The 40,763-nt window shown below is 58.3% G+C and carries 33 protein-coding genes and 2 tRNA genes; 23 read left to right on the forward strand and 12 right to left on the reverse strand.

Going from position 1 to position 40,763, the window contains the following annotated elements:
* Window positions 1–176: 176 nt before the first annotated feature.
* The 7 genes from gyrA to I2G43_RS06165 all read right to left on the reverse strand — a co-directional run bounded on the left by gyrA (window position 177) and on the right by I2G43_RS06165 (window position 11,333).
* Entirely contained in the window at window positions 177–2,888 is a 2,712-nt protein-coding gene (gene gyrA / locus I2G43_RS06135) for a DNA gyrase subunit A (RefSeq protein ID WP_195535491.1), read from the reverse strand.
* A gap of 208 nt (window positions 2,889–3,096) precedes the next feature.
* Window positions 3,097–5,127, reverse strand: coding sequence for a DNA topoisomerase (ATP-hydrolyzing) subunit B (gyrB, locus tag I2G43_RS06140; protein ID WP_195535471.1), 2,031 nt, complete (start codon window positions 5,125–5,127; stop codon window positions 3,097–3,099).
* Window positions 5,128–5,232: 105 nt separating this feature from the next.
* Window positions 5,233–5,796 carry a DciA family protein gene (locus tag I2G43_RS06145; protein ID WP_271734049.1) on the reverse strand — a complete coding sequence of 188 codons (564 nt, stop codon included), beginning with the start codon at window positions 5,794–5,796 and terminating at the stop codon, window positions 5,233–5,235.
* Window positions 5,783–6,889 carry a DNA replication/repair protein RecF gene (gene recF, locus I2G43_RS06150; RefSeq protein ID WP_195535472.1) on the reverse strand — a complete coding sequence of 369 codons (1,107 nt, stop codon included), beginning with the start codon at window positions 6,887–6,889 and terminating at the stop codon, window positions 5,783–5,785. The genes I2G43_RS06145 and recF overlap by 14 nt, the downstream gene beginning before the upstream one ends.
* A 9-nt stretch (window positions 6,890–6,898) precedes the next feature.
* Window positions 6,899–8,002, reverse strand: a complete 1,104-nt coding sequence (gene dnaN / locus I2G43_RS06155; RefSeq protein WP_195535473.1) for a DNA polymerase III subunit beta — start codon at window positions 8,000–8,002, stop codon at window positions 6,899–6,901.
* A 238-nt stretch (window positions 8,003–8,240) separates the two neighbouring features.
* Window positions 8,241–9,965, reverse strand: coding sequence for a DnaA ATPase domain-containing protein (locus I2G43_RS06160; protein ID WP_324249509.1), 1,725 nt, complete (start codon window positions 9,963–9,965; stop codon window positions 8,241–8,243).
* 15 nt (window positions 9,966–9,980) lie between these two features.
* The gene (locus I2G43_RS06165; RefSeq protein WP_195535474.1) at window positions 9,981–11,333 is read right to left on the reverse strand and encodes an ATP-binding protein; all 1,353 of its coding nucleotides are present in this window, start codon (window positions 11,331–11,333) and stop codon (window positions 9,981–9,983) included.
* 345 nt (window positions 11,334–11,678) lie between these two features.
* Between I2G43_RS06165 and rpmH the strand changes: the two genes are divergently transcribed.
* The 9 genes from rpmH (at window position 11,679) to I2G43_RS06210 (ending at window position 16,720) form a co-directional block, all read left to right on the forward strand.
* Window positions 11,679–11,813 carry a 50S ribosomal protein L34 gene (gene rpmH, locus I2G43_RS06170; RefSeq protein ID WP_019127408.1) on the forward strand — a complete coding sequence of 45 codons (135 nt, stop codon included), beginning with the start codon at window positions 11,679–11,681 and terminating at the stop codon, window positions 11,811–11,813.
* A 20-nt stretch (window positions 11,814–11,833) separates the two neighbouring features.
* Entirely contained in the window at window positions 11,834–12,172 is a 339-nt protein-coding gene (gene rnpA, locus I2G43_RS06175) for a ribonuclease P protein component (RefSeq protein WP_082435526.1), read from the forward strand.
* A complete protein-coding gene (yidD, locus tag I2G43_RS06180; protein WP_022093804.1) occupies window positions 12,169–12,393 on the forward strand; it encodes a membrane protein insertion efficiency factor YidD in 225 nt (74 codons plus the stop codon). The genes rnpA and yidD overlap by 4 nt, the downstream gene beginning before the upstream one ends.
* A 29-nt stretch (window positions 12,394–12,422) precedes the next feature.
* On the forward strand, window positions 12,423–13,193 hold the full coding sequence (locus tag I2G43_RS06185) for a YidC/Oxa1 family membrane protein insertase (protein ID WP_117564014.1): 771 nt from the start codon (window positions 12,423–12,425) through the stop codon (window positions 13,191–13,193).
* 44 nt (window positions 13,194–13,237) lie between these two features.
* Complete coding sequence (locus tag I2G43_RS06190) at window positions 13,238–13,807, forward strand: protein jag (protein ID WP_195535475.1); 570 nt, start codon at window positions 13,238–13,240, stop codon at window positions 13,805–13,807.
* A gap of 102 nt (window positions 13,808–13,909) precedes the next feature.
* Window positions 13,910–14,641: a 16S rRNA (guanine(527)-N(7))-methyltransferase RsmG gene (gene rsmG / locus I2G43_RS06195; protein WP_324249510.1), complete on the forward strand. Its 732-nt coding sequence runs from the start codon at window positions 13,910–13,912 to the stop codon at window positions 14,639–14,641.
* 136 nt (window positions 14,642–14,777) lie between these two features.
* Window positions 14,778–15,578, forward strand: coding sequence for a ParA family protein (locus I2G43_RS06200; protein WP_022093800.1), 801 nt, complete (start codon window positions 14,778–14,780; stop codon window positions 15,576–15,578).
* Window positions 15,579–15,621: 43 nt separating this feature from the next.
* Window positions 15,622–16,476: a ParB/RepB/Spo0J family partition protein gene (locus tag I2G43_RS06205; protein ID WP_195535493.1), complete on the forward strand. Its 855-nt coding sequence runs from the start codon at window positions 15,622–15,624 to the stop codon at window positions 16,474–16,476.
* Window positions 16,466–16,720, forward strand: coding sequence for a hypothetical protein (locus I2G43_RS06210; protein WP_195535477.1), 255 nt, complete (start codon window positions 16,466–16,468; stop codon window positions 16,718–16,720). The genes I2G43_RS06205 and I2G43_RS06210 overlap by 11 nt, the downstream gene beginning before the upstream one ends.
* Before the next feature lie 195 nt (window positions 16,721–16,915).
* On the opposite strand, the gene rlmN is transcribed toward I2G43_RS06210, so the two are convergent.
* Entirely contained in the window at window positions 16,916–17,968 is a 1,053-nt protein-coding gene (gene rlmN / locus I2G43_RS06215) for a 23S rRNA (adenine(2503)-C(2))-methyltransferase RlmN (RefSeq protein WP_055287295.1), read from the reverse strand.
* Between the two features lie 85 nt (window positions 17,969–18,053).
* On the opposite strand from rlmN, the gene I2G43_RS06220 reads away from it, so the two are divergent.
* Entirely contained in the window at window positions 18,054–19,019 is a 966-nt protein-coding gene (locus tag I2G43_RS06220; RefSeq protein ID WP_195535478.1) for a D-alanine--D-alanine ligase family protein, read from the forward strand.
* Window positions 19,013–21,907, forward strand: a complete 2,895-nt coding sequence (locus I2G43_RS06225) for a helicase C-terminal domain-containing protein (protein ID WP_195535479.1) — start codon at window positions 19,013–19,015, stop codon at window positions 21,905–21,907. Before I2G43_RS06220 ends, I2G43_RS06225 begins: the two co-directional genes overlap by 7 nt.
* Here the strand turns inward: I2G43_RS06225 and I2G43_RS06230 are convergent.
* Entirely contained in the window at window positions 21,904–22,821 is a 918-nt protein-coding gene (locus I2G43_RS06230; RefSeq protein ID WP_195535480.1) for a helix-turn-helix transcriptional regulator, read from the reverse strand. The genes I2G43_RS06225 and I2G43_RS06230 overlap by 4 nt on opposite strands.
* Window positions 22,808–23,830 (reverse strand): helix-turn-helix transcriptional regulator, encoded by a 1,023-nt coding sequence (locus I2G43_RS06235; RefSeq protein ID WP_195535481.1) that lies wholly within the window; start codon window positions 23,828–23,830, stop codon window positions 22,808–22,810. The genes I2G43_RS06230 and I2G43_RS06235 overlap by 14 nt, the downstream gene beginning before the upstream one ends.
* Window positions 23,831–24,028: 198 nt before the next feature.
* On the opposite strand from I2G43_RS06235, the gene I2G43_RS06240 reads away from it, so the two are divergent.
* Entirely contained in the window at window positions 24,029–27,244 is a 3,216-nt protein-coding gene (locus tag I2G43_RS06240; RefSeq protein WP_195535482.1) for a hypothetical protein, read from the forward strand.
* A gap of 21 nt (window positions 27,245–27,265) precedes the next feature.
* On the forward strand, window positions 27,266–27,484 hold the full coding sequence (locus I2G43_RS06245; RefSeq protein ID WP_195535483.1) for a hypothetical protein: 219 nt from the start codon (window positions 27,266–27,268) through the stop codon (window positions 27,482–27,484).
* 64 nt (window positions 27,485–27,548) lie between these two features.
* Here the strand turns inward: I2G43_RS06245 and I2G43_RS06250 are convergent, their stop codons facing one another.
* Entirely contained in the window at window positions 27,549–30,980 is a 3,432-nt protein-coding gene (locus I2G43_RS06250; protein WP_195535484.1) for a SpaA isopeptide-forming pilin-related protein, read from the reverse strand.
* A 297-nt stretch (window positions 30,981–31,277) separates the two neighbouring features.
* Here I2G43_RS06250 and I2G43_RS06255 point away from each other — a divergent pair.
* The 10 genes from I2G43_RS06255 (at window position 31,278) to I2G43_RS06300 (ending at window position 40,226) form a co-directional block, all read left to right on the forward strand.
* Window positions 31,278–31,352: transfer RNA gene (locus I2G43_RS06255), tRNA-Gly, on the forward strand.
* Between the two features lie 423 nt (window positions 31,353–31,775).
* The gene (purB, locus tag I2G43_RS06260) at window positions 31,776–33,122 is read left to right on the forward strand and encodes an adenylosuccinate lyase (RefSeq protein WP_195535485.1); all 1,347 of its coding nucleotides are present in this window, start codon (window positions 31,776–31,778) and stop codon (window positions 33,120–33,122) included.
* Between the two features lie 128 nt (window positions 33,123–33,250).
* Window positions 33,251–33,514: a TIGR03905 family TSCPD domain-containing protein gene (locus I2G43_RS06265; RefSeq protein ID WP_195535486.1), complete on the forward strand. Its 264-nt coding sequence runs from the start codon at window positions 33,251–33,253 to the stop codon at window positions 33,512–33,514.
* Entirely contained in the window at window positions 33,514–34,725 is a 1,212-nt protein-coding gene (locus I2G43_RS06270) for a hypothetical protein (RefSeq protein ID WP_195535487.1), read from the forward strand. The genes I2G43_RS06265 and I2G43_RS06270 overlap by 1 nt, the downstream gene beginning before the upstream one ends.
* A gap of 153 nt (window positions 34,726–34,878) precedes the next feature.
* A complete protein-coding gene (locus I2G43_RS06275) occupies window positions 34,879–35,601 on the forward strand; it encodes a response regulator transcription factor (protein ID WP_006236208.1) in 723 nt (240 codons plus the stop codon).
* 11 nt (window positions 35,602–35,612) lie between these two features.
* Window positions 35,613–37,178, forward strand: a complete 1,566-nt coding sequence (locus I2G43_RS06280; protein ID WP_195535488.1) for a sensor histidine kinase — start codon at window positions 35,613–35,615, stop codon at window positions 37,176–37,178.
* Between the two features lie 119 nt (window positions 37,179–37,297).
* Window positions 37,298–38,176 carry a phosphoribosylaminoimidazolesuccinocarboxamide synthase gene (locus tag I2G43_RS06285; protein ID WP_195535494.1) on the forward strand — a complete coding sequence of 293 codons (879 nt, stop codon included), beginning with the start codon at window positions 37,298–37,300 and terminating at the stop codon, window positions 38,174–38,176.
* Window positions 38,177–38,752 (forward strand): hypothetical protein, encoded by a 576-nt coding sequence (locus I2G43_RS06290; protein WP_195535489.1) that lies wholly within the window; start codon window positions 38,177–38,179, stop codon window positions 38,750–38,752. It abuts the gene before it with no gap.
* An 89-nt stretch (window positions 38,753–38,841) separates the two neighbouring features.
* Complete coding sequence (locus tag I2G43_RS06295) at window positions 38,842–40,122, forward strand: aminopeptidase (RefSeq protein ID WP_195535490.1); 1,281 nt, start codon at window positions 38,842–38,844, stop codon at window positions 40,120–40,122.
* Between the two features lie 28 nt (window positions 40,123–40,150).
* A tRNA-Lys gene (locus I2G43_RS06300) sits at window positions 40,151–40,226 on the forward strand.
* A 350-nt stretch (window positions 40,227–40,576) separates the two neighbouring features.
* On the opposite strand, the gene I2G43_RS10530 is transcribed toward I2G43_RS06300, so the two are convergent.
* Window positions 40,577–40,763, reverse strand: a 187-nt coding sequence (locus I2G43_RS10530) for a hypothetical protein (RefSeq protein ID WP_229071634.1), incomplete at its 5' end; no start/stop codon positions are given.

Below are 40,763 nucleotides of genomic sequence, written 5' to 3' on the forward strand. Positions count from 1 at the left end.
CTCGCACGGAGAGCACATTAAGTGCTCTCCGGCTCGTGCGGAACTCGCGATCGACTTCGTATGCCGCCGGGCAGCCGGGGCCGACGCGAGGTTCAAGATTGTCAAAAAAGCGGTCGGCGCGCAGTGCGCCGACCGCCGATGTAAGGGGTCTGATGATTTTTACCAGCTAGGGCCTCTTACTCGTCTAGGAGATCCTCTGGCATGTCGTTGCCGTCGCCTAGGTCGACTGGGGCCTCTTCGGCGTCGGTTGCGGCCTCGGCGCCTTCGCCTTCGGGCTTCTCCTTGGCGGCCGTCATGCGGGCTACGGCGCAGATGCGGTCGTTGTCGTCGACGGTCATCATCTTGACGCCCTGGGTAGCGCGGCCAGTCTGGCTGATCTCGTCGGTCTTGACGCGAATGACCGTCGCGCCCTCCGTCACGATGAACAGCTCGTGCTGCGGGCCCACCGTCTTCATGGCCGCGAGGTTACCCTTACGCTCGGTCATTTGGATGGTGTAGACGCCCTGGCCGCCGCGATTCTGCTCCGGGTAGTCCGCGACCGGCGTGCGCTTGCCGTAGCCGCGCTCGGTGATGACGAATAGATCGCCGTTGCCGTTAGTGACTTCCATGCCCAGAACGCTCACGCCGTCCTTCATACCGATACCGCGAACGCCGCTGGTATCGCGGCCGGTGGCGCGCACCTGCTCCTCGGAGAACATGATCGCCTTGCCCGCGGTGGTGGCCAGGATAATCTTGTCGCCCTCGCGCACGCGGCGCACGTTCAGCAGCGCGTCGTCGTCACGCAGGTTGATAGCGATCAGGCCGTCGCGACGGCTGCGGTCATATGCGCTCATCACGGTCTTCTTGACCATGCCGCTCTTGGTGGCAAACATCAGGTACTCGTCGGCAGGGAACTCGCGGCAGCTGATGACGCTCGCGATCTTCTCGCCCTCCTCGAAGGGCAGCAGGTTGACGATTGCGGTACCGCGCGCCTGGCGCGTACCCACCGGCAGCTCGTGCACCTTCAGGCGATAGACCTTACCCTTGCTCGAGAAGAACAGCACGTACTCGTGCGTGGACGCGATGAACATCTCGTCGATGACGTCGTCCTCTTTGAGGTTGACGCCCGACACGCCCTTGCCGCCGCGCTTCTGGGCGCGGTAGGCGGCCACCGGGATGCGCTTGACATAGCCGGTGTGGGTGATGGTCACGACCATGTCCTCATCGGCAATGAGGTCCTCGACGTCCAGGTCCTTCTCGACATGGCTGATCTCGGTGCGGCGCTTATCGCCGAACTTCTTGGAGATCTCGCGCATCTCTTCCTTAATGACGCCCAGGATCTTCTCCTCGTGCGCCAGCAGGTCCTCGTAGTAGGCGATGGCGCGGCGCAGGCCGTCCAGCTCTTCCTGGATCTTGTCGCGCTCCAGGCCGGTCAGGCGGCGCAGCTTCATCTCGAGGATGGCCGTGGTCTGCTCGGGCGTAAAGCCAAAGCGCTCGATCAGGCGGCTGCTGGCCTCGGAGTCGGTCTGCGAGGAGCGGATGATGCTGATGACCTCGTCGATATGGTCAAGGGCCATCAGGTAGCCCTCAAGGATATGCGCGCGGGCCTGGGCCTTCTTAAGGTCGAAGCGGGTGCGGCGGGTGACGACGTCGACCTGGTGGTCGATGTAGTGCTGCAGCATCTCGCGCAGGCTCAGGCATTTGGGAACGCCGTTGACAAGCGCCAGGTTGTTGGCGCCAAAGGTCGTCTGCAGCGAGGTGTACTTGTACAGGTTGTTGAGCACGACCTGCGGGATGACGCCCTTCTTGAGTTCGATGACCAGACGGATACCCTTCTGGTTGGACTCATCGCGCATATCCGAGATACCCTCGATGCGCTTGTCGTTGACGAGCTGGGCGATCTTCTCCTGCAGGGTGCCCTTGTTGACCATGTAGGGAATCTCGGTAAAGACCAGGCGGCTGCGGCCGGTCTTGGTGGACTCCACGTGAGCCTTGGCGCGCACGGTAATGGAGCCACGGCCGGTCTCGTAGCTCTGCTTAATACCGGCACTGCCCATGATGATGGCGCCGGTGGGGAAGTCCGGACCGGGCATGATCTGCATGAGCTCGTCGACAGTGGCGTCGGGATTATCGATCAGGTAGCAGGTTGCCTCGATCGCCTCGGTGAGGTTATGCGGGGCGATATTGGTGGCCATGCCGACGGCGATGCCCTGGCTGCCGTTGACCAGCAGGTTGGGGAAGCGCGCAGGCAGCGCCTGAGGCTCGGCGAGCGATTCGTCGTAGTTGGGCTGCCAGTCGACGGTATCCTTCTGCAAGTCACGCAGCAATTCCATGGCGGGCTTTGCCAGGCGGCTCTCGGTGTAACGCATGGCCGCCGCGCCGTCGCCGTCGATGTTGCCGAAGTTGCCGTGACCGTCGATGAGCGGCGTGCGCATGGAGAACCACTGCGCCAGGCGGACCATGGCCTCATAGACCGCGTAGTCGCCATGCGGGTGGTACTTACCGATAACTTCGCCGACCGTCCAGGCCGACTTCTTGTGCGGGCGGTTGGGGTAGATGCCGCTCTCGTTCATCGCGTACAGGATGCGGCGGTGCACCGGCTTTAAGCCGTCGCGCACGTCCGGCAGGGCGCGCGCCGTAATGACCGACATCGAATACTCGATAAATGACTGCTTCATCTCGCGGCCAAACTCCGAAATCTGGAGCTGGCCGCCGTTGATATCCTCGCCGGCCGAGGCGCCACGGTCGACTTCGCCAAAGCTCTCCTCGAGCTCACCGTCGTCATCCTCATCATCTTCATCCTCGGCGTCGGGGTTATAGGAATCCGGATCGCCGTCCTCGCCCTGCTCGGCGCGGGCGAGTAGGCGCTTCAGATCATCGGGCATGCCGGCGTCGCCGGCCTCGTCCATACCCTCATTGTTGTTGATATCGTCTGCCACGTTACCTCCTCATGGTTTGCGTGGTCCATTAGTTCCCCACCACGGAGACGGATTACCGGGAACACCGGATAACCCTCCTAGGTTTTCCAGGTGCCCCAGGTTGCCCTGAAGGATGAGGGCGCACGCCTTGCGTGCGGCGCCCGAAATCCTGAAGGGCAAGATGGGGTGCCTGGGAAAGCTAGGCGTCTAAGAATCGTGCGTCATGTGCGTGCTTCTCGATGTACTCGCGGCGATAGCCGACCTCGGAACCCATGAGCTCGCGCACGGCACGGTCCGCCACCACGGCGTCCTCGATCGACACGCGCTGCAAGATGCGGGTCTTGGGATCCATCGTCGTCGAGGCAAGCTGCTTGGGGTCCATCTCGCCCAGGCCCTTGTAGCGCTGGACGGTATAGCCCTTGCGCTTCTTGGTGATCTTGCCGTCCTTGGCCTTGCCGTCCTCGTCGTTGTCGTCGGGGTTCAGGCCCAGACTCTGGATGGTGTCGCGCAGGATCTCGTCTTCGGGCTGGCGGCCGTTGGGATACACGTAGTGGATCTTGTTGCGCACCTTAATGCCAAAGATGGGCGGGCAGGCAACATAGACGTAGCCGGCATCGATCAGCGGACGCATGTACTTGTAGAAGAACGTCAGCAGCAGGATGCGGATATGCGCACCGTCGACGTCTGCATCGGTCATGATGATGATCTTGTGGTAGCGCGCCTTGGTGATATCGAAGTCGCCGCCGTCGCCGGCACTCGTCGTGACACCGCAGCCGATCGCGGTAATCAGCGACTGGATGGTGTCACTCGAGAATGCACGATGGTCACCAACGCGTTCGACGTTCAGAATCTTGCCGCGCAGGGGCAGAATCGCCTGGATGTCTCGGCGACGGCCGTCCTTGGCCGAACCGCCTGCCGAGTCACCCTCTACGATGAAGAGCTCGGTCAGCTCGGCATCGCGCACCGAGCAGTCAGCGAGCTTGCCGGGCAGGGACGCCGTCTCGAGCAGGCTCTTGCGGCGGGTCGCCTCGCGCGCCTTGCGGGCGGCGTTGCGCGCCTTGCAGGCCTGTTGCGCCTTCTTGACAATCTCGCGGGCGGGCTTGGGATGCTCCTCCAAGTAATCGGCGAGGCCGTCGGTCACGATCTTGAGCGTGAGCGCGCGCATATAGGAGCTGCCGAGCTTTGCCTTGGTCTGGCCCTCAAACTGAGGATCGGGCAGCTTGACCGAGATAACGGCCGAAAGGCCCTCGCGCACATCGTCGCCGGTCAGGTTGGCGTCTTTTTCCTTGAGCAGGTTCTGCTTGCGCGCGTAATCGTTGATTACGCGGGTGAGCGCGGTGCGGAAGCCCTCAAGGTGCATGCCGCCCTCGGGGGTGTAGATGTCGTTGGCGAACGACATGACGTTCTCGCCGTAGCCGCTATTCCACTGCAGGGAAACCTCGACCTCGCCCATCTTGGCCACGGGAGCGTCCGGGTCCGATTTGCCCTCGATGTAGATGGGCTCCTTAAAGGCCTCGGGGACGTCCTTGCCCTCGTTGAGGAACTTGACGAAGTCAATGATGCCGCCCTCATAGCAAAACTCCTCCACGTGGGGAGTCGCCTCGCGCTCGTCGGTCAGCACAATCTTAAGGTTCTTATTGAGGAACGCCGTCTCCTGCAGACGGTTGTGCAGCGTATCGAAATCGTAGATGCAGGTCTCGAAGATCTCGTCGTCGGGCCAGAAGGTGACGGTGGTGCCTGTCGAATTCGAGGTGCCCACGACCTCCATCTTCTTGACGGTCTTGCCGCGCGAGAACTCCATCTCGTAGGTGTTGCCATCGCGACGAACCTGAACGACCACGCGCTTGGACAGCGCGTTGACGACGGAGATGCCCACGCCGTGCAGGCCACCCGAGACCTTATAGGCCGAGTTATCGAACTTACCGCCGGCGTGCAGGATCGTCATGACGACCTCGAGCGTCGGGATCTTTTTAACAGGGTGCTCGTCGACGGGGATGCCGCGCCCGTTGTCGACGACCGTGATGGAGTTGTCGGCGTGGACCGTCACCTGGATCTCGGTGCAGAAACCGGCCATGGCCTCGTCGACGGAGTTGTCAACGATCTCCCACACCAGGTGATGCAGACCGCTGGCGCTCGTCGAGCCGATATACATGCCCGGGCGCTTACGAACGGCCTCGAGACCTTCGAGGATCTTAATCTCGCCGCCATCGTAATCGTTTTCGTTTGCCACACGTCCTCCTTCAGTCAAGAAAATGTGTACAGCCTTACTAGTTTATCGTAAAAAAATACCCTCGGGAACGAGGGTATTTGGCTCTACAAGGCCACCAGATGCGATTTAAGGCTCTTTTTTGCTTTGCACGCCCTTGGCCCACTCGGCACTGGCTCTCATGGCATTCTCGAGGGCCTCGCGCAGTTTTTGGTCTTCGATGGGCGCCACTTGGCGCTCGATCTCGGTACGCTCGGCCTCACTTAGGTCGGCGTGCGGGGCCGGCGGTCGCTCGGTCGTCGCCGGGCGCAGGCGCTCCTTGGCGGCGGGCGGCGTGTGACCGGGCGCGGTGGTTTTGAACACCAGGCCGTCCACATGCGCACCGGCGCGCTCCATGCGCGCGCGGATGATCTCGCGCAACAGCGTCATTTCCTGCGTCCACGAGGGCGAGTCGAGATACACCAGCAGCTCATTGGACTCGGGCAGGTAGCGCAGTCCCGTCACATGCCGTCCCTCGCGCGTGCCCGAGCACACCGCGTTCCATGCGCGATAGACCGCGCGCGACTCCTCGGCGGCCTCCATCTGCGCACGGCGCTCGGGGGTCGCGGACGCCAGGATGCGCTGGCGCTCTGCGTTCAAAAACCCGCTGAAGGCGACCGTCTCGCTCTCGCGCTCGTAATTAGCACGTCTCACCCATGCTCACCACCTTGGCTCGATCAAGCAGGTCATCGGTAAAGTACCCCAGGTTGGTCGTAGTTATGACCGTCTGGATATCATCGCCGATCAGCCGCAGGAAAGCGCCGCGACGCTCGCCGTCGAGCTCGCTCATCACGTCGTCCAGAAGCAGCAGCGGGGCAGTGCCCAGGACATCGCGAGCCACGGCGACCTCGGCCACCTTCCAGGACAGCACCAGCGTGCGCTGCTGTCCTTGGCTGGCAAATGAACGGGCGGAGCGACCCGCCACGGTGAACTCAATCTCGTCGCGATGCGGTCCCACCAACGTCACGCCGCGGCGAATTTCCTCGTCGGCATGCTCGTCAAGGGCAGCCAGCATGCGCTCGTACGCCCAACCCTTCAGCTCTTCGCGATCCTCGACCTGGGGCAAATCCCCCAGCGTGGACGCATAGGTCACGTTGGCGGCCTCACCTGACGCCACTTGCCCGTAGGCAGTGTGCACATGGCCCGCCAGCCGGTCGAGCAGGGCCAACCGGTGCACGAGCAGGGCCGAGCCCGCGCGGGCAATCGAATCGTTCCACGCGCCGAGCATCTCGCGGCAGCACCAGGTCTCCTTGAGCAAGGCGTTACGCTGGGTCACGCAGCGCCCATAGGTGCTCGCAAGATCGGCATAGCGTGCGCTCAGCTGCATGCCAAAGTCATCGAGGGCGGCGCGGCGCACACTGGCGCCTCGCTTAACCATGTCCAGATGGTCGGGGCAAAACAGCACACTCGGCAGAACCCCGCGCACACCAGCGGCAGAGCATCTCTTGCCGTTGCGGCTAAACGAGCGCCTACCGTCCTCCGCGCTCAATCCCATATCAAGCACGCGGCCGTCGCCCTCGAGCCTCAGCTCGATCTTGCACGAGCCCACGCCGTCATGGACGAGCTCGGCTGCGGTCGGATGCCTAAACGAGGCGCCGCTCGTCAGCAGCTGCAGCGCCTCTATGAGATTGGTCTTTCCCGCCGCGTTGGGTCCCGCAAGTATCGTCACGCCCTCGTCCAGGGCAAGGCGATAGCTATCGAAGCTGCGGTAGTGCGCGACGGAAAGATCGCGGGCGAACATGGTCATGGCGCAGCGCTAGATGCGGACCGGCATGACCAGGTACAGGTAGTTAATCCTGTCGTAGGACTTAAAGATGCCCGCCTGCGAGTAGCTCTTGAGCTCCAGCGTGATCTCCTTCTCCTTGGACAGGGCATTGAGGCAGCCGAAGATGTAGTGGTAGTTGAAGGCGATGGTGCCCGACTCGCCCTCGGCCTCGACATCGATCGTCTCCTGCGCAAGGTCCTGGTCATTGGAAATGGAGGACAGGCCCATCTGACCGTTCTCGACATCGATCTCGAACTTGACGGCGGGGTTGGCGCTCGCGATAACGGCCACGCGCTTGAGGGCGGCGTTAAAGGCGGCGACGTCGATCTTGACGCTCGTCACGCACGAATCGGGGATGAGCTGCTTGTAGTTGGGGTACACGCCCTCGATACGACGCGACACGTAGGTGGTGTTGCCGGCCTCGAAGACGACCTGGGTGTCGGTAGCCCCGATCATGATGGTCGCCTGGCTGGCCATGATGTTCAGCGCGTCGTTAAAGGCGTCAGCCGGAACGTTGAGTTCAAAGGAGCCCTCGAGGGTCGAGGTCTCGACCTGCGTATCGCACACGGCCAAGCGGAAGGAATCGGTCGCCACCAAGCGTACGGTGTTGTTCTCGACCTTCATGTGCACGCCGCCCAGGATGGGGCGAGCCTTGTCGGTCGAGGTGACGCGCCACACGCGGCCGACCATTTCGGACAAGATATCGGTCGGCAGCTCCACGGCACTCTCGATGGCATAGGCCGGAAACTCGGGGAAGTCATTGGCATCGAGCGTGTTCAGCCTAAAAGAGCTCTTCTCGCAACCAATCAGCACCTGGCGCTCGGACAGCTCAAAGGTGACCGGGGCATCGGGGAGGGTCTTGGTGATATTGGAGAGCATCTTACAGGGGATAACCATCTCGCCCTCTTCTTCGACATGCGCCGCGATGCGATGACGGATCGAGATGGTGTAGTTAGAGGTCTGGAATTCCAAGATGCCGTCTTGGGCCTTAACGAGCACGCCCGACAGGATGGGAAGGGTGGATGCCGAAGCGACACCCTTCATAACGACGCCGATGGCTTGTGTAAGCGAGCTCTGGCTGACGGTGAACTTCATCTTTTAATACCTTTCTATAGATATAAATATCTTAATAATAGTAATAGCACTGACGAAACTGTTGATTACTCCCAAAGACGCAGGTCAGACCCAGAAAGAGAATCGACAGCAACCTGTGTGCAACAGGGGTGGTTTTCCACGTTCAAAACCTGCGCAAAACTTTTCATCGCCGCGGGTTGGGTTTTAGACACCTTATGCCCGTGGTTTCGACAAGTTTTCAACAGGTGTCTCTATTTCCCTACGAGCGCAGTGTAATTTTATCGCGCAGCGACTTGAGGTCTTCGGTGACGGTGCGGTCTTCCTGGATCATCTTCTGGACCTTTTTGTAACTCGTGCTGACGGTCGAGTGGTTGCGGTTGCCAAATTCGGCGCCCACCGCCGTGGTCGTCATCTCGCACATCTCGATGGCCAGATAGATGGCAATATGGCGTGCTTTGGCGATATTGGCGTTGCGACGCGGGCCGATGAGCTCCTCGTGCGTCACGCCGTACTGCTCTTCGATGACGGACTGAACCGTCTGGACGTTGATCTTTTTGGCCGATGTGTCGAAGTACTGGCTGGCGATGGCGTCGATATCGTCAAAGGTGAGCTCCCCGCCCTCGCGCTCGCGGTCGCCCGCCTCGCCGGCGCAGCGCTCGCAGAAGCTCTCGAGTTCGCGGATGTTGGTGCCCGAGACCTCGGCCATGTGTTTAAAGTGCTCGTCGGTCAGGTGCCCGCCGTCGCCCCCATAGGCCGCCAGCAGCGAGTCGTCGCCTGCCTCGGGAGCGGCGACGATGGTGTTCTCGTAATAGCGCTGCAAGATCTTGTATTTCATCTCGTAGCTGGGCTCTGCGACCAAGCAGAGCATGCCGGCGTTGAAGCGGCTGGTCAGACGCTCGTCCATGCTCAGGTCCTTGGGGGCGCGGTCTGCCGCGATGACGACCTTCTTGTTGTTGCGGATGAACTCGTCCATGAGCTGGAAAAAGTAGTCCACGCTCGCGCGCTTGCCGATGATGTTTTGGATGTCATCGATGATGAGCACGTCCACGCCGTGGTATGCCTGCATGATAGGGGCGTTGCTCTTCTTTTGGCGGTCGAACTCGGTCATCAGGTCGTCCAGATATGCCTGGGAGTTGGCATACTTGACCTTGATCTCGGGCGACTTCTCGGCGAGCTCGTTTTTGATGGCAAGCAGCAGGTGCGTCTTGCCCAGGCCCGATTTGCCGTAGATGAACAGTGATGTGCACGTGCCACGCTCGTCCGCGAGGGCGGCAAACTTGAGTGCCGAGCGATAGGCATGGCTGTTCTCGGGGCCGTAGACAAAGTTCTCAAAGGTAAATTTTGAGTTCGCGGCGAGCGGGGCTCCATCCGCATTCTGCTCGGCCGGTACGGTCGGTGCCGGCATGGGTGAAGCGGGGGTCGCAGCTTGCGTGGACTTAGTCGGCGCTCCGCCCTTCATCTGGTTCATCATGCGACGAAAATCATCGGCCGAGAGCGTGTTCTTGATTGCAATGCCCGAATCCGCGCCCGCCGCTGCGTCGTGAGCGATAGGCATGTGCGTGACGGGTGCGTTCGTTGACGTCGCCGCCGCGGTCGGCAACGGTGCCATGGTTTCACGGGAAACATCGCCGTGCTGGTGCTCGATTGTCGGCACGTCGCCTGCGGAGGCCGGCACCGCCGGGGAGGCAGCGGGAGCCGCGGCGGGCGCCGTCGCAGCAGCGGATTCCGCCACGGCTCCTTGCGGTGCCACGATGTCGAGCGCAATCGGTGCAAAGGCGATTTCTTCCAGATAGGCCTCAATAGTCGGCTGATGCTTTTTGAGCTGCGCGATGGCAAAGCGCGAGGGGGCCTCGATCGTGAGCGTATCTTCGGTCAGGCTTATGGCGCGCGATTGCCCCAGCATGTTGATGAGGCGTGCATCTTGGCCGTCGCGCTGGCAAAAGGCGATGGCATCCCCCAGGATGATGCTTGCTTCCTCGTCCACTGTCTCTCCCGTTCTTTAGCTCTGAGCTCGCACGCGAGCGGCGCCGAGTTCGGTCAGATGGTATTTCTGGCCATGCTTGATGACCAAGCCGGCCTGCGCCAAGTCATTGAGCGTGCGTGACCAAGTGGGGGCCGAGTTTCCAAACGCCCTCGCCAGATCGGTAGCACCGCACGCTTGATTTTGCGCCAGATAGCCCAGCGCGGCGTTGCCGCGATCGCTTACGAACACGTCCGGTTGTGGCTGCGCATACTGATTTGCTGCATTAGGATACATCATTTGAGCTGCTGGTTGTTGAGAACTCTGCATCGGCGGCATTTGCTGTTGAAAACTTTGAGGCCACTGTTGGTAAGGCTGCGGAGTCATCTGCTGGGCCCAGGGGTTGTACTGCTGCTGCGGCATCTGCTGGTACGGCTGCTGATATCCCTGCTGGTACTGCTGCGGGAACTGCTGGCCATACCCCAGTGGCGGCATCTGCTGATATGGATATCCCTGTTGGTACGGCTGATAGCCCATTTGCTGGCCACCCGGTGCCCCCGTCGCCTGCTGCATTGCTGTTGCATCCTGATCCGCCAGCGGCATGGCCTCTGGCGCGTTTGGCGGCATCGACATCGATGCCGCCTGGGGCTCTTGTGTAGGAAGCATTCCGGGCTGCTGCATCTGTCCCACGGGGGGCTGCATCTGTTGCGTTGCCATGGGCTGCTGCGCAAAAGCTCCCGGCAGGGGATATGTGGGCTGCTCCGTCTCGGGCCGCACGGCAGCACCGCGTCCGCCGGCACGCTCTATTTCCTGCACGCGTTTAGGGTCCAGGCTTACCGTAACCACGGTGCCGTTGCCCATGTTGTCCTCGATGGACACGGCCCCGCCGGCGTTTTCCAAATACTCCTGCACCATGGGAAACCCTGCTCCGGTTCCACGGATGTAGCGCTTCATCTTGCTGTTTGCGCTGGTAACGCCAAAGTCGAAAGCACGCTCCTTGTCGTCGATGCCGGGTCCTTGATCAGCGAAGCGGATGGTGTCTCCGCCGTCCAGAATCGAGATGATGGGCTCGGCAAAGTGCGCGTGGATAAAGTTTTCGACAATCTCGCGGATGACCATGAGCGAGATATGGCCACCTTGTTCTTTCATGCACTGGTAGACGGTGTTGGTCGTCTCTTCCAAATACGTGCGGACATCTTGCGGATCAATGACGATCACACGCGGTGTCGACAGCATATCGTCATAGACGGCGATGCGCGCGGCGTACATGGCTTTTGGCGCCTGCGTGGTCGTCTGCTCGCCTTCCTCACGCTCTTCGCGCACGCCGGTGATGTGCTCGTTGTCGGGTGCCGGGTCTCCGGAATCGACCATGGTGTAAAAGTCGTCAGACATGCCGCTCGCAATCTTTCAAAAGGTTTCGAACAAATAGTAGCTCACCGTGCAATGTTTCTCATCTTTCGACAACTTTTCAAAACCTGTTGAAAACTTTGGAAAACGGACGAAAAGTTCTCAACATTGCCAACATGACCTGTTGAAAACTCGATGAAATATCGTGAAAAGTTGCCATGCACCGCTAAATCGAGCTCGGCTTATGGGGGAACCGTGTGAACTGCGCAACCTTTTACCTTTGATTTCTTGACATTTGAACATTGATTTCCCTACAATCTTCAAGCTCACGTGTCTATATCTGCGTCCGCGCCCCCGCGGACACTCGAAATGCAGCAGGAGGAACTTAAGATGAAGCGTACGTATCAGCCTAATAAGCGTAAGCGTGCCAAGACCCATGGCTTCCGTGCCCGTATGGCCACTAAGGGTGGTCGTGCCGTGCTCGCCCGTCGTCGCGCCAAGGGCCGCAAGCGTCTCACTGTCTAGCAGCGATACACACATCTCGCATGAAGACTATTAAGTCTCGGCAAGATTTCGAGCATGTGTTCAGTCAGGGGCGTCGTTTCAATCACCCTCTGATTCGAATGACCATATGTGAATCGGTTGGCGAAGGCGACTCCGGAAGGGTCGCCTTCGTTGGTGCTAAACGGCTCGGTTGTGCTGTCGTGCGCAACCGTTCTAAGCGTGTGATGCGCGAGGCCGCCCGCAGCTGTGGATTTCCCGTTGCGGGTTATGACATCATCTTGTTCGCAACTCCCAAGACGAGGGTTTCTTCGCCTCAGGAGATGGACAATGCATTGCGTTCGCTTATGAAACGCGCCGGCGTTGCCGGGGAGGAGCGATGAGCAATCACGTTTTGCGACGTGTTGCCATCGCTCCTATTCGCATATATCAACAGGTTATTTCGCCCTTATTGCCTGACGCCTGCATTTATTACCCAACGTGCTCGCAATACGCCGTCCAGGCGATTGAGAAGTACGGTGTTTTGAGAGGCTGCTGGCTTGCCGTGAGGCGCATCGCTCGCTGCAATCCCCTGCACGTCGGCGGTTATGACCCTGTGCCCTAGCGGGCACTCGCTATCGGAGGAAAACTTACATGTGGGATTGGATCGTTAACATCCTTTTCGAGCTGCTCAAGCTCATCCAGACCTTTGCGGTCGACTGGGGCCTGTCCATCATCATCCTGGTGGTCATCATCCGTCTGCTACTGACGCCGCTTATGCTCAAGTCGACTAAGTCGACGGCACGCATGCAGGTGCTGCAGCCCAAGATGCTCGAGATCCAGGAGCGCTATGCCGACGATCCCCAGCGTCAGGCCGAGGAAATGCAGAAGTTCTACAGCGAGAACAAGTTCAACCCGATGGCTGGTTGTCTGCCGCTGTTGATTCAGATGCCTGTCCTGTTCGCCCTATTTACGCTGCTGCGTAACCTGCCGGACTACTTTAACGACGGCGCGTTCTCGTTCTTTAATATTCTGCCCGACCTGACCACCACGCCGAGTGCCTCCTTTGCCGATGGCTTTATGGTCGCGCTGCCTGCGCTGGTCTGCCTGATCCTGTTCGCTGTCCTGACCCTGATTCCGCAGCTCTATATGTCGCGCAACCAGACCGGCCAGCAGGCTCAGAGCATGCGTATGATGGCCGTTGTCATGACGGTCATGATGCTTTGGATGGGCTGGAGCCTTCCCGTTGGTGTTCTGCTGTACTACGACGTCTCGTCTGCTTGGCAGGTTATCCAGCAGATTTTTGTGACGCAGAAGGTCATCGACAAGGCGAAGGCCGATGAGGAGGAGCGCCTTAAGAACGCGCCGCTGCAGGTTGAGGTCACTCGTCGCGAGAAGAAGCCGCGCCCGCACAAGAAGAAGTAGCGGGATATCAATCTTATTTAGGTACCTAACTTTTGGAGTACGTTATGTCTGAAGAGATCATCGAGGATATGCTTGAGGAGGTTGCCCCGCAGGTCGCGGGCGATTATCCCGAGATTGCACAGCGCTACAAGGCCGGTGAAGAGCTGACCGACGAGGAGCTCGACACCATTGCCGATGTCGCGATTTCCATCCTGCGTTCCATCCTTTCGCACTTCGATGCCGCCAACTCTCCTATCGATGAGTATGAGGGCGACGAGGGTGAGCTGATTCTGGATGTAACGGCTCCCGACCTTGCTGTTCTCATTGGCCGTCATGGTCGCACCCTTGATGCCCTTCAGGTTATGTTCTCGCTTCTGGTGAGCCGTAAGCTTGGCTTTAGGTACCCGGTTGTGGTGGACATTGAGGGGTACAAGAGCCGCCGCCAGGATAAGGTTGCCTCCATGGCTCAGTCGGCTGCCGAGCGTGCTATCCGCACTCACAAGAGTATTTCGCTTCCGCCCATGAATGCCTATGAGCGCCGACTGGTTCATATCGCACTTCGTGGCAATGATGCAGTCGATACCCATTCCGAGGGTTCTGACCCAGATCGTCACGTAGTGATTGTTGCTCGATAATCTACTCGAGCTTATGCTAAGGGGACGTGGTTTCCACGTCCCCTTTTTTTGTCAAAAGTTCTCGATACACTGATTTTTGTCAGAAAGGAGCTTCTGTTGTTTGTGCTTACTGATCAGCAGGCTGACCAGATGTTGAGCCGACTTAGTTCATATTGCAAGGAGTATTCCTTGAAAGTCACAGATCGTGATTTAAAGGAATGTATCAAGCATCTAGATTTGGTTCTTGAAACTAATAAGACTACTAACCTGACGCGCATTTTAAATGTTGATGATGCAGCCGTCCTCCATATCCTAGACTCGCTTGTCTTACTCCCTTATATCAATAAGGCTCCAGAGGGAGCTTTGCTTGATATGGGAACGGGAGCTGGTTTTCCTGGCATCCCGCTGACTATTGCGAGTCATCGCAAGGCAACATATATTGACTCGGTTGGAAAGAAAGTTGATGCCGTTAATTCGTTCATTACTGCTCTGGGGCTTAAACATACTCATGCAGTTCATGATCGACTTGAGGAGTACGCTCGTTCTCACAAGAAACAGTATTCTGTTGTTACCGCTCGTGCTCTCGCTCCTCTGCCCGTTCTAGTCGAATATGCTGCCCCTTTTCTCAAAGATGGAGGACTCTTTGTCATCACAAAGGGAAGTCCTTCTGATGAGGAATTGAATTCCGGAATGTCAGCTGCAAAGATTTGCGGCTTCTCTACGCTACTGACTGATGCAATTGACTTGCCTGATGGTCTTGGACATCGCGAATTTATCGTTCTTAAGAAGACTCATACGGCTTCAATTGCTTTACCTCGTGCAAATGGCATGGCAAAGAAGAATCCGCTTGCCTAGATGTTTCACGTGAAACATAATGGTTAGTATCGACTCGAGATGTTTCACGTGAAACATCTCGAGTTTGATATCGAATCGGAATGTTTCACGTGAAACATCCTCCGTTTAACAGCATTAATACACACCAGGAGGGACCGTGGGATTTCGCGACGTTAAGCGTTCTAAGAGCGCAAAAGACACGCGTATCATTGCAATCATCAACCAAAAAGGCGGCGTTGGTAAGTCGACGACGGCTGTAAATCTCGCTGCAGCACTTGGTGAGCAAGGTCGAAAGACACTCATTGTCGATTTTGACCCACAAGGTAACAGCACCAGTGGTTTTGGAATCGAAAAAGAGGATCTTGATCACTGTATTTATGATGCATTGTTGAATGATGTACCTGCAGAATCGCTCGTTCTTGATACGAACTGCAAAAAGGTATTCGTAATTCCCGCAACAATTCAGCTTGCAGGTGCAGAAATTGAGCTTGTGAGTGCGATTGCGCGCGAAACACGTCTAAAAGATCTACTTGAGCCGATTCAGGATGAGTTTGACTTCATCTTCATTGACTGCCCGCCTTCGCTTGGACTTCTAACTATCAACGCTTTGACGGCTGCAGATAGCGTTTTGATTCCAATTCAGTGTGAGTACTACGCGCTTGAGGGTGTTACGAAGCTACTTGAGTCGATGAAGATGGTTAAATCGCGCTTGAATAAGGGCCTTGATACGTATGGCGTGCTTATGACGATGTACGACTCGCGTACTTCTCTGTCAAATCAGGTAGTTGAAGAGGTTCAGTCATACTTTGGTGACAAAGCGTTTAAGACTTTGATTCCGCGTACGGTAAAAATCTCCGAAGCACCTTCTTTCGGTGAGCCCGTAATTACCTATGCACCTCAAAATAAGGGTGCAAAAGCATATATGAACCTTGCAAAAGAGGTGATTAAGCGTGCCTAGTGCAAAAAAACGTGGTGGATTGGGCCGTGGACTCAACGCACTTGTGTCTGAGGCTGAGTATGAGACTGGTGGTTCTGCGACTTCCGCTTCAAATTCAGCAGCAGAAACCAAACTTGCGATTGAGGATATCGTTCCAAACCCGAATCAGCCTCGTATCCACTTCAATGAAACTGAACTCCGTGAGTTAAGTGAATCAATTCAGGAGCACGGTGTTCTGCAGCCGCTTTTGGTTCGCAAGCATGGTAACGGTTATGAGATCATAGCCGGTGAACGCCGTTATCAGGCATCGAAACTCGCGGGCCTCGAAGAACTGCCTGTCATCATTAAGGATGTTAATGATGAAGAGATGCTTGCCCTGGCGCTAATCGAGAATCTTCAACGTTCCGATTTGAATCCTGTCGAAGAGGCAAAGGGCTATCGACAACTTATCGATGCAAGTGGCATGACACAGGAGGCCTTGTCTAAGGCTGTCAGTAAATCGCGCTCAGCGATCACTAATTCCCTCCGTCTTCTAGACCTTCCTGATGTTGTTCAGCGGATGATTTTTGAAGGAAAACTTACTGCTGGGCATGCAAGGGCGATTTTGGCTGTTCCCTACGAAGATGCTCGAATCAGGCTTGCTGAGAAGGTAGTCGCTGAAGGACTTTCGGTGCGTGCGACAGAAAATCTTGCTCCATTGTTTTCTGCCGGAGAGACGCCGAAGACACCCAGACCCGCAACACCTCAGTCGTTTAAGAAGGCTGCTCGCGTTCTTCGTCAGGTATTCAATACCAACGTGCGAGTGAAGAGCTCTCGCGGTAAGAATAAGATTGAAATTGAGTTCAAGGACGAAGAAGAGCTCTCCCGTATTCTTGGCGAAATGATTCAATTTGGTCAGGGGGATCAGGATGAGGAATAAGTTTCTCACAGCCATTGCTTTGGTAACTACCGTCGCCGCTGGTGCCTTTGCCGGATATAAGATCGCGACAGACGATGAATTGCGAGGTCGACTGCTTCGCGGAGCTCGGGATATTGTCGACACATCAAGGAAGAAAATGGATGTGATGACAGAAGATGTCGCAATGCGCACTGCTCAGGTAACTAAGAATCCCAAGATTAACCAAGATTGGGTTAATCACCAGTGGGAGAATGCTGGCTTTTAGGTACCTAACAATTATCAGCCTTTTCTAAAGGGGTCCTTGTCTGGCATATGAGACAAGGACCCTTTATTTTGGTTGAAAAACCGTTATCGAAAGTTGTTTTCAATATAATGACAAATAAATGAAACAGCCCCGGTTGCATTATCGCAACCGGGGCTGTTCTATGTTTCACATGAAACGTTATAGGGTGAGACTCCCCTATGCATTCTTCTGAACCTTGAAGCGTTGCTTCAACTGACCGCAGGCAGCGTCAATGTCGTTGCCACGAGAATTACGAATCGTGGTCTCAATGCCACGGGACTCAAGGCGACGCTGAAGATCTTCGACCTTGTGGATCGGAGACGGCTTGAGCGGGCTGCCCTCAATGTCGTTGAGCTGAATCAGATTGACATGGCACAGCGTTCCCTCGCAGAAGTCGCAAAGCGCCTGCATCTCGGGGTTCGTGTCATTGACGCCTTCAATCATGGCGTACTCATAAGTCGGGCGGCGTCCGGTCTTCTCGGTATAAAGCTGCAGTGCCTCGTGGAGGCGCAGCAGCGTGTACTTTTTAACGCCGGGCATAAGCTTGTTGCGCGTAGATTGGATGGCGGAGTGCAGCGACACGGCGAGCGTAAACTGCTCGGGGATATCGGCGAACTTGCGGATGCCGGGGATAACGCCGCTGGTAGAGACGGTAAGGTGACGTGCACCAATACCGATACCGTCGGGATCATTGAGGATGCGCAGGGCCTTGAGCACCTCATCGTAGTTGGCGAAGGGCTCGCCCTGGCCCATGAAGACGACGCTCGTCGCACGCTCGCCAAAATCGTTAGAAACGTGAAGCACCTGGTCAACGATTTCCTGTGCGGTCAGCGAACGCTTAAGGCCGTTGAGTCCGGTAGCGCAAAAAGCGCAGCCCATGCCGCAGCCGGCCTGGGTGGAAACACAGACAGAAAGCTTGTTACGGCGCGGCATGCCAACGGTCTCGACGGAAACGCCGTCGTGATACTCAAGCAGATACTTGCGCGAGCCGTCCTTGGAAACCTGTTTGGTGAGCTCTGTCGGCGTATCGAAGGCAAAGGCCTCTTTAAGCTGCTCGCGGAAAGCCTTGGGAAGGTTGGTCATGTCATCAAACGAACAAACGTTCTTCTCAAAGACCCATTCGATGAGCTGCTTCGCGCGGAAGGCGGGCTGGCCAAGTTCGGCAACGAGCTCGCGGATATCGTTTTGGCTCAAGTCGCGAATGTCCTGAGATTTAGTCCTGGGATTCATGGAAGCCTTTCGATTTTGGGGAAACGTAGAGGGTATCGCTACAATATGGTATCAGCTGCAGAAATTATAGAGGAGGAGTCTGCCCATGCCGGGTAAAAGCCTAGAGAACATGCACGTAGCGGTCTTGGCGGGCGGTCATTCCGCTGAGCGCGAGATCTCGCTCAATTCGGGAAAGAACGTTGTGGCGGCCCTGAGGGAGGCCGGCTACACCTCGGTTGAACTGCTGGACACGGCTGCCGATAACTTTATGGTGACCATGGCAACCGGCGGCTTTGACGTTGCGTTTATCGCTATGCACGGAGCCGGCGGCGAGGATGGCGCCATGCAGGGCGCCATGGAGACCTTGGGTATCCCCTACACGGCCTCGGGCGTGCTCGCGAGCGCCTGTGGTGCCGATAAGGAGGTCTCGAAGCTCCTGTACGCCAAGGCAGGCATCCCCATTGCCCCTGGTCTGGCGCTCGAGACGGGCGACGAAGTCGATATCGATCACATCGTCGAGGTTTGTGGCGAGCGCTGCTTTGTAAAGCCCGCCGTCAACGGTTCGAGCTATGGCATCTCCCTGGTGCACGAGCCTTCCGAGTTGCCCGCTGCCATCGCCAAGGCCTTTGAGTACGGCGATAAGGTGCTGGTCGAGAAGTGCATCGAGGGAACCGAGATCACGGTGGGCGTGTATGGCGAGGATGAAGTTCGCGCCCTGCCGATCGTCGAGATTCGCAAGCCCGAGGACTGCGAGTTCTACGATCTGGACGTAAAGTACGTTGACCCCACGGATATCCATCGCATTCCGGCGCAGATTTCGCCTGAGAACTACGCCCGTGCCCAGGAACTTGCCTGTGCTGCCCACAAGGCCCTCGGTTGCCTGGGTATCTCGCGCAGCGACTTTATCGTGAGCGAGGACGGCCCCGTTATCCTCGAGACCAATACGATTCCGGGTATGACCGATACGTCGCTGTATCCGGATGAGATTCGCCATACGGACGATATGACGTTCCCGCAGGTCTGTGACAGCCTGATTCGCATGGGCCTTCGCCGAGCGGGCATTGCATGCTAATCAAGGACGCCGTATCCCCTGGAACACCGCAGTTTGTCATCGATTCCTACGCCACGCTTGCCGAGCGTGCCAAGACGCAGACGTTCGGGCTTATCGAGGAGGATGTCATCGTCCTCGACACCGAGACCACAGGTCTTTCGGTGCAAGACAATGAGTTGATTGAGATTTCCGCGGCCCGCCTTTCGGGCCGCGAGGTCGTTGACCGCTTTGATACCTTTGTGCATCCCAAGCAGCTGATTCCTGCCGAGATTACCGAGCTCACGAGCATTACGAACGCCGATGTGGCTGATGCTCCGTCGGCCGTTGACGCCGTGGCCGCTCTCGCCGATTTTGTCGGCGGCTGCCCGGTCATCGCGCATAACGCTACCTTCGACCGTTCGTTTATCGAGTCGGTCAAGGGCGGTGTCAACGTCAGCGATATTTGGATCGATTCATTGGCGCTGTCGCGCATTGCGCTTCCGCGCCTGGCGTCTCACAAGCTGTCCTTTATGGCCGACCTGTTCGGCTGTGACTCGGTGTCGCACCGTGCGAATGCCGATGTCGACGCCCTGTGTGGGGTATGGCGCGTGCTGCTCGTGGCGCTCACCGACCTGCCTCAGGGCCTTATGACGCGCCTGGCCGATATGCACCCCGATGTGCCTTGGTCTTATCGTCCCATCTTCTCGTTTTTGGCGGGTCAGAACCCGGGCTCCATCTTCTCACTCAGCGCCGCACGCGCCGACGTTCTCAAGGCCGACCGTGCCGACGATCGCGTGGATGCCGACGAACTGCCGGTCCTCAAGATGCCGAGCCGCGAAGAAATCGAGGCGGATTATGCTCCGGGTGGCCTGGTCAATCGCATGTATCCCACCTACGAGCCGCGTGATGAGCAGATTGCGATGGCACTCGAGGTCCGCGATGCGCTCGTCACGGGTACGCACCGTGTAATCGAGGCGGGTACGGGCGTCGGTAAGTCGATGGCCTATCTGGTGCCTTTTGCCGAGGCTGCACGCCGTAACAACATTACCGTTGGCATTGCGACCAAATCGAATAATCTCGCCGACCAGCTCATGTACCATGAGCTGCCAAAACTTGCCGAACAACTGGACGCCGGCCTGTCATTTTGCGCCCTCAAGGGCTATGACCACTATCCGTGCCTGCGCAAGCTCGAGCGCATGAGTCGCGGCCAGGTCGAGATCACCACCAAGCGCGATCCGGCTGACACGCTCACGGCAGTTGCGGTCATCATGGCGTACGTGTGCCAGTCGGCAGACGGCGACCTCGATTCGCTTGGCATTCGCTGGCGCAGCGTCAATCGTCCCGACTTTACGACGGCCTCGCGCGAGTGTGCCCGTCGACTATGCCCGTTCTTCCCCGACAAATGTCTGGTTCACGGCGCGCGTCGCCGTGCGGCGCATGCCGACGTGGTGGTCACCAACCACTCGCTGTTGTTCCGCAATGTCGCTGCCGAGGGTAGGATTTTGCCCCCGATTCGCCATTGGGTAGTCGACGAGGCCCATTCCATCGAGCGCGAGGCTCGCCGCCAGTGGGCGCGCGTGGTCTCGGCCGATGAGTCACGCGTTCTGTTTGAGCGCCTGGGCGGTTCGAGCTCCGGTGCGCTGAGCCAGGTTTCCCGTGATTTGGCGACTTCTGAGGGCTCCACGCTCTATCTTGGCCTAACCGCCAAGGCGACATCCACCGTCGCCCTTGCGAGCATGGCAATCGCCGACGTGTTCGATGGCGTTCGTGAGCTCGGCCGCCGTGCCCGTGGGGGTTATGACAATGCCAATCTATGGATTGGCCCCGAGCTGCGCGAATCGGACGACTGGCATGATTTTATGCAGTCGGCGCATGCCGCCATCGACGCACTGGAGCAAGCGGACAAGAGTGTCGATGCGCTGGTGCAAGCCGTCGCCGGCGATAAGCCCGAGATCGTTGTCGACCTGAGTGATATCTCGCATCGTCTGCACGAACTAACGGAGAACCTCAAACTCATCATCGATGGTACCGATGAGCACTACGTGTACTCGCTGCAGGTTAACCGCAGACTGCGTGCCGGCGGCGAGTCAATGACCGCAGAGCGCATCGACATTGGCGAGGCCTTGGCAACCGAGTGGCTGCCTGAGGTCCACACGGCTATCTTTGCCTCGGCGACCATGACGGTGTCTAAGAGCTTTGAGCACTTTAACCACGCTGTCGGACTCGACCGTATCGGTGCTTCGACGTCCTCGTCGCTGCATCTGGATTCGAGCTATGACTTCGACTCAAATATGGCCGTGGTCGTTGCCGGGGATATTCCCGACCCGCGCGATCGCGAGGGCTATCTGTCGGCACTCGAGCGCGTACTGGTCGACGCCCATCTTGCCATGGGTGGATCGGTGCTCACGCTGTTCACCAACAGACGTGACATGGAGGATCTGTTCGCCCGTGTGGAGCCCAAACTGGCCCGTGCAGGCCTGGAGCTTAACTGCCAGCAGCGAAATTCGTCCCCGCGCCGTCTGCGGGACCGTTTTATCAACGAGCCGACCTCGTCGCTCTTTGCGCTCAAGGCCTTCTGGGAGGGGTTTGATGCCAGCGGCGAGACGCTGCGCTGCGTCATCATCCCCAAGTTGCCGTTCTCGAGCCCCACGGACCCGCTCTCGTGCGAGCGTAATCTGCGTGAAGATCGCGCCTGGGCACGCTATTCGCTGCCCGAGGCTGTGCTCGAGGTCAAACAAGCCGCCGGCCGCCTCATTCGCTCGTCGACCGATTGTGGCGTGCTCATCTTGGCCGACCCACGCCTAGTGACGAAGGGCTATGGCAAGAAGTTTTTAACTTCGCTGCCCACGAGTTCCTATCAGCGCATTGAATCGGCGCAGATCGGTCACTATCTGCAGTTGTGGCGTGCACGCCACGAGCGGCGCCGCTAGAGCGGGCAGACTAAGGTCTTCGCCATATCGCATAGACGCTTTGACAGAGCGGGGTCATCCAGAATGTGGATGGCTCCGCCCGCTGCTATTACCTGGCTGAGCAGCCAACGCTCGGAGCCGTAACGCACGATCACTGTTGCCGCACCTGCCCCGTTTGGCTCGATCGACATAATACCTGCCCAGTCTAGACGCTCTGCCATGTCGAGCGGCATGAGGAGCTTTGCGCTCTGCTCCGCTTGGGAGAGGGAGTCGTGAAGGGATGCGGTCGAAGGCGCGTGGCGCTCGACAGAATCCTCGGTGAGGGAAAGACCTTCGATTTTGTCCATGCGGTAGGAACGTTGCCCATCAACCTCGATGTCCCAGGCAATCAGGTAGGTCTGATCGCCATGCGTCGCGATGCGCAAAGGGTCGATGAGGCGCTCGCGCGGCTGTGCATCGTCCATCGAACGATAAGTAATGCGGCAACGAACGCCGTCCTGAATAGCGCTGCTGAGCTGCTGCCAGTGCGATCCGCGGACAACAGTGTCGACGACGCGCTGATTGTAGCCGAGCTCTTCGGGAAGGAGAGCATGTCGAATCCGAGCCGCCGCCTGGGGCTCGATCCCCAGTGATTCAAGTTCATGATTGAGCACGGCGCCTTCGGCGGCACTCAGGCGCAGCGGCAGCACGCGTCCAGCATCGCCGGTAAGGGATATGTGTTCGCCGTTACGCTCGCAGATAATGCGGGCGCCCGACTCGCGATCAGCGAGGGTCGAGACGATATCGAGGATCTCGTCCAGCGAAGCTCCGGAAATGTCGAAGCGGCTGCAAATCTCATTTCTCGTCAGCCCCGCGCTTCCGGCTGCGTAGAGGGCTTCCATGATGTCGATGGCACGCGAGAGTCTCTGCTCGCTGGTGAGTTTACGAGCGGGCATGCTCATGCACCGTCCTTTCGATGAGGTGGTTCCACGCCAGGTTGAGTGCATCGGGGGCAACGGGCCTCATGCCGTCCATGGCATGGGCCATGCAGAATGAGGCGGCGGCGTCAAAGTCGCGCACGTCAACGGTCCAGGTCCATCCTTCTTCGCTGCGTGCAAGATCGCCTCGCCCGCGCGTGAGACCGCTGACCATATCGGCTTGCGACTCGCGCGCGAACGAGAACGTTGCCGCAACGGGCGGTCGGTCGGCAAAATCGAACTCAAAGAACAGGTAATCGTTGAGATTGAAGTCTGCGGGAATGGAGTATGCCTTTGAGGGGCGCCAAGCACGGACGATGCGGTCGCAGCGGAACGTTCTGATGTTGTCGGTGGCATTGTCCAGACCGCAGAAATACGCCGTGCCATCGTGTTCGAACATACCGTAGACGCAGACGGTGCGCTCTTTCTGCTCGCCGCGACCGTTCTGATACAAAAAGCGCAGTGCACAGCGCTCGGCAAAGGCGCTCCAAACTGCATCGACGGTGGGAGAACGGTGAATCGGCGCCTCGTCTGCGGCAGATATGCCGGTGAGATAGGCAATCTTGGACCGGATGTCGGCAAGCGGCGCGGCAAAGGCGGAGGAGCCGGCCGCAAGCGTCTGGTCGATGGCGTCTAGCAAGATGTCGGCATCGTCTGCGGTGATGAGCCCACCTGCCGCAAACGTGTGCTCGCGGTCGATCGTCCACGAGCTTTCCTCGGTCTCTTGCGCGCCGGCGAGGCGAACCTCTTTGATTACGATGCCGCGTTCGAGTAGTTTGTCGCGATCGCGGCGGAACTTGCGCTTATCCGAGTCGATGTTGCCCGAGCCATACCCCAAATCGGAATCCAAGACGATTTGTTCGGTCGTCAACGGCTCGGGAGAACTGTTGAGTACAAAGAAAAGATTGAGGATGCGCTGGGCCGTTTTATCGAAACTGGGTTCCGGCGTTCCCTTTTTGTTAATAGCGGTCGTGTCGCTTGCCGTCATAGAGTCCTCGCATGGGAAGGTGGTTTGCTGCCATGATTTTAGTCCGATATGGAGATTAGGCTATATCCTTGTCCGCTCGGGGCGTTAAGATGGCCCGAATTCGGTCGTTTGCGCTCGCTCGGGGTATACTTTCGACTATATACGGTTCTAATGTGCATGCATTGGGCCTATTTGTCGGATTATGGATGTGGAGCGCACATGGCGAACACCCAGAACTATATCAACCACCTGCTGCAGAACGCCGGCATCACGCCGGCATGCAGCGAAGAAGAGCGCTTGGCTGCCGAGGATATCGCTCAGATTTTCCGCAACCATGGCTTTGATCCCGAGGTGCAGGAGTTTAATGCTCCCGCGCCGAGCAGGCTGGCATTTGCTATTACCGGCATCCTTGCGTTTGTCGGCGCCCTGCTTATGGGTATCGGTGGCGGCATCGGCTTGGTCGGTACCCTGCTGGCCATCATCGGTGCCGTGCTCTATGTGCTCGAGCGTACCGGGCATCCCGTGATTTCGGGGCTGGGAAAGACGGGCGTGAGCCAAAATGTCATCGCCTATCACAAGGCTTCTGGCCCGCTCGCGTCCCCGCGCAATCGCCCGGTGGTCGTTGTCGCACATTACGACTCCCCTCGCGCCGAGCTGCTTGCCCGCGAGCCCTATGCTTCGTACCGCGCGCTCATCGCTAAGTTGCTGCCCGTCGCCACGGTTGCCCCCGCTGCCGTCGCCGTCCTGCGTATCCTGCCGCTTCCCGGCGCGCTCAAGGTTCTGCTGTGGATCGTCGCGATTCTCGCCTCTCTCGTTGCGCTCGCCAACGCGGCAAACATCATCTCCAATCGCTACATCCTTCCCTATACGTCCGGCGCGGTGTGCAACAAATCTTCTGTCGCCGCTTTGCTTGGCGTTATGGACAATGTCGCCCCCTTCCAGGGCGAGAATGAGTTCCCCGACGATGTTCCGTTCGACACCTATTTTAGTGAGCAAAAACGTCGCGCCGAGGAGATGGCACGTGCGGCGGCGGAATATGCCGCGGCCCAGCAGCAAAACGACTATGGCAACACCATTGAGTACGAAGAGCCTACCTACGAGGAGGACGAGTTTGGCCAGCCGATCGCTTCCGATGATCAGCTCGAGTCCAAACAAGGCGAGGCTTTCGACGAGCAGATCGATGGCTTTGAGGGTGCATCTGCCGACGAGACGCTGATCGGCTCCATTGTGCCCGAGGCACAGGGCCAGGCTGTCCAAGTCGAAGAGCCTGCTGCCGAGGTTCCCGCTGCCGAGTCGGCGGAGGAGTCTGTTGTGGTCGAGCCCAGCGAGCCTGAGCCTAAGCTCTATCGCAATGCCGCCGGCAACATCCGCTTTGGTTCGGATGCCATCCGCGCACTCGGCATGCTTCCCGAGTCCTGTACGCTCGATTACGAGGAGGGCGAGGAGCCGACATTCGAGCCCGAGCCTGCCCCCGTCGCGGATGCACCTGCACCCGCCGCTGTTGCGGACGACGGGTCCGCTGCGGCTTCTCCTGCCGTTGCGGAGTCCGAGGCTATGCCTGCAATCGATCCCGCAGCGGGACTGGACATTCTGGCACCCGCCGCGCCGGCGCAGGACGTCGCGGACGAGTCTGACGATGATTATGCCGAGCAACCGCGACGCGTGTCTTACGAGAGTGATACCGATTTCTCGGCCGAGATTCCCGCGGCGACGCCCCATGCCGATATTGCATCCGCCTTCTCTTCGATTGGGGCCAGTGCTTCCAGCTTCTTTAAGGGTGCATTTGCAAAGGGCAAGAAATTCATCGACGACTTTGAGGAAAAGCGCGCCATCGCACGCGAGGCTGCCGAGCAGGAGGCTATCGCTCAGCAGCAGGCAGCCGAGGCGGAGCGTGAGCGTGCGGCGCAGGAGTTCGAACAGAACGAGGCTCAGCAGCCCGTGGCCGTCGACGCTGCCGAAGCTACGACGTCTTTTGAGTCCCAGCAACCGGCATCCGCTGATGTTGTTGAGGCGACGACGTCTTTCGAGCCCCAGCAGCCCGTTGATGGCACCATGTCGTTCGACGCCGCGCAGTTCGATGCCACGATAACGTTTGAAAAACAGGGCACCGCGATTGCTGAGCCCCTTGAGGCTTCCGATGATCAGGCCGCTGTGGCAAACGATGCCGAGACCGCCGATGCGGTTGAAGTCCCGGATGCTGCCGAAGACCAGGTCGTTGAGGTCAGTGCTGAGGAAGAGCAGCACGTAGCGGTTGAGCAGAACGATTCGGCCGAGGTCGAGCAGGATGAGGCAGCTGTGGTCTCCGAGGTTTCCGAGGCGCCCGAGACGGACGAGTCGAGACCTTACTCCACGCAGATTTTCACCATGCCGACTCCGGGTGGTTCTGGCTCCACGGTTGCCAACGTCGCCCCCACTCAGGACGAAACGGTCGATTCCCTCATGGCGCAGATTTCGTCTCAGGCCACGCCGCGCCCGCAGATGAATGTTCCCGATCCGGCGTCAGTTCCGGTGCCTACGCCCTCCTCGTCGCCGTTGGCTTCGGTTCCCGATCCGTCGCTGCCGTCGATGAAGCAGGCTAACGTTGCGTCTCGCACGTCACTGTTCGACCTTCCCGACCCCTCGGCTCAGGTCGATGACCCCTTCGCGACGGCGCAGGGTCCCGAGCCCACGTCGGCGCCCGTTGCACCTTCCATGCCCGTCGCGTCGGGCTCGCAGCCGCTCGAGACCATCTCGGCTCCCGCTTCGGCCGCGCCCAAGCCCCGCAAGCGCGGTCTGGGCGGTCTGTTTGGTCGTAAAAAGAAAAACGATCAGGACAGCATGAGTGACTGGCTGGGTGTCGAAGACGATTACGATGCTAAGAAGTCTGGCCGCGGTATCGGCTCGTGGGATAACTTCGAGGACGATAACGACGGCTGGAAGGGCGGCGCCACGTCTTCCGATGGTGCATCTGACGAGGACATGCTCTCGGCTGTCGCTTCTATGGGCGATGACGAACTGCTTGGTCACGATATCTGGTTTGTGGCGACGGGTGCCTCGGATTGTGATGGCGCCGGCATGAAGGCGTTCTTGGCCTCGCATCGCGATAAGCTCCGCGGCGTATTCTTCATCAATCTTGAATCCGTCGGCGCCGGTAGGCTTTCGGTAGTGACGGTCGAGGGCGAGCAGCAGCTGCTTAAGGGCGACCGCCGCATCATGAATCTGGTCAGCAAGGTCTGCAAGTCGTTCCATGTCGATTGTGGTGCGCTCGAGATGCCCTATGCCAAGACCGATGCCTATGCCGCACTCGAGGCGAGCCGTCGTGCCCTCACCATCGCCGGTGTGGACGGCACGCGCCTGGCTTGTGCTCGCACCGAGGACGACCTGCCCCACAACGTTAACCCGACGAACATTGCCACGGTATCCGAGGTCGTGACCGAGGTTATCCGCCGTTCGTAGGCGGAGCTCTAAGGAGTCAACGTGTTTTCGTTCATTAAACGTCATTGGCCTGTTTATTTGATTCTGACCCTTATTGCCGTCGCTTTGGGATTTGGGGCTGCCTATATCGTGGGTGTAAAGGGGTCGACCCCCGCATCCGCAATCAGCGAAGAGGTGGAGCAAGAGCAAAGTACGGGTGCCGATGGAATCCCCGAGTCCGAGCAGGCGCTCGTCGACAGCGGATCTTCATCTGCAGAATAGCCGCGGCACTTTACATGGCTAAAAGCGGGCGAACCGGGAGACTGGTTCGCCCGCTTTTTATGCATTAGCGCTTCTTTGGGATCGACCTAAGGCGAGCGAACCATAGGGCTGCCGCACCCGAGGTCAGGAGCGCGGTGATGCAGGCAGCGATGGGAACTGATCCTGTTGCCGGTAGGTCCTGCGGTAGGGTGCAGCGCTGAATGACGCGGTCCTCGTCATGTGACTCAAGTTTATCGCCGCCGCCGTTGCGGCAAAGATCGACGCGTGCGCTGTTGATGAGCGCAGTTTGGGGTGTATAAGCCGATGTCGTCTGCATGTGCACAACTGCGCCCCGGGCGTCTGTGCCAAGGGTTGCCTTGGCGTCATCGAGATCGTCATGTTCGTTTTTAAGGTCTTCGCGCTTCCAAGAATCTTCGTCGCACCTGGTTGCAAAGTCGGCGTCTACCGCACCGTACTCAAGGCGAATGCCCGTTACGATGGTATCGACGGGAAGGTCGAGCTCATTTACCTCAAGCGTGATTGATTTTGTGGTCGGGACATCGGTTTTCCAGAGTTGCCAGCCTTCGTAATCAACGAGACGGCGGTCCTCGCCCAGGCTCTCTTTAACTTCGTCGGACTCAAGCCAGGGGTTTTCATGTCCATCGTTAAGCGTCGCGTTTGCCTGCTCGTCGATGTCTGACGAGCCCAGCGGCGTTGTGCGGTACCACACGTTGCACAGACCGTTGAGGTCGCCGATGGCAATAGGGGTTTCGATTGAGACGAGTCTTGCCGTGCCGTCCTTGGCGCACTCAAGATCATCGGTAATCGTGAACTCATCAACCCAGGTGGTCGACTCGTTTCGCGCATCGACGGTGTAGGAGAAAAACCCTTCCGCATCGGCTTGTGTCGCGGCGCGGTTTTTGCCATCGCCGTTAGCCAAGAGGCCATCCCCGGTGGGCTGGGCAATTTCTTGACGTTTGTCGACCTGCCCCTTGATCTCGATCGGCGCGTCCTTCATTGCGAAAGATTGGACTTCTCCCGTAGCCTTCACTTCAAACGTTATCTCCTCAGCAAGGTCGTAGGTCCGCGGGGACATCATTTCGCGCAATGTGTAGGTGCCGGGCGCAAGATGTCCGATGCGGTGCGGCTTATCGGATGAGGTCCAGGAGTCTATTCCGGTTTCGTCTTGTCCATATAGGGTGAGCTGAGCGCCCTCCACCTCTTGTTTTCCGGTTAGGTCGACTTTTGAGATATCGATCTTGGTGAAATCGTCGGATACTCCGAGATGGGCTTCGATGACGGACGTTGTCTGGTCGGCATATGACAGCTCGACCGTATGGGGACTTTGGTCTAGGAGATATCCTTCGGGCGCTTGGGTCTCAACGACTTCGTAGCATGCGGTTCCACATCCCAGCGAAAGATGGCTCGCACGGGCGGACCCTTGCTCGTCAGTAGTTACGGTGGCGACGGTTTCACCATCCAGGGCAACGATACTGCCGTCAGGGCGAATAATATCGCCTGCAGCTCGGATGTCAAACACGGCCCCCATGAGCTTGCGCTCGTCGGTAGCGTCGGACTTTACGATTTCGATGCTTCCGGTTGCCGCATCGTCGAAGTATGAGGCAATCGCAACGGGCGTTAGATACCTGTCGGCGGGGATTGTTATCTCGAGATCCTCTCCGACAAGATAAGGTTTCTTTGCCGAGACTTCTCGCACGTAGTAGGTACCCGGGTTAAGAGACTCGGGCAGCGTGACGGTACCAGTTGCGTCGGTCGTAAAGGTGTTCAGGACATTGTGGGTCGGATACCAGCACGTTTGTGAGATGGGCTCGTGGTTGCTGTCGAGCAACTGGAAGCTAAAGCCGGCAAGGGGAACTGCGGCACCGGTCTGAGCGTCGCGCTTAACAATCTGGAGATGCGTCGACAGGGCATGGTTGTCCACGATGTACTGAAGCTCGGCACCGTCGGCAATCTGTTCAGCCGAGACGGCCCATTCTCCTGCCTGTTTAAAGCCTTCGGGGACGGATTCTGGGACCTCCCGAAGTGTATAGCCGGCACGGTCGTAGGGGATGGCTCCGTGGGCGCCATCGGGTCGCTTGCCGGCGCCGAACCATGCTTCGGGCTGGTCTTTGGTAGAGGCAAAACCATAGATATTTGTGGTCAACGTGCCAACAACCTGTTGTGAGCTATTGCTGATGACTTCAAAGACAACGCCTTCAGCGGGCTGTTCCAAGCCAGACTGATCGCTGTTGCCATGATCTTTAAATTTGGAAATCTCAAGGTCAAATGCAATCGGAATATCTGAAATGCGCGATTCGAGCTCGACGACGCCCGAATCGCCCAACTGGTCGGCTCCAACGGTGTAGGTCCAGCTGTCGCTGGGTAGCAGGTAGCCCTCGGGGGCCTTCGACTCATAGATGGTGAAGGTTCCAAGGGGAACGTTATCAAGGGTTGCTCGACCGGTTTCGTCGGTCGTGAGGGTTTGCGTCCATCCGGGGGTGGATTGAGAGACGCAGGTAAACTCGGCGCCGGCGAGCGAGGCCCCCGCTTGGGCTCCGGCACCCGTTGCGGCGTCAAGCTTTATGATGCGTAGCGTGATGGTGCCTGGCTGCTCATCGATTGTGACATGGCCACCACCGCCCTCCGTGGTAAAGGGGATGCGGTCGCGTCGAGGGATATAGCCTGCCGGTGCCTTTGTCTCTACCAGGTAGTATGCCGTGTTGGGTAAAAGTGTTGCCTGCGCTTGACCGTTGCTGTTCATTTTGATGGTGCCGACGCGCACGTCGCCGGCGCTCTCAAAAACATCGAATGTTGCCCCGTCAAGCTGATAAGTATTGTTTCCGTTGGTAATGGCAGCGTTTGCAGACTGCTTTTGGAAAGAAACAGAGACCGCTGGCAGCACGTAGAGCATGTCTTGACGTTTGCTGCCGCCCGATATGGGTCCCAAATAGCGCCGTGCGCGGTGCGGAGCGGCTTTGATGCCTCCCGATTTTGCATTGTCGTGAAGCCACCGTGCGGCAGCCACAACCTCATTGTCGGCGGTAAAATGCCCGCTCTTTGTTTTGCCTTGAGCTGTTGTATAGGAGTAAGTGCCGTCGATATGGGTGGTGCCGTTAAGCATCCATACGGCAAGTTGAGTGGCGGCACGGGCGCGATCGGGCGACAGGCTGTAACCGCCAAACGACGTTGCGGAAGGATATCCGTGACAAACGATCGCCGCGAACTCGTCGTCGAGCCATACCCAGCCCTGATCAAAGTTGAGCCATGGGCCACCCGGCTTGGTGGGACCGGGACGTTCCTGGTTCATACAGTACGCGATTGAGGCGTCTTGAGCCTCGTACTTACCGATGAAGAAGGGCCCACAATCGTCGCTAATGGTGCGAAAGCCGAGCTGATCGTACCCGTCGATGGCAAGTGCGGGTCTCGGAGCCAAGCAACTGATGAGTAGGAAGAGGAGTAGGAGCAGCGGGCCTGTTGCGATTGCGCTGTGGACAGAGTGCGTGGGTGCGTTGGACATGGCTGCTCCTTATCCCTCGTGCGCCGCACGGGGAGGCTGCGGCGCTTGGGACGAGGCTACCCCCGAGGTTCATGCGGGTAAGTACCGGAAGCTGACCAAAAGCTTGCCCGATTTCCGACAAATTGGGTTCATATGGAACAATCAAATAAAACCGCAGGTAAAAGATGGTGAAATAAGGACACCAGAGGTCCCTGTCTCCACAATTGGACTGTTTTTCAGACGATTCTCCACAGCTAAAACAAGCATCGACACCCTTGTATCGAACAAGACAACCGCGTTATACTAGCCAACACACAAGCGGGCATCGCCAAGTGGCAAGGCATCAGCTTCCCAAGCTGACACTCGCGGGTTCGAGTCCCGTTGCCCGCTCCAAAAAAGTTAAAGCACGATACCGTTCCGGTGCCGTGCTTTTTTCAATAAAGTGCCGGGACTCGAACCCGACAGGGTGCGAGCGTTAAATAAACGCGAAGCGTTTATAGCGAGCAGGCGAAGGCGCCGCAAGGTGCCTGAAGCCGGTGCGCGTCCGCGACGCGGACGCGCGGACGTCCCGTTGCCCGCTCCACCGAGCATGGCAGATTTCGGGAGTGCGGATTCAGCCCGCCTTGCCCTCGCATGTTCCCGAGCCCGGATTCGCCGACCGCAGCCGGTGCGGATTTGCGAAGCAAATACGCGGACGTCCCGTTGCCCGCTCCAATCTCAAAATGTTAGGTTGATGCCCGTAGCTCATACGGGCACCTGCGCACGGTACAATAGTCGAGTTACGACCAACGTGCCAATAACCAAAAAGGAGCCGCTATGATCGATCGCTATACCCGCCCGGAGATGGGACACATCTTCTCCCTCGAGAACAAGTACGCCATTTGGCAGGAGATCGAGGTCCTGGCCTGCGAGGCCCAGGCGGAGCTCGGCAAGATCGGTATTTCCAAAGACGAAGCCCAGTGGATTCGCGACCACGCCAACTTCGAGAAGGCAAAGGTCGACGAGATCGAGGAAGTCACGCGCCACGACGTCATCGCCTTCCTGACCAACATGAAGGAGTATATCGATGCCGACGTTCCCGAGGGCGAGCCCAAGCCCAGCCGCTGGGTTCACTACGGCATGACCAGCTCCGACCTGGGTGATACGGCTCTGTGCTATCAGCTCACTCAGGCTTGCGACCTTATCATCGAGGACGTCAAGAAGCTCGGCGAGATCTGCAAGCGTCGCGCCTTCGAGGAGCGCAACACGCTCTGCGCCGGCCGTACTCATGGCATCCATGCCGAGCCGATGACCTTCGGTATGAAGTTTGGCTCTTGGGCCTGGGAGCTCAAGCGCGATCTGGACCGTCTTGAGGACGCCCGTAAGAACGTTGCTTTCGGTGCCATCTCGGGCGCTGTCGGCACGTACAGCTCCATCGAGCCGTTTGTCGAGGAGTATGTCTGCGAGCACTTAGGTCTGGTTCATGATCCGCTGTCCACGCAGGTCATCAGCCGCGACCACCACGCCTACCTCGCCGGTGTGCTCGCTACCACGGCAGCTACCTGCGAGCGCATTGCGACCGAGGTTCGCAACCTGCAGAAGACCGATACGCTCGAGGCCGAGGAGCCGTTCCGCAAGGGTCAAAAGGGCAGCTCCGCCATGCCGCACAAGCGCAACCCCATCACCATGGAGAAGGTCTGCGGCCTGTCGCGCGTCGTGAAGTCCAACGCCCAGGTTGCCTTCGACAACGTTGCCCTGTGGCACGAGCGTGACATTTCGCACTCCTCTGCCGAGCGCGTCGCCCAGGCCGACAGCTTTATCGCCCTTGACCACATGTTCCAGTGCCTCATCCGCGTCATCGATGGCCTGCAGCTGTACCCTGCCCGCATGGTGGCCAACCTCAACAAGACCCGCGGCCTTATCTTCTCTTCCAAGGTGCTGCTGGCTCTCGTCGACACGGGCATCACCCGCGAGGACGCCTACGCCATCGTTCAGGAGAACGCTATGGCAACCTGGCATGAGGTGCAGGATTGTGTCTCCGGCCCCACCTTTAAGGAGCGCCTCGAGGCGGATCCGCGCTGCACCGTCAGCCAGGAGAAGCTCGACGAGATCTTCGATCCGTGGGACTTCCTCACTCGTATCGATACGGTCTTCGACCGTCTGGAGCAGCTGAGCTTCGAGTAGGCTCTGCCGCGACATTAACTTGTTTGGGCGCTTTGCTGGTAATGTGTGTTGCCGGCAAAGCGCCTTGTTGTATCCGAGAATAGACAGCGATAATAAGTGACTTACTGTGTATTTGAGAGGGGATCGCAATGATTAGTTTTGACTACAAGCCGCAGGGCGTGTGCGCTCGCAATATTCACCTCAATCTCTCTGACGACGGCAGCAAGGTGCTGGGCGTCGAGTTTACCGGCGGTTGCGATGGTAATCTCAAGGCCATCTCTAAGCTGGTCGAGGGTGCTCCTTCCGATCGCGTGATTGAGGTTCTCGCCGGAAACACGTGCGGCATGAAGAAGACTTCCTGCGCCGATCAGCTTACGCGCGCCATCGAGGCCGCCCGCGCCGAGATCGCCTAATGGGCATTACCGACTACATTAAGAACGGAATATCGCGTCGCGGTTTCGTGCTTGGTGGGACTGCCGCCGGCGCTGCCACGCTGCTCGCTGGATGCTCGAAAAAAACGGGCACCAGCGATGATGCCGCCGGTGAGCCTCAGGTCATCAAGGACGATTCCAAGATCGTCTCGATTACAGATGAATACGAGGCCGTCGACATTGACCTTGAGCCCGCAGCCTCGTGGACGCTGCCGCTGGGCACGCTGCTGTATTACTGCGATGGCGACTACGCTGCCGCGATGATGGCGCCTGCTTCTGCCCTGCATGCCAATACACTCGGCGTGCTCAACCTGGGCGATGGCTCGCTCACCACGCTTATCGAGGATCCCATTGAGGGGACCGGGTACGCGTTTTACGATGTCCGTGCCGGCGATGGCGTGTTTACGTGGGTTGAGATGAACTTTGCCAATTCATCGTGGAAGCTCTACGCTCAAAATCTGTCAGGAGCTTCGCTTGCCGGTGATGTGGTTGAACTCGACCGGGGCGGCAAGGACTACGATCCGCCGTTGTTCACGGCGTTCGGGTCATCGGTCGTCTGGTATAAGATGCCTTCGTCGAGTGGCAATAAAACGAGCAACGATTCGTTCTGCTATCGCCGCTCAGTCGATGAGTCCAAGGCCGAGACAATTTGGAAATCGACGGGTCGCTTTGCATCCGCCCCGCGCGTGAGTGACGGCATCTTGACCATCTCTCCGCGCGTCCACAACGACGAGGGCGTCTACTACGGTATGACGGCAATCGATCTGACCGACGGCAACAACACCAAGCGTGCCCAGCTGGTTCTCCCCTCGTCGGTCTCGCCTTTCGAGGCCGTGTATATGGGCGATACCTTTGTGTTTTCCATCGAGGCGACCTATAGCGGCGTGGGCAGCCTGGGCAATATGGGCACGTATATCGGCAACGAGGGCGGGCCGTACCTTTTCCTGTCGCGCGAGCCGCTTGCGTGTGCTGCCGGCAAGAAGAATAAATACCTCGTTAAGGTCCAGGCATCGCATTTCCTAATCGATACCTCTGCCAAAACCTACGGCTCGCTGTTGTCGCCCGATCGTGCTTTGGAATATGGCGATTATCCTGCTACGGCGGGAAAATCGGACTCATTCCTTACCTATGCGACGGTGCGAAACAGCCAGGGTATACCCGAGACGGTTACCGCACGTCTATTCTCTCTTTGACCTTAGAGGGGTTAAAAAGGCGTCAACAGGGGAATAAGCGCGTTGTAATTGTGAGTACCGCCCGCCGAGCTGCCGTACCATAGCGGCGCTCGGTGGGCTCAGGTGCGTTAAAATGGGCTTGTTCTTAGCTAATTGAGACAGGGGGGCCGTGTTATGGCTTCAGATGCAAAAAAGATTCTGTTGGTCGAGGATGAGAAGGCAATCCGTGACGCTGTCGCTGCCTATCTCGAGCGCGAGGGCTACTGGGTTGTGGGCGTCGGTGACGGTCAGTCCGCGATCGAGGAGTTCGAGAAGCATCAGTTCGACCTGGTTGTGCTCGACCTTATGCTCCCCAAGATTCCCGGCGAGCGCGTTTGCCGCACCATTCGCGATACCTCGGATGTCCCCATTATCATGCTGACGGCCAAGGGCGAGATCGAGGACCGTATTATCGGTCTCGAGCTCGGTGCCGACGATTATCTGATCAAACCGTTCTCGCCGCGCGAGCTTGTCGCCCGCGTCCGCGCTCTGTTCCGTCGTGCCCATCAGGCCGATGAGCCCGCCGTCGAGGTGCTCGACTTCGGTGATCTGGTCATCGACATCTCCGGCCACAAGATTCTGGTCGAGGGCAAGGAAGTCGATCTGACGGCTTCTGAGTTCAAGCTGCTCACCACGCTTGCCCGTCACCCCGGTCGCGTCTATAACCGCATGGAGCTGGTCGAGAAGGTGCTCGGGTACGACTTTGAGGGTTACGAGCGTACCATCGACAGCCACGTGAAGAACCTCCGCGCCAAGCTGGGCGACGATCCCAAGAAGCCCAAGTGGCTCTACACCGTCCACGGCGTTGGCTATCGTTTTGAGGCTCCGGCCAAGACCGATAAGTCGGACGAGAAATAAGGTAATCGCATATGACACCTGCGCGCTTTGAAATCGGACAAAAGCACAAGCAGGAGAGCGAGGCGGGTTCCAAGGCAAGTTGGAACACGCCTCGTTCCGATTCACGGCCGACGATGAGCTATCCCTCGCGTATGGCCCTGGCTTTTGCTTTGACATCGCTCATGACGGTACTGGTACTGGTGGGCGTTGTCTCCGTTGTATGGGGTACGGTTTTTACGGACTACACGCGCTCCAATATCGTCGAGATCGCCAATTCCGCTGCCGAAAAGCTTGCGACATCGTACGAGGAAAACGGCAACTGGACCGCGGGCGAGCTTCGCACGGTCGCGACATCGAGCCTGGTGTCCGACGATCTTGGCATGCAAGTCGTCAATAAAAAGGGCGTTATCGTCTACGACGACTCGTGGCCTTCGGCTAGCGCTACCGCCGATGTGCGCGAAAATCAGGCAACGACCGACGACACGAGTGGCAAGAGGGCATCGCACAGCCCGGTCTCCTCCGCCCCCACCGACTCCGACAGCGTGGCCAACGTCGAGATCGTAACGTCCTCCGGCGAGCATGTGGGCCAGGTCAAATTGTGGGCAATCGGCTCCGACGCCCTGCTTACCAAGGCGGATTCTGCGTTTAGGGAGAAGACCTTTAACGCCATGGCGCTCGCCGCGGTTGTGGCCATCTGCATTTCGGTCGTTATCGGATCGCTCGTGTCGCGCATGCTCACCAAGCCGATTCATCGTATTACGAGCACGGCCAAGCAAATTCGCGATGGCGATCTGTCCGCTCGTACTGGTTTGCGCGGTGATGACGAGATTGATCAGCTGGGTGAGACCTTCGATGAGATGGCCACTTCGCTCGAGAAGGATATGAAACACGAGAAGCGCCTGACCTCAGATGTTGCACACGAGCTTCGCACGCCGCTTATGGCCATGCTCGCAACGGTCGAGGCCATGCAGGATGGCGTGTATCCCACCGACGATGAGCATTTGGAGACCGTTGCCTCCGAGACGCGCCGCCTGGCCCGTCTGGTGCAGCAGATGCTCGACCTGTCGCGTATGGAAAACAGCACCGCGCCGCTCAATCTTGAACCGGTGGACATGGTGCCGTTCGTGCGTTCGATCGTGAATGGTCAGGAGCGTCTATTTGCCGACCGCGATCTGCGTCTGCGCTTTGCGGATGAAACCCAGGGCCATGACGATGTCGTCGAGGCCGATCCCGATATGATCACCCAGTGCGTCATCAACCTCCTGAGCAACGCCATGCGCTATACCCCCGAGGGCGGCTGGGTCGTGGTGTCGGTGCTCAGCGACCGCAAGCATGTCAACATCGCGGTTTCGGATACCGGTATCGGTATTGCCAAAGACGACCTGTCGCGCATCTTCGGTCGTTTTTGGCGCGCCGACGCCAGTCGTGCCCGCGAGGCGGGCGGCCTGGGCGTGGGCCTTGCCGTGACCAAGCAGATCGTCGAGCGCCATCATGGCTACATATCCGTGGAGTCGGAGCTTGGAAAGGGTACGACTTTTACGATTCATCTGCCTCGCGAGCACACGGCGGACGCGGCATCTACTACAATGGAGCACTAGCTTTTCGCTATTCGGTGAAGGAGGGGGTTTCGTCCCTGCCGCTCCGGGTTTGCGAAAACGTGCGGGAAAGAGCCCGCATTACTGTCGTATTTTGGTAAGGAGTGACTCACGTGACAACGATGGAGCGTCGTCCGGATTCCCGTGGCAAGGTTCGTGATATCTACGATGCCGGTGAAAACCTGCTGATGGTCGCCACCGACCGCATTTCTGCGTTCGACTTCATTCTTCCCGACGAGATTCCGTTTAAGGGAGAGGTGCTCAACCGCATCTCGGCATTCTGGTTCGATAAATTTGCCGACATTGTTCCCAACCACCTCGTCTCCATCGACCCGGCGGATTTCCCCGAGGAGTTTGCCGAGTATCGTGACTATCTCGCCGGTCGCGCCATGCTGGTCAAGAAGGCCCAGACGATTCCTATCGAGTGCATCGTCCGCGGCTATCTGACAGGTTCGGGTAAGAAGACCTATGACGAGAACGGCACCGTCTGCGGCATTCAGCTGCCCGAGGGCCTGACCGAGGCCTCTAAGCTTCCCGAGCCGCTGTTCACGCCGTCCACGAAGGCCGAGATCGGCGACCACGACGAGAACATCTCGTTCGAGCGTTGCTGCGAAATCGTGGGCGAGGATATTGCCGAGCAGATCCGCGACCTGTCCCTCAAGATTTACAAGGCTGCTGCCGAGTATGCAGCGACCCGTGGCATCATCATTGCCGACACCAAGTTCGAGTTTGGTGTCATCGATGGCAAGGTCACGCTGATCGACGAGTGCCTCACGCCTGACTCCAGCCGTTTCTGGCCTGCCGCCAGCTACGAGGAGGGCAAGATTCAGCCCAGCTACGACAAGCAATTCGTCCGCAATTGGCTCAAAGCCAACTGGGATATGACGGGGGAGACCCCGCACCTGCCCGCCGAGGTCATCGATGGCACGTCCGAGCGCTATCGCGAGGCCTTCCAGATCATCACGGGCTCCCAGTTCACAAGCATGAAGGAGAACGCATAAGTGAGTACCCGTAGCGCCACGAACAAGCGCACGCAATCCCACGAGGTTACCGGGGTTGCGCGCAAGTCCGCCGCATCCGCCAAGCCCGTCCGTCAGGCAGCGAGCTCTGTCCGCGTCGTGCCGGCTTCGTCTAAGGCACGCCGCAAAGAGCTCGAGAAGGGCGAGAACCTCGAGGGCCTCTCTAAAGAGGAGAAGCGCGCCCGCAAGGCTAAGCAGCGCGCCAAGGAGGATCGCATCTACACGGTGTCGAATATCCTTCTCAAGCAGGATGAGGACTACACCAAGCGCCGCCGCATCTGGTGGGCCGTGCTCGCTATCGGCATGGTGCTCGTCGTGGCCATTTGGGCTTCGCTGTACTTCGCTCCCGCTGGCATGGTGTCCAGCCCCGTCCAGATGGTCGGCATCGTTTTGTCCTATGTCATCATCCTGGGTGACTTTATCTACGACTTCGTTCGTATCCGTCCCCTGCGCAACATGTACCGCACGCAGGCCGAGGGCATGTCCGAGAACAAGCTCAACGCTCTTATTGAGCGCGCGGCTGCCGAGGAGGACAAGAAGGACTCCAAGAAGAAGTAGCGTTTGTATTCATACATATCGCTAAGATATAAGGCGCGTCGTTTTAGCGGCGCGCCTTTTTACTGTTCTATAGATAGATGGAGTGGCACATGATTCGAGCTGCCCTGACGGTCGAAGAAGCCCTGGAGGGCATGAAGGCCCTGGAGCCCAAGATTAAAAACTATGCGCGCCTGGTTGTCCGCAAGGGCGTAAACGTCAAGCCCGGCCAGGAGGTTGTCGTTCAGTCTCCGGTCGAGTGCGCGCCCTTTGCCCGCGTGGTGGTCGCGGAGGCTTATGCCGCCGGCGCTGGTCACGTGACGGTCATTTGGGCCGATGATGCCGTGACGAGGCTCACGTACGAGCATGTCGATAAAAGCTATTTTGAGCAGACGCCCGAGTGGAAGCGCCTGCAGCTGGATTCCCTGGCCCAGGACGGCGCCTGCTTTATCTTTATCGAGGGTGCGGACCCTGCCGCCCTTAAGGGCATCGATCCCGCCAAGCCTGCTGCAGCTTCTAAGGCAAGGAATACGCAGTGCAAGGTCTTCCGCCGTGGACTGGACTACAACATCAACCCGTGGTGCATCGCTGGCGCTCCGGTCGTGGCATGGGCGCGCGAGGTGTTCCCGGGAGACGCCGATGAGGTTGCAATCTATAAGCTGTGGAATGCGATTCTGCACACCGCTCGTGCCGATGGCCAGGACCCGGAGAGCGACTGGGAGCTTCATGACGCGGCATTCGAAAAGAACCTGCGTTTCCTGAACGACAATCGTTTTGACCGCCTACATTACACCGCGGCAAATGGAACCGATCTGACGATTGGCATGACGAAGGGTCACGAGTGGGCCGGCGGCAAGGGTAAGACGCCCGATGGACACCCCTTCTTCCCCAACATCCCCACCGAGGAGGTCTTCACCTCGCCTGATCGTATGCGTGCCGACGGTATCGTGTATTCGGCTATGCCGCTCATTCACCACGGTAACAAGGTTGACGATTTTTGGATTAAGTTCGAGGCCGGCCGCGTAGTGGACTACGATGCCCGTGTGGGCAAGGCGACGCTTGCGAGCATTATTGACACCGATGAAGGTGCCGCTCATCTGGGCGAGGTCGCGCTCATTTCCAAGAACACTCCGATCCGCGAAAGCGGCGTTCTGTTCTATGACACGCTCTATGACGAGAATGCCAGCTGCCACCTTGCGTTGGGCGTCGGTTTCCCCGAGTGCATCGAAGGCGGATACGACATGTCCAAAGAGGAACTTCTGGAGCATGGCGTCAACGTTTCGAGCACGCATGTCGACTTTATGATCGGCACAGACGACATCGATATCACGGGCATTACGCCTGATGGACGTGAAGTTGTGATTTTCCAGAACGGCCAATGGAGTTGGGAATAGTCCCAGACCGTGGTACAATGCCACCCGCGGGCCGTTAGCTCAGCTGGCAGAGCAGGGGACTTTTAATCCCAAGGTCCAGGGTTCGAACCCCTGACGGCCCACCATAGAAAAGAAAGCGATCGACTCCGGTTGGTCGCTTTTTTGTTGCCGGTGCATGGGTTCGAACCCGAAAGGGCGCGGAGCTGAGGAAACGCGTGAGCGTTTGCCAGCGCAGCGCGCAAGGCGCGAAGCGCCGCGGCGGCCGCCTGCGAAGCAGGCCGAACCCCTGACGGCCCACCATAGAAAAGAAGGCGATCGACTCCGGTTGGTCGCTTTTTTGTTACCGCCGCATGGGTTCGAACCCGGTTTTCTCTATATATAAGAACGCTTGGCGAACAAAACCTGCCTTTTACCGACAGGAAACAAATAGCTGATGCTTTTGGAGTAAAGTGGCGCACCAGAGATGACCGATGCCTTAACACCTATAAAACAGCTGGTCATCGCCAATATCAGAAGCCGATGCTTCAGTTTTAACCTCAGTGATGCGGCTGAGGGATCTATTCATTTGTGAACAAAATATGGAGTGCGCGATTCCCGCCCACGGGTGCCCTCCGGTCTGGCAATATATCTCCTTGCCGCGCGGCCCGGTCGGACCGGATGAG

Origin of the sequence: Collinsella aerofaciens (assembly GCF_015557435.1) — a bacterium.
Lineage (GTDB): Bacteria > Actinomycetota > Coriobacteriia > Coriobacteriales > Coriobacteriaceae > Collinsella > Collinsella aerofaciens_Z.

Bases quoted from the DNA above. Each gene is read 5' to 3' on its own strand.
- I2G43_RS06250 (WP_195535484.1), bottom strand. From the start codon at position 30,980: ATGTCCAACGCACCCACGCACTCTGTCCACAGCGCAATCGCAACAGGC.
- I2G43_RS06265 (WP_195535486.1), top strand. From the start codon at position 33,251: ATGATTAGTTTTGACTACAAGCCGCAGGGCGTGTGCGCTCGCAATATT.
- I2G43_RS06285 (WP_195535494.1), top strand. From the start codon at position 37,298: ATGGAGCGTCGTCCGGATTCCCGTGGCAAGGTTCGTGATATCTACGAT.
- rpmH (WP_019127408.1), top strand. From the start codon at position 11,679: ATGAAGCGTACGTATCAGCCTAATAAGCGTAAGCGTGCCAAGACCCAT.
- gyrA (WP_195535491.1), bottom strand. From the start codon at position 2,888: ATGGACGAGGCCGGCGACGCCGGCATGCCCGATGATCTGAAGCGCCTA.
- I2G43_RS06235 (WP_195535481.1), bottom strand. From the start codon at position 23,830: ATGACGGCAAGCGACACGACCGCTATTAACAAAAAGGGAACGCCGGAA.
- rlmN (WP_055287295.1), bottom strand. From the start codon at position 17,968: ATGAATCCCAGGACTAAATCTCAGGACATTCGCGACTTGAGCCAAAAC.
- recF (WP_195535472.1), bottom strand. From the start codon at position 6,889: ATGACCATGTTCGCCCGCGATCTTTCCGTCGCGCACTACCGCAGCTTC.
- purB (WP_195535485.1), top strand. From the start codon at position 31,776: ATGATCGATCGCTATACCCGCCCGGAGATGGGACACATCTTCTCCCTC.
- I2G43_RS06270 (WP_195535487.1), top strand. From the start codon at position 33,514: ATGGGCATTACCGACTACATTAAGAACGGAATATCGCGTCGCGGTTTC.
- yidD (WP_022093804.1), top strand. From the start codon at position 12,169: ATGAGCAATCACGTTTTGCGACGTGTTGCCATCGCTCCTATTCGCATA.
- I2G43_RS06165 (WP_195535474.1), bottom strand. From the start codon at position 11,333: ATGTCTGACGACTTTTACACCATGGTCGATTCCGGAGACCCGGCACCC.
- rnpA (WP_082435526.1), top strand. From the start codon at position 11,834: ATGAAGACTATTAAGTCTCGGCAAGATTTCGAGCATGTGTTCAGTCAG.
- I2G43_RS06280 (WP_195535488.1), top strand. From the start codon at position 35,613: ATGACACCTGCGCGCTTTGAAATCGGACAAAAGCACAAGCAGGAGAGC.
- I2G43_RS06220 (WP_195535478.1), top strand. From the start codon at position 18,054: ATGCCGGGTAAAAGCCTAGAGAACATGCACGTAGCGGTCTTGGCGGGC.
- I2G43_RS06190 (WP_195535475.1), top strand. From the start codon at position 13,238: ATGTCTGAAGAGATCATCGAGGATATGCTTGAGGAGGTTGCCCCGCAG.
- I2G43_RS06210 (WP_195535477.1), top strand. From the start codon at position 16,466: ATGAGGAATAAGTTTCTCACAGCCATTGCTTTGGTAACTACCGTCGCC.
- I2G43_RS06275 (WP_006236208.1), top strand. From the start codon at position 34,879: ATGGCTTCAGATGCAAAAAAGATTCTGTTGGTCGAGGATGAGAAGGCA.
- I2G43_RS06185 (WP_117564014.1), top strand. From the start codon at position 12,423: ATGTGGGATTGGATCGTTAACATCCTTTTCGAGCTGCTCAAGCTCATC.
- I2G43_RS06295 (WP_195535490.1), top strand. From the start codon at position 38,842: ATGATTCGAGCTGCCCTGACGGTCGAAGAAGCCCTGGAGGGCATGAAG.
- I2G43_RS06230 (WP_195535480.1), bottom strand. From the start codon at position 22,821: ATGCCCGCTCGTAAACTCACCAGCGAGCAGAGACTCTCGCGTGCCATC.
- dnaN (WP_195535473.1), bottom strand. From the start codon at position 8,002: ATGAAGTTCACCGTCAGCCAGAGCTCGCTTACACAAGCCATCGGCGTC.
- I2G43_RS06240 (WP_195535482.1), top strand. From the start codon at position 24,029: ATGGCGAACACCCAGAACTATATCAACCACCTGCTGCAGAACGCCGGC.
- I2G43_RS06225 (WP_195535479.1), top strand. From the start codon at position 19,013: ATGCTAATCAAGGACGCCGTATCCCCTGGAACACCGCAGTTTGTCATC.